The organism is Niallia sp. MER 6 (assembly GCF_023714395.1).
Lineage (GTDB): Bacteria > Bacillota > Bacilli > Bacillales > Cytobacillaceae > Niallia.
On record NZ_JAMAUK010000003.1, the window covers coordinates 230,687 to 288,357 of the forward strand.

At 39.3% G+C, this 57,671-nt stretch carries 61 protein-coding genes (1 of these 61 cut by a window edge); 54 read left to right on the plus strand and 7 right to left on the minus strand.

From position 1 onward, the window contains the following. The 21 genes from M3600_RS05770 to M3600_RS05870 form a co-directional block, all read left to right on the plus strand. Positions 1–105 carry the 3' end of a M20 peptidase aminoacylase family protein gene (locus M3600_RS05770; RefSeq protein WP_251644900.1) on the plus strand. Its footprint begins 1,050 nt before the window's first position, so 105 of the gene's 1,155 nt are visible here — the last part of the coding sequence; the start codon falls outside the window, past its left edge; its stop codon occupies positions 103–105. A gap of 265 nt (positions 106–370) precedes the next feature. Beyond that, a complete protein-coding gene (locus M3600_RS05775; protein WP_233313050.1) occupies positions 371–1,057 on the plus strand; it encodes a YczE/YyaS/YitT family protein in 687 nt (228 codons plus the stop codon). Further along, positions 1,054–1,473 (plus strand): cysteine metabolism transcriptional regulator CymR, encoded by a 420-nt coding sequence (gene cymR / locus M3600_RS05780; protein ID WP_233313051.1) that lies wholly within the window; start codon positions 1,054–1,056, stop codon positions 1,471–1,473. The genes M3600_RS05775 and cymR overlap by 4 nt, the downstream gene beginning before the upstream one ends. Positions 1,474–1,562: 89 nt before the next feature. After that, a complete protein-coding gene (locus M3600_RS05785; protein ID WP_233313052.1) occupies positions 1,563–2,717 on the plus strand; it encodes a cysteine desulfurase family protein in 1,155 nt (384 codons plus the stop codon). A 58-nt stretch (positions 2,718–2,775) separates the two neighbouring features. After that, on the plus strand, positions 2,776–3,891 hold the full coding sequence (mnmA, locus tag M3600_RS05790; RefSeq protein WP_233313053.1) for a tRNA 2-thiouridine(34) synthase MnmA: 1,116 nt from the start codon (positions 2,776–2,778) through the stop codon (positions 3,889–3,891). 144 nt (positions 3,892–4,035) lie between these two features. Continuing rightward, positions 4,036–4,683 carry a tetratricopeptide repeat protein gene (locus tag M3600_RS05795; RefSeq protein ID WP_237941736.1) on the plus strand — a complete coding sequence of 216 codons (648 nt, stop codon included), beginning with the start codon at positions 4,036–4,038 and terminating at the stop codon, positions 4,681–4,683. Between the two features lie 38 nt (positions 4,684–4,721). Beyond that, on the plus strand, positions 4,722–7,136 hold the full coding sequence (recD2, locus tag M3600_RS05800) for an SF1B family DNA helicase RecD2 (RefSeq protein WP_251644901.1): 2,415 nt from the start codon (positions 4,722–4,724) through the stop codon (positions 7,134–7,136). A 246-nt stretch (positions 7,137–7,382) separates the two neighbouring features. Beyond that, on the plus strand, positions 7,383–7,571 hold the full coding sequence (locus M3600_RS05805; protein WP_233313056.1) for a hypothetical protein: 189 nt from the start codon (positions 7,383–7,385) through the stop codon (positions 7,569–7,571). 84 nt (positions 7,572–7,655) lie between these two features. Then, complete coding sequence (locus tag M3600_RS05810) at positions 7,656–8,723, plus strand: AI-2E family transporter (RefSeq protein WP_233313057.1); 1,068 nt, start codon at positions 7,656–7,658, stop codon at positions 8,721–8,723. Positions 8,724–9,099: 376 nt separating this feature from the next. Continuing rightward, entirely contained in the window at positions 9,100–11,733 is a 2,634-nt protein-coding gene (gene alaS / locus M3600_RS05815) for an alanine--tRNA ligase (RefSeq protein WP_233313058.1), read from the plus strand. Positions 11,734–11,803: 70 nt separating this feature from the next. Further along, positions 11,804–12,070: an IreB family regulatory phosphoprotein gene (locus M3600_RS05820; protein ID WP_127737353.1), complete on the plus strand. Its 267-nt coding sequence runs from the start codon at positions 11,804–11,806 to the stop codon at positions 12,068–12,070. A gap of 4 nt (positions 12,071–12,074) precedes the next feature. After that, on the plus strand, positions 12,075–12,491 hold the full coding sequence (ruvX, locus tag M3600_RS05825; RefSeq protein WP_233313059.1) for a Holliday junction resolvase RuvX: 417 nt from the start codon (positions 12,075–12,077) through the stop codon (positions 12,489–12,491). Between the two features lie 13 nt (positions 12,492–12,504). Continuing rightward, positions 12,505–12,795 (plus strand): DUF1292 domain-containing protein, encoded by a 291-nt coding sequence (locus tag M3600_RS05830; protein ID WP_233313060.1) that lies wholly within the window; start codon positions 12,505–12,507, stop codon positions 12,793–12,795. A gap of 284 nt (positions 12,796–13,079) precedes the next feature. Next, positions 13,080–14,180 (plus strand): endolytic transglycosylase MltG, encoded by a 1,101-nt coding sequence (mltG, locus tag M3600_RS05835; protein WP_233314699.1) that lies wholly within the window; start codon positions 13,080–13,082, stop codon positions 14,178–14,180. 241 nt (positions 14,181–14,421) lie between these two features. Next, positions 14,422–15,066 (plus strand): O-methyltransferase, encoded by a 645-nt coding sequence (locus M3600_RS05840; protein ID WP_233313061.1) that lies wholly within the window; start codon positions 14,422–14,424, stop codon positions 15,064–15,066. A 3-nt stretch (positions 15,067–15,069) separates the two neighbouring features. After that, complete coding sequence (locus M3600_RS05845; RefSeq protein ID WP_233313062.1) at positions 15,070–15,999, plus strand: peptidase U32 family protein; 930 nt, start codon at positions 15,070–15,072, stop codon at positions 15,997–15,999. Positions 16,000–16,020: 21 nt separating this feature from the next. Beyond that, positions 16,021–17,289: a peptidase U32 family protein gene (locus tag M3600_RS05850; protein WP_233313063.1), complete on the plus strand. Its 1,269-nt coding sequence runs from the start codon at positions 16,021–16,023 to the stop codon at positions 17,287–17,289. Between the two features lie 3 nt (positions 17,290–17,292). Then, positions 17,293–17,928, plus strand: coding sequence for a uridine kinase (gene udk, locus M3600_RS05855; protein ID WP_233313064.1), 636 nt, complete (start codon positions 17,293–17,295; stop codon positions 17,926–17,928). Positions 17,929–18,222: 294 nt separating this feature from the next. Then, positions 18,223–18,699, plus strand: coding sequence for a transcription elongation factor GreA (greA, locus tag M3600_RS05860; protein ID WP_233313065.1), 477 nt, complete (start codon positions 18,223–18,225; stop codon positions 18,697–18,699). 64 nt (positions 18,700–18,763) lie between these two features. After that, positions 18,764–20,524: a peptidoglycan D,D-transpeptidase FtsI family protein gene (locus M3600_RS05865; protein ID WP_251644902.1), complete on the plus strand. Its 1,761-nt coding sequence runs from the start codon at positions 18,764–18,766 to the stop codon at positions 20,522–20,524. A 126-nt stretch (positions 20,525–20,650) separates the two neighbouring features. Next, positions 20,651–21,292, plus strand: coding sequence for a YrrS family protein (locus M3600_RS05870; protein WP_233313067.1), 642 nt, complete (start codon positions 20,651–20,653; stop codon positions 21,290–21,292). 43 nt (positions 21,293–21,335) lie between these two features. Here M3600_RS05870 and M3600_RS05875 read toward each other — a convergent pair whose 3' ends face one another. Further along, positions 21,336–21,542, minus strand: coding sequence for a DUF2536 family protein (locus M3600_RS05875; RefSeq protein ID WP_233313068.1), 207 nt, complete (start codon positions 21,540–21,542; stop codon positions 21,336–21,338). A gap of 188 nt (positions 21,543–21,730) precedes the next feature. Between M3600_RS05875 and M3600_RS05880 the strand changes: the two genes are divergently transcribed. The 7 genes from M3600_RS05880 to M3600_RS05910 all read left to right on the plus strand — a co-directional run bounded on the left by M3600_RS05880 (position 21,731) and on the right by M3600_RS05910 (position 26,463). Continuing rightward, a complete protein-coding gene (locus M3600_RS05880) occupies positions 21,731–22,366 on the plus strand; it encodes a class I SAM-dependent DNA methyltransferase (RefSeq protein WP_233313069.1) in 636 nt (211 codons plus the stop codon). A gap of 19 nt (positions 22,367–22,385) precedes the next feature. Beyond that, positions 22,386–23,081, plus strand: a complete 696-nt coding sequence (mtnN, locus tag M3600_RS05885) for a 5'-methylthioadenosine/S-adenosylhomocysteine nucleosidase (protein WP_233313070.1) — start codon at positions 22,386–22,388, stop codon at positions 23,079–23,081. Positions 23,082–23,238: 157 nt separating this feature from the next. After that, positions 23,239–24,162: a PLP-dependent cysteine synthase family protein gene (locus M3600_RS05890; RefSeq protein WP_233313071.1), complete on the plus strand. Its 924-nt coding sequence runs from the start codon at positions 23,239–23,241 to the stop codon at positions 24,160–24,162. Beyond that, positions 24,163–25,296, plus strand: coding sequence for a bifunctional cystathionine gamma-lyase/homocysteine desulfhydrase (locus M3600_RS05895; protein WP_237941732.1), 1,134 nt, complete (start codon positions 24,163–24,165; stop codon positions 25,294–25,296). Between the two features lie 134 nt (positions 25,297–25,430). Then, positions 25,431–25,676 (plus strand): YrhC family protein, encoded by a 246-nt coding sequence (locus M3600_RS05900; protein ID WP_233313073.1) that lies wholly within the window; start codon positions 25,431–25,433, stop codon positions 25,674–25,676. A 458-nt stretch (positions 25,677–26,134) separates the two neighbouring features. Then, positions 26,135–26,287: a YrzI family small protein gene (locus M3600_RS05905; RefSeq protein ID WP_233313074.1), complete on the plus strand. Its 153-nt coding sequence runs from the start codon at positions 26,135–26,137 to the stop codon at positions 26,285–26,287. Positions 26,288–26,322: 35 nt separating this feature from the next. Next, positions 26,323–26,463 (plus strand): YrzI family small protein, encoded by a 141-nt coding sequence (locus tag M3600_RS05910; protein ID WP_251644903.1) that lies wholly within the window; start codon positions 26,323–26,325, stop codon positions 26,461–26,463. A gap of 231 nt (positions 26,464–26,694) precedes the next feature. Here the strand turns inward: M3600_RS05910 and M3600_RS05915 are convergent, their stop codons facing one another. Further along, positions 26,695–28,632, minus strand: a complete 1,938-nt coding sequence (locus M3600_RS05915) for a fructose-1,6-bisphosphatase (RefSeq protein WP_237941731.1) — start codon at positions 28,630–28,632, stop codon at positions 26,695–26,697. A gap of 296 nt (positions 28,633–28,928) precedes the next feature. Here M3600_RS05915 and sigK point away from each other — a divergent pair, with 296 nt between their 5' ends. Next, a complete protein-coding gene (gene sigK, locus M3600_RS05920; protein WP_233313077.1) occupies positions 28,929–29,651 on the plus strand; it encodes an RNA polymerase sporulation sigma factor SigK in 723 nt (240 codons plus the stop codon). A gap of 57 nt (positions 29,652–29,708) precedes the next feature. Here sigK and M3600_RS05925 read toward each other — a convergent pair whose 3' ends face one another. Next, complete coding sequence (locus M3600_RS05925) at positions 29,709–30,020, minus strand: hypothetical protein (RefSeq protein WP_233313078.1); 312 nt, start codon at positions 30,018–30,020, stop codon at positions 29,709–29,711. 281 nt (positions 30,021–30,301) lie between these two features. Between M3600_RS05925 and M3600_RS05930 the strand changes: the two genes are divergently transcribed. From M3600_RS05930 to M3600_RS05945, 4 genes are all read left to right on the plus strand, one after another. Beyond that, a complete protein-coding gene (locus M3600_RS05930; protein WP_237941730.1) occupies positions 30,302–30,754 on the plus strand; it encodes a hypothetical protein in 453 nt (150 codons plus the stop codon). A gap of 60 nt (positions 30,755–30,814) precedes the next feature. Continuing rightward, positions 30,815–31,597 carry an N-acetylmuramoyl-L-alanine amidase gene (locus tag M3600_RS05935; protein WP_251644904.1) on the plus strand — a complete coding sequence of 261 codons (783 nt, stop codon included), beginning with the start codon at positions 30,815–30,817 and terminating at the stop codon, positions 31,595–31,597. A 132-nt stretch (positions 31,598–31,729) separates the two neighbouring features. Continuing rightward, positions 31,730–31,921, plus strand: a complete 192-nt coding sequence (locus M3600_RS05940; protein WP_233313081.1) for a sporulation protein YjcZ — start codon at positions 31,730–31,732, stop codon at positions 31,919–31,921. A 161-nt stretch (positions 31,922–32,082) separates the two neighbouring features. After that, on the plus strand, positions 32,083–33,876 hold the full coding sequence (locus tag M3600_RS05945; protein WP_233313082.1) for a M3 family oligoendopeptidase: 1,794 nt from the start codon (positions 32,083–32,085) through the stop codon (positions 33,874–33,876). Between the two features lie 29 nt (positions 33,877–33,905). Here the strand turns inward: M3600_RS05945 and pssA are convergent, their stop codons facing one another. Then, positions 33,906–34,445: a CDP-diacylglycerol--serine O-phosphatidyltransferase gene (pssA, locus tag M3600_RS05950; protein WP_233313083.1), complete on the minus strand. Its 540-nt coding sequence runs from the start codon at positions 34,443–34,445 to the stop codon at positions 33,906–33,908. A 125-nt stretch (positions 34,446–34,570) separates the two neighbouring features. On the opposite strand from pssA, the gene M3600_RS05955 reads away from it, so the two are divergent. Then, positions 34,571–35,356 carry a phosphatidylserine decarboxylase gene (locus M3600_RS05955; RefSeq protein WP_237941728.1) on the plus strand — a complete coding sequence of 262 codons (786 nt, stop codon included), beginning with the start codon at positions 34,571–34,573 and terminating at the stop codon, positions 35,354–35,356. A gap of 34 nt (positions 35,357–35,390) precedes the next feature. Here the strand turns inward: M3600_RS05955 and M3600_RS05960 are convergent, their stop codons facing one another. After that, positions 35,391–35,531 (minus strand): sporulation histidine kinase inhibitor Sda, encoded by a 141-nt coding sequence (locus M3600_RS05960; RefSeq protein WP_233313084.1) that lies wholly within the window; start codon positions 35,529–35,531, stop codon positions 35,391–35,393. Between the two features lie 423 nt (positions 35,532–35,954). Between M3600_RS05960 and M3600_RS05965 the strand changes: the two genes are divergently transcribed. The 8 genes from M3600_RS05965 to M3600_RS06000 are packed head-to-tail and all read left to right on the plus strand — an operon-like array spanning position 35,955 to position 40,987. After that, complete coding sequence (locus tag M3600_RS05965; RefSeq protein WP_233313085.1) at positions 35,955–36,470, plus strand: YqeG family HAD IIIA-type phosphatase; 516 nt, start codon at positions 35,955–35,957, stop codon at positions 36,468–36,470. 3 nt (positions 36,471–36,473) lie between these two features. Next, entirely contained in the window at positions 36,474–37,577 is a 1,104-nt protein-coding gene (gene yqeH / locus M3600_RS05970) for a ribosome biogenesis GTPase YqeH (protein WP_233313086.1), read from the plus strand. Positions 37,578–37,611: 34 nt separating this feature from the next. Next, positions 37,612–38,442, plus strand: a complete 831-nt coding sequence (aroE, locus tag M3600_RS05975) for a shikimate dehydrogenase (protein WP_233313087.1) — start codon at positions 37,612–37,614, stop codon at positions 38,440–38,442. Continuing rightward, a complete protein-coding gene (yhbY, locus tag M3600_RS05980; RefSeq protein ID WP_233313088.1) occupies positions 38,443–38,736 on the plus strand; it encodes a ribosome assembly RNA-binding protein YhbY in 294 nt (97 codons plus the stop codon). A gap of 22 nt (positions 38,737–38,758) precedes the next feature. Next, the gene (locus M3600_RS05985) at positions 38,759–39,331 is read left to right on the plus strand and encodes a nicotinate-nucleotide adenylyltransferase (protein ID WP_233313089.1); all 573 of its coding nucleotides are present in this window, start codon (positions 38,759–38,761) and stop codon (positions 39,329–39,331) included. Beyond that, complete coding sequence (gene yqeK, locus M3600_RS05990) at positions 39,321–39,890, plus strand: bis(5'-nucleosyl)-tetraphosphatase (symmetrical) YqeK (RefSeq protein ID WP_233313090.1); 570 nt, start codon at positions 39,321–39,323, stop codon at positions 39,888–39,890. The genes M3600_RS05985 and yqeK overlap by 11 nt, the downstream gene beginning before the upstream one ends. Then, positions 39,891–40,247: a ribosome silencing factor gene (gene rsfS, locus M3600_RS05995; RefSeq protein WP_233313091.1), complete on the plus strand. Its 357-nt coding sequence runs from the start codon at positions 39,891–39,893 to the stop codon at positions 40,245–40,247. It begins immediately after the preceding gene. Then, positions 40,244–40,987, plus strand: a complete 744-nt coding sequence (locus M3600_RS06000; protein WP_251644905.1) for a class I SAM-dependent DNA methyltransferase — start codon at positions 40,244–40,246, stop codon at positions 40,985–40,987. Before rsfS ends, M3600_RS06000 begins: the two co-directional genes overlap by 4 nt. A 145-nt stretch (positions 40,988–41,132) precedes the next feature. Here M3600_RS06000 and comER read toward each other — a convergent pair whose 3' ends face one another. Continuing rightward, positions 41,133–41,966, minus strand: a complete 834-nt coding sequence (gene comER / locus M3600_RS06005) for a late competence protein ComER (protein WP_233313093.1) — start codon at positions 41,964–41,966, stop codon at positions 41,133–41,135. Positions 41,967–42,054: 88 nt separating this feature from the next. Here comER and M3600_RS06010 point away from each other — a divergent pair, with 88 nt between their 5' ends. The 4 genes from M3600_RS06010 to holA all read left to right on the plus strand — a co-directional run bounded on the left by M3600_RS06010 (position 42,055) and on the right by holA (position 47,132). Then, complete coding sequence (locus M3600_RS06010; RefSeq protein WP_251644912.1) at positions 42,055–42,648, plus strand: helix-hairpin-helix domain-containing protein; 594 nt, start codon at positions 42,055–42,057, stop codon at positions 42,646–42,648. A gap of 87 nt (positions 42,649–42,735) precedes the next feature. Next, a complete protein-coding gene (locus M3600_RS06015; RefSeq protein ID WP_233313095.1) occupies positions 42,736–43,323 on the plus strand; it encodes a ComE operon protein 2 in 588 nt (195 codons plus the stop codon). 25 nt (positions 43,324–43,348) lie between these two features. Then, on the plus strand, positions 43,349–45,673 hold the full coding sequence (locus M3600_RS06020) for a DNA internalization-related competence protein ComEC/Rec2 (protein ID WP_251644919.1): 2,325 nt from the start codon (positions 43,349–43,351) through the stop codon (positions 45,671–45,673). A 439-nt stretch (positions 45,674–46,112) separates the two neighbouring features. Further along, on the plus strand, positions 46,113–47,132 hold the full coding sequence (holA, locus tag M3600_RS06025) for a DNA polymerase III subunit delta (RefSeq protein WP_282581438.1): 1,020 nt from the start codon (positions 46,113–46,115) through the stop codon (positions 47,130–47,132). A 96-nt stretch (positions 47,133–47,228) separates the two neighbouring features. On the opposite strand, the gene rpsT is transcribed toward holA, so the two are convergent. Beyond that, positions 47,229–47,495 (minus strand): 30S ribosomal protein S20, encoded by a 267-nt coding sequence (rpsT, locus tag M3600_RS06030; protein WP_233313098.1) that lies wholly within the window; start codon positions 47,493–47,495, stop codon positions 47,229–47,231. A gap of 262 nt (positions 47,496–47,757) precedes the next feature. On the opposite strand from rpsT, the gene gpr reads away from it, so the two are divergent. The 8 genes from gpr to dnaK all read left to right on the plus strand — a co-directional run bounded on the left by gpr (position 47,758) and on the right by dnaK (position 57,602). After that, entirely contained in the window at positions 47,758–48,879 is a 1,122-nt protein-coding gene (gene gpr / locus M3600_RS06035) for a GPR endopeptidase (RefSeq protein ID WP_233313099.1), read from the plus strand. A 112-nt stretch (positions 48,880–48,991) separates the two neighbouring features. Continuing rightward, positions 48,992–50,173 (plus strand): stage II sporulation protein P, encoded by a 1,182-nt coding sequence (gene spoIIP, locus M3600_RS06040; RefSeq protein WP_251644921.1) that lies wholly within the window; start codon positions 48,992–48,994, stop codon positions 50,171–50,173. A gap of 35 nt (positions 50,174–50,208) precedes the next feature. Further along, positions 50,209–50,565 (plus strand): DUF3679 domain-containing protein, encoded by a 357-nt coding sequence (locus M3600_RS06045; protein ID WP_233314700.1) that lies wholly within the window; start codon positions 50,209–50,211, stop codon positions 50,563–50,565. 141 nt (positions 50,566–50,706) lie between these two features. Next, on the plus strand, positions 50,707–52,548 hold the full coding sequence (gene lepA / locus M3600_RS06050; RefSeq protein ID WP_237941723.1) for a translation elongation factor 4: 1,842 nt from the start codon (positions 50,707–50,709) through the stop codon (positions 52,546–52,548). Between the two features lie 86 nt (positions 52,549–52,634). Further along, a complete protein-coding gene (gene hemW, locus M3600_RS06055; RefSeq protein WP_233313102.1) occupies positions 52,635–53,771 on the plus strand; it encodes a radical SAM family heme chaperone HemW in 1,137 nt (378 codons plus the stop codon). A 160-nt stretch (positions 53,772–53,931) separates the two neighbouring features. Then, a complete protein-coding gene (gene hrcA, locus M3600_RS06060) occupies positions 53,932–54,960 on the plus strand; it encodes a heat-inducible transcriptional repressor HrcA (RefSeq protein WP_233313103.1) in 1,029 nt (342 codons plus the stop codon). A 176-nt stretch (positions 54,961–55,136) separates the two neighbouring features. Next, positions 55,137–55,736, plus strand: coding sequence for a nucleotide exchange factor GrpE (gene grpE, locus M3600_RS06065; protein WP_396953785.1), 600 nt, complete (start codon positions 55,137–55,139; stop codon positions 55,734–55,736). 33 nt (positions 55,737–55,769) lie between these two features. After that, positions 55,770–57,602: a molecular chaperone DnaK gene (gene dnaK / locus M3600_RS06070; RefSeq protein ID WP_233313104.1), complete on the plus strand. Its 1,833-nt coding sequence runs from the start codon at positions 55,770–55,772 to the stop codon at positions 57,600–57,602. Positions 57,603–57,671: the final 69 nt, after the last annotated feature.

The following is a 57,671-nucleotide window of genomic DNA, read 5'->3' on the forward strand; positions in this document are numbered from 1 at the left end:
CACCATCCAAAAATGTCATTTGAACTGGATAGTTTGCTAAATGGCATTAAAATTATGGCATTGTCTGTCATGAGACTGAATGAGTTTACTGCAGATGAAAATTAATGCAATGGCAGCTTTTTAAAAAAGCTGCCTGTTTGTCATGGAAATAACAAAAATACAGCCTTTAATACGAAATTTTACGTAAGCAACCACTTAAAAACCAAAAAAAAGACCAGAAATATGATATCCTATTGAATAGATAGGATATATCATATTCATAATGAAAGTATTAGTGTTGAAGCAAGCGGCGTGAAGAGGGAATATGTTATAATGCATATTGTTCAATTTGCTGCGGATATTTGTAAACATGTAAAGGTGGATATAAAGAATGGAAGCCACATTGAAGATGAGACAGCTTACATGGCGAACGGTAATATTCATTGTCGGCCTGCTTATCATGTCATTTGGAATTGTTCTTTTGATAGAAGCAGACTTAGGTTCTGCTCCGTGGGATGTACTGAATATCGGCTTGTACTACCAACTTGGTTTGACAATTGGGAGCTGGACGATCATTGTCGGCTTTTTTGTCCTTTTTGTAAGTGCAATCCTTTCCAAGTCAATCCCGCAGATCGGTGCATTTCTCAATATGCTGTTAGTAGGTATTTTTATTGATTTATTTTTAATGATGCCATTTATTAAGACACCTCCCACATTACTTGGCAGGGAAGTAATGTTTTTATTTGGTCTTGTTATCATGGCTTATGGAATGGGCTTTTATATCTCTGCGAACCTGGGAGCGGGGCCAAGAGACAGTTTGATGCTTGTATTATCACAAAAGCTTGGCTTAAGTATTTCTAAAACCAGGTTTATCATGGAGGCGGCTGTTCTGTTTTCAGGCTGGCTTATGGGCGGACCTGTATTTTGGGGAACGGTCGCATATGCGGTTATCATCGGTAAAATCGCTGGTTTCAGTATTCCGCAATGCCAGAAATGGACGGAATTGCTGCTGGCAAATGTGAAAAAATCACATCATCGACATAAAAAAATAGCTAATAATAGGAGTGCTGGTTTATGAAAATCTCAACAAAAGGCCGCTACGGCTTAACAATTATGATGGAATTAGCAAAAAAACATGGAGACGGTCCGATTTCCCTTAAGTCAATTGCACAGACAAATGACTTGTCAGAGCATTATTTAGAGCAGCTTGTAGCACCGCTCCGCAACGCAGGATTTGTCCGAAGCATCAGAGGAGCATACGGCGGCTATGTTCTTGGTGACGACCCGAAAAACATCACTGCAGGTGATATCATCCGCACTTTAGAAGGACCAATCAGTCCTGTTGAGGGGATTGAAAACGAGGAGCCTGCTAAAAAAGCTCTATGGATGAAAATCCGTGATGCAGTTAAAGAAGTGCTTGATTCCACAACAATTGAGGACTTGGCGAACCATAAAGAGGAAAATGATACAGATTCATACATGTTCTATATTTAATCGTTGAAACAAATAATTGGAAAGAATGTGCCTATCCTATTACTATAAGATAGTTGCTATTTAGAATAAAACTTTAGTAGGTGAAGAAGTTGGAACATATATATGTGGATCATGCGGCAACGTCGCCGATGCATCCTAAGGTTATCGAAAGAATGCATGAAGTGATGCAATCGATTTATGGAAATCCTTCAAGCATTCACACATTTGGAAGACAGGCCCGAAAGATTATTGATAATGCCAGAGCCAGCCTTGCATCAAGCATAGGAGCGCAAGAGTCGGAAATCATTATCACAAGCGGCGGGACAGAAGCGGATAACCACGCAATATTTGGAGTGGCTGAAAGCTATCAACATCTTGGGAAACATATCATAACAACAGAAATTGAACATCACGCAGTTTTGCATGCATGTGAGGAGCTGGCGAAAAAAGGTTTTGATGTTACCTATCTTCCTGTTAATGAATTTGGTGTGATTGATCTTGATGTGTTGAAAAAGGAATTGCGAGACGATACTATACTTGTGACAATTATGTATGGAAACAATGAAGTTGGCGCAATCCAGCCTATTGCTGAAATAGGAGAAGTCCTAAAAGACCATCAGGCCCTTTTCCATACAGATGCTGTCCAAGCTTACGGTATGGAGGAAATTGATGTGAAGAAGCAGCATATCAATCTTCTGTCCGTTTCTTCTCATAAAATCAATGGCCCTAAAGGAATTGGTTTCCTTTATATTGAAAATGGCATTCAGCTTTCACCACGCTTATTTGGCGGTGAACAGGAAAGAAAGCGCAGAGCTGGTACGGAAAATGTTCCAGCAGTAGCAGGCTTTCAACTGGCCGCAGAAATCGCCATTTCTGAGAGACAGGAAAAAAAGCAAAAGTATGAAAGCTTTAAAAAAACGCTTGTTCAAACATTGGAAGAAAATAAAATTGAGTTTGTGCAAAACGGATTAGTTGAAAATATGCTGCCACATGTTTTAAACTTAAGCTTTCCTGGAACAAATGTAGAGGCACTGCTCGTAAATCTTGATTTGGCAGGCATTGCTGCTTCAAGCGGTTCTGCTTGTACAGCAGGCTCTATCGATCCTTCCCATGTACTCGTAAGCATGTTTGGCGAGAACTCAGAAAGGACGAAGAACTCTATTCGATTTAGCTTCGGGTTATACAATACAGAAGAACAGATCAAAAAGGTCGGATCTGAGCTGTCTAAAATCGTGCAAAGATTAACAGGCAATAAGCTTATCTGACTAGCTTGAACTGTATTCTTCCAAATAGATAGGACTATGGAATACAGGGGGGAATGAAATGGAAAAAGCACCAAAAGATACACGCGTAGTTGTCGGCATGTCAGGTGGAGTCGATTCCTCTGTTGCTGCACTGCTTTTAAAAGAGCAAGGCTATGACGTTATCGGCATATTTATGAAAAACTGGGATGATACAGACGAATTCGGCGTCTGCACAGCAACAGAGGACTATGAGGATGTTATCCGTGTCTGCAATCAACTGGGTATCCCTTATTATGCGGTCAATTTTGAAAAGCAATATTGGGATAAAGTATTCACTTACTTCCTTGATGAATATAAGGCAGGAAGAACGCCAAACCCTGACGTTATGTGCAACAAAGAAATCAAGTTCAAGGCGTTTTTAGAGCATGCAATGAGTCTTGGCGCAGATTATTTGGCTACAGGGCATTATGCGCAAGTTGTCAGAGAAGATGGCAAAGTCCGCATGCTGCGCGGCAAGGACGAAAATAAAGATCAAACGTATTTCCTTAACCAATTGACAGAAGAGCAGTTAAGCAAGGTTATGTTCCCAATTGGCGGGATGGAAAAATCAAAGGTGCGGGAGCTGGCTGCTAAAGCGAACTTAGCGACGGCAACGAAAAAGGACAGCACAGGTATCTGCTTTATCGGCGAACGGAACTTTAAGGAGTTCTTGAGCGGTTACTTGCCTGCACAAAAAGGAAATATGGAAACATTCGATGGCAAGGTTGTTGGTAAACACGATGGTTTAATGTACTATACAATCGGGCAAAGACACGGTCTTGGCATCGGCGGAAGCGGTGATCCTTGGTTCGTTATCGGCAAAGACTTGCAAAGAAATGTGCTGTATGTAGGTCAAGGGTTCCATCATGATATGCTTTACTCTGACAGCATTATTGCTGATAATGTGAGCTGGGTTTCTAATGATTCAACTCCAAAAACATTCGAATGTACAGCTAAATTCCGCTATCGTCAACCAGATAATAAAGTGACAGTGGAACTGCTCGATGATTCGAAAGTGAAAGTAACTTTCCATGAACCAATTCGTGCAGTTACGCCAGGACAAGCAGTTGTCTTCTATCAAGGAGAAGAATGCCTTGGCGGCGGAACAATAGATAAAGTGTACCGCAACAACGAGCAATTAACATATGTAGGCTGATAAAAAAGAGAAACTTGCTGCTTTTCCTTTGGAATTAAGCAGCTGTTTCTCTTTTTTTTAAGAAAGAAATGCAGAGTGAATTGGAAGATTTCCATTAGGCTAAAATATGCTATACTTTTAGTGAGAAACGGAGTGTGTTTATAAGTGGAGACAAATCAATTAGGAATTAAATATATGCAAGAAGGCAAATTTGAAGAAGCAGCAAAAGTGTTTATGGAAGAAATTGAAAAGAACCCTGCTAACGCAGTATCATATGTTAACTTTGGAAATGTGCTGTCAGCGTTGGGTGATTTAAGCAGAGCTGTTTCCTTCTATGAAAAAGCGATAGAAATTGATCCAGATATGGCCGCAGCTTACTATAGTGCAGGAACAGTCTATTTTGAACAGGAGGAGCTTGAGTCTGCTAAAGCGATGTTCGAGACAGCACTTGAGAAAGGACTCGAATCGAGTGACAACTATTTCATGCTGGGCATGACATATATAGGGTTGGAAAAATCGATTCTTGCTATTCCCTTTCTGCAGCGTGCCGTTGAGCTGAACAGTGAGGATGCAGAAGCATTGTTCCAGCTTGGTTTATGCCTTGCGCAAGGGGAATATATTGATGAAGCAATGGAGAAATTTACAAGCTGCATTGAGTTAGACCCAGAGCATGCAGATGCTTATTATAATCTTGGTGTTGCATATGGATTTAAGGAACAGGAAGAAAAAGCGCTTGAGATGTTTAACAAAGCATTGGAAATTCAGCCTGATCATCAGCTGGCTCAAATGGGAAAACAAATTCTCGGAGGCTGATTGTATTTTAAAAAATTTAAAAGAAGGGGGAGAAAAAATTGGAAGAGCAAAATTCACTGGATCTTTTCGAGGAGCAGGGTAAGTATGTGAAGGGGCGCCATCTTGTCACGATATTTCACAACGAAGATAATCTTTATACCGTGCTCAGGATAAGGGTAGATGAAACGAATGACAGCTATGAAGATAAGGAAGCCGTTGTCACAGGATATTTGCCGAAGATGCATGAAAATGATACATATACATTCTTTGGTGAATTTAAAGACCATCCCCGCTTTGGACTCCAATTCCAGGTCTCCTCTTTCCGAAAAGAGATGCCGCAGACAAAACAAGGGGTTATCACCTATCTGTCTAGTGAGCTATTTAAAGGAATCGGCCAGAAAACAGCAGAGAACATCGTGGACACTTTAGGGGAAAATGCCATCTCTAAAATTTTGAATGAACCATCTTTGCTTGATACTGTTCCCAAACTTCCTCCAGACAAGGCGAAGCTTCTTTATGATACGCTCATGCAGAATCAAGGGCTGGAGCAGGCGATGATATCGTTGAATCAGTATGGTTTCGGGCCGCAGCTATCCATGAAAATTTACCAGACTTATAAGGAAAACACATTGGAGGTTATCCAGTCCAACCCTTATAAGCTTGTAGAGGATGTAGAAGGAATCGGTTTTGGTAAAGCAGATGACTTAGGCTTTCAGATTGGCCTGATTGGTAGCCATCCTGACAGAATTAAAGCAGGCTGCCTCTATGTGCTCGAGCTTGGCAGCAGCCAGGAGGGACATGTCTACCTGGAAGCAGAATATGTGCTGTACAGAGTAAAGGATCTTCTCGAGGAAAATAAACAGGAGCAAGTAGACTTTTCAGCTATTGCAGACCAGATTGTCTTGCTTCAGGAAGAAAAGAAAATCATCGTCGAAGATAAGAAGATTTTCCTGCCTTCCCTTTATTACTCAGAAAAAGGCCTTGTTCGGCATATTAAAAGAGTGATGGAACAGAAGGAATACGAAGATCAGTTTCCAGAATCGGAATTTTTGCTTGCACTCGGAAATTTGGAAGACAGGCTTGGAGTTCAATATGCACCATCACAAAGGGAAGCCATCCAAACAGCACTGATGGCGCCGATGCTTATGCTGACAGGCGGACCGGGGACAGGAAAAACCACGGTTATAAAAGGGATTGTAGAGCTTTATGGTGAACTGCATGGCTGCAGCCTTGATCCGAAGGATTACAAAAAGGAAGAACCTTTTCCTTTTATTTTAGCGGCTCCCACAGGAAGAGCAGCTAAAAGGATGACAGAATCGACTGGTTTACCTGCTGTCACCATTCATCGTCTGTTAGGCTGGAACGGAAGCGGCGGTTTTGACAAGGACGAGGAGAATCCTCTTGAAGGAAAAATCATTATTGTTGATGAAACCTCCATGGTTGATATTTGGCTAGCTTTTCAGCTGTTTAAAGCATTGCCAGCCAATATTCAAGTCATTCTTGTCGGAGATGAAGACCAGCTTCCGTCTGTTGGACCAGGCCAGGTGCTGAAGGATTTGCTGGCATCAAGCTGCATTCCGACAGTCCGGCTTTCTGATATTTACAGGCAGAGTGAAGGTTCTTCTATCATTGAACTTGCTCATGAGATAAAGGACGGCAGATTGCCAAGTAATTTAACTCAGCAGCAAACAGACAGGTCCTTCATTAAATGTGCCTCTGGACAAATAGCACAGGCTATAGAGAAGGTTGTCCTCAACGCGAAGAAAAAGGGCTATGCGCCAATGGATATTCAAGTTCTGGCACCGATGTACAGAGGCCCTGCAGGAATAGACCGCCTCAATGTCATTCTCCAGGAAATATTGAACCCAAATCCAGATGGAACACGTAAGGAATTGAAGTTCGGCGATGTTAAATACCGAATTGGCGATAAGGTGCTGCAACTCGTTAATCAGCCAGAAAACAATGTCTATAATGGAGATATGGGAGAAATTGTATCCATCTTTTATGCAAAGGAAAATACAGAAAAACAAGACATGGTTATTGTCTCCTTCGATGGAATTGAAGCAACTTATACTAGGCAGGATTTAAATCAAATTACCCATGCTTATTGCTGTTCTGTTCATAAGTCCCAAGGTAGTGAATTTCCAATTGTTATTATGCCGATTGTAAAAAGCTACTATAGGATGCTGCGGAGAAACTTAATATATACCGGCATTACAAGAAGTAAACAATTTTTAATATTGCTTGGCGAAGTGGATGCGATGGAAATAGGGGTAGGCCGAAATGATGAGCTGAACCGCCAAACTTCCCTGCAGGAAAAGCTGAAAGAAGTCTTTTCTCATAGTGATGCAGATATCGAGGCAGCAGAAGAAGATGTTTCCTTGTTTTACAGTGATCGGATAATGGAAATTGATCCGCTTATCGGAATGGAGAATGTCACTCCATATGATTTTATGCCAGCTCAAGAAAGCTGACACAATAAACGATTAGTGGAAATGTTTGTATCACATTGTTTTTATATAAAGAAGCAAGCTATAGATGTCATTCTAAAGGAATGGCATCTGTTTTTTTTTGAGAAGAAAACAGCATTAAAAAGCCGGCTCCTATAAAAAAAGCAATGAGATGTTTATTTATGGTATGAATTGGACACACTGGAAACACCAGTGACAACCATTTTGAGAAATGGCTGTCTATAAACTTATTGTTAGAGGTGTTTTCAGATGTTAGTCTGTCCAAATTGCCAAAGCAAAGATATCGGGAAAATTGGAATCAGCCAGTATTATTGCTGGAACTGTTTTATTGAGCTGTCATTAGTAAAAGGGGTTATCCATACACATCAAGTGGAAGAGGATGGAAGCCTTAGTTCATTAGATGACTTGTTCGAGGAAGACAATCGCAGATACAGTTAAGAAATCAGGAGGCGTGTAATTCGCCTCCTTTATTTGTATAAATTACCTCCTTTTCACACAAATTATGGGTGGGAGGAGTGTAGAATGGAAATAAGAGTCAAGTGGTATTATCGCTTAGCATTTACACTATTGCTGTTTATTGTAGTTTTTATCTTTTTTAAATTATCTCCAATTTGGACTCCAATCTTGCAGCTGTTGATGAAGGTGATATTTCCTTTCGTCCTTGGTGCATTTATTACCTATTTGCTTCATCCGATTGTTGAAAAAATCCACGAAATGGGACTGCATCGCGGCCTTGCTGTGGCATTTATATATATCCTCTTTTTTGGAGGAGTCGGCTATGGACTTTATAAGTGCATTCCGATTTTCATTGAGCAGATGAGAGAGCTGACAGAAAATGCGCCAGAGCTTGCAAACCAGTACAGAAGCTGGATTGACTATATACAAGAGCGAACAAGGGCATGGCCTGATAATTTGCAGACGAAGGTTGATAAAGGGATTGAATCTTTTGAAGTTAAGCTGGATGGATTGCTGACAAAGCTTATTAAAGGTATCATGGGTTTTGTTAATTCATTCGTAATTATGATGTTAATACCGTTTATTTCTTTTTACATGTTAAAGGATATTGAAGCAGTAAAAAGAGCGGCCTTGCTTTTAACTCCTAACAAATGGCGTGAAAGCAGTGTTTTATTTTTGAAGGATGTAAATCAGTCTTTGGGCAGCTATATAAGAGGACAGCTGCTAGTTTGTTTTATCATTGGCAGTCTATCATCGATTTCCTTTTATTTTTTTGATTTAAAGTACCCGCTAGTATTAGGAATAATCATCGGAATTACCAATGTTATTCCTTACTTCGGACCCATTATAGGGGCAATTCCAGCCGTTATAATTGCAAGTACAATGTCTGTTAAAATGCTGATCATTGTTGTTATCATCATTGTAGTGCTGCAGTTTTTGGAAGGTAACATCCTTTCGCCCTTTATTGTTGGGAAAAGCTTGCATATGCATCCTCTATTTATTATGTTTGCCCTGCTCCTTGGTGGAGAGGTAGGCGGTATTGTCGGAATGGTAGTAGCAGTTCCTGTCCTTTCTATTTTGAAAGTAGCAATCATGCATTTGCACGTTCATTTTGGAAAAACCACTAATCCTTAGCATTCTTAAGTGATTCACATGTTGACAATTGCAGAGAAAAATCAGTATAATTCGAGAGAAGAACATAGTGACAAAATGATGATAGAATCAAGTAGATTATAGTCCACTTTAGGCGTATGCTAAATAGAGAGGTGTTCCCGTGGCTGAAAGGAACATAAGTGAAGGATAGTCGAAAGCTAATTCTTGAATGCAGTTAATACCTGCCGTCCATCCGCGTTAAGGAGATTTGAGAAATGGCAGTGTTTTGCCATAAATCAGGGTGGTACCACGAGCATACTTTCGTCCCTGTCCAGGGATGGGGGTTTTTTTTATGCTTTAAAATTATTACTCCTAATCAATATTTAAGGAGTCATACATAGAAGGAGGCAAACTTTTTATGAAAGTATTAACAGGGGCAGAAATTAGAAGAAAGTTCCTTGATTTTTTCCAAGAAAAAGGGCATAGTGTGGAACCTAGTGCATCATTAGTTCCTCATGAAGATCCTTCTTTGCTTTGGATCAACAGCGGTGTTGCAACATTGAAAAAATATTTCGATGGCCGTGTAATCCCGGAAAATCCGCGAATTACAAATGCACAAAAATCAATTCGCACAAATGATATTGAGAATGTCGGAAAAACCGCAAGGCACCAAACATTCTTTGAAATGCTTGGAAACTTCTCAATTGGAGATTATTTCAAAGAGGAAGCAATTGATTGGGCTTGGGAGTTTTTAACAGACGACAAGTGGATTGGTTTTGACAAAGAGAAACTATCTGTCACAGTGCATCCTGAGGATGAAGAAGCATATGCGTTATGGCGCGACAAAATAGGGATTCCTGAAAGCCGCATTATTCGTTTAGAAGGAAACTTTTGGGATATCGGGGAAGGTCCAAGTGGGCCGAATACAGAGATTTTCTATGATCGTGGTCCAGAATACGGAAATGATTTAAATGACCCAGAACTATATCCAGGCGGCGAAAATGACCGTTATTTAGAAGTATGGAATCTTGTTTTCTCTGAATTTAACCATAATCCAGATGGAACATACACACCACTTCCAAAGAAAAATATTGATACAGGGATGGGACTTGAGCGCATGGCTTCTGTTGTGCAAAATGTTCCAACCAATTTTGATACAGATCTTTTTACACCAATTATTGCGGCAACAGCACAAATTGCTGATGTGAAATATGGTGCAGATAAGGAAACAGATGAAGCATTTAAGGTAATTGCTGACCATATTCGTACAGTTGCATTCGCAGTAGGTGACGGAGCGTTGCCTTCTAATGAGGGCAGAGGATATGTTTTAAGAAGATTGCTGCGCAGAGCTGTCCGCTATGCGAAAAAGATCAATATCCACCGCCCGTTCATGTTTGAGCTAGTACCTGTTGTTGGTGAAATCATGTTTGATTACTATCCGACAGTGAAAGAGAAAGCCGACTTTATTCAAAAAGTAATGAAGAGCGAAGAAGAGCGCTTCCATGAGACATTGAATGAAGGTCTCTCCATTCTTGGGGAAGTAATGGAAAAGGCGAAGAAGTCTAACAGCTTGGTTATTTCAGGTGAAGATGTATTCCGTCTTTATGACACATATGGTTTCCCTGTAGAATTGACAGAGGAATATGCAGAAGAGCAAGGCATGAAAATTGACCATGAAGGCTTTGAGAAAGAAATGGAAAGCCAGCGTGACCGAGCTCGTAAGGCACGTCAAGAAGTGGGAAGCATGCAAGTTCAATCGAGTGTTCTTGGGGAAATCAAAGTGGAAAGTGAATTCGTTGGCTATCAATCTCTAACTGCTTCTGCTGTTGTATCTGCTTTGCTAGTAGATGGAGAGGTAGTAGAGAAAGCAGAAGAAGGCCAAGAAATCCAGTTCATTTTGGATAAGACACCATTCTATGCGGAAAGCGGCGGACAAATTGCAGACGCTGGAACCATTTCATCAGAAGCTGTTACTATTTTGGTCCAAGATGTTCAAAAAGCACCAAACGGACAAAACCTGCACCGAGGCATCGTGCAATCAGGTGTTATAACAGTTAATGACGAAGTGGAAGCTGCTGTTGACAGAAGCAACCGTTCAAAAATCGTTAAAAACCATACGGCAACACATTTGCTTCATCAAGCATTAAAGGATGTGCTTGGAACGCATGTTAACCAAGCAGGTTCTCTAGTACAAACAGACCGTTTGCGTTTTGACTTCTCTCATTTCGGACAAATTACAGCAGAAGAGCTTGAAAAAATTGAAAAAATCGTTAATGAAAAAATTTGGGAAAGTATTGCTGTTCAAATTGATTATAAAGATATCGAGGAAGCAAAAGCGATGGGAGCAATGGCTTTATTCGGCGAAAAATACGGAAAAGTTGTTCGTGTTGTTCAAGTTGGCGATTACAGCCTTGAGCTATGCGGTGGGTGTCATGTTGATAACACATCCACAATCGGTTTGTTCAAAATAATTTCAGAAGCTGGTATTGGTGCAGGTACAAGAAGGATCGAAGCTGTAACAGGACAAGCTGCTTACCAACAGTTGACAGATCAGCTTAACATCTTGAAGGATGCAGCAAGCAAGCTGAAAACAAACCCGAAAGATGTCGGCACTAGAATTGAGACAATTCAAGCAGAGCTGAAACAGCTTCAGCGTGAAAACGAGTCGCTTGCAGCAAAACTAAGCAACATTGAAGCAGGCAACCTAGTTGACCAAGTAAAAGACGTTAATGGAGTTAATGTTCTTACAGCAAGCATTAAAGGTGTGGACATGAACAACTTGCGCACAATGGCTGATGACTTGAAGCAAAAGCTTGATTCTGGAATCATTGTTCTTGGCAGCGTAAATGAAGATAAAGTAAACTTAATTGCTGCTGTTACGAAAGACTTGATGGACAAAGGTTACCATGCTGGTAAGATCATCAAAGAAGTGGCAACACGCTGCGGCGGTGGCGGCGGAGGACGTCCGGACATGGCTCAAGCTGGCGGAAAAGACCCTCAAAAATTGCAAGAAGCGCTAAACTATGTTGAGGAATATATCAAATCCATTTGATAATGTGGGCAAGTAGTGTAAAATGTAGGTATCAATTAACAGAATCTGTCTGAAAATAGGGGTGTTGTAAATGAGCTCATTCGACAAAACAATGAGATTCAATTTTCCTGAAGAACCATATGAACATGACGTAAAAGAAGTGTTGAATCAAGTATATGATGCTCTTCAAGAAAAAGGCTATAACCCAATTAATCAAATTGTCGGTTATCTACTTTCAGGAGACCCTGCATACATCCCGCGCCATATGGATGCACGAAATATTATGCGCAAACTAGAGCGTGACGAGATTATTGAAGAGCTTGTTAAGTTCTACTTAAAACAGCAGCGAGAGGATTAAAGAAATGCGAACAATGGGCTTGGATGTAGGCTCAAAAACGGTAGGGGTTTCAATTAGTGATGCTTTTGGGTGGACAGCCCAAGGCATTGAAACTGTAAAAATCGACGAAGAGAAACAAGAATTCGGATTAGACCGTTTAGGAGTATTGATTGTTGAGCATGATGTAAGTAAAATAGTGGTTGGCCTTCCAAAAAACATGAATGGCAGCATCGGCTTTCGCGGTGAAGCAAGCCAACATTTCGGCAAGCTTCTTGAAGAAAGATTCGGTCTACCAGTTGTATTTTGGGATGAGCGACTGACGACGATGGCTGCTGAAAGAGTCCTTCTTGAAGCAGATGTCAGCAGAAAAAAAAGGAAAAAAGTAATTGATAAGATGGCAGCATCTATGATATTACAAGGCTATTTAGATAGCCAGAAATGATGAGGTGAAAGTAATGGAACACGGAGAAACTAATACAATTACAGTAGTGGACGAGCAAGGAAACGAACAATTATGCGAAATTTTGTTCACATTTGAATCAGATGAATTTGGAAAATCATATGTTCTTTATTACCCAATCGGGGAAGATGACGGTGAAGACGACGAAATCGACATTCATGCATCTTCATTTATCCCGAACGAAGAAACTGGCGATGGTGAGCTATCTCCTATCGAAACAGATGAAGAGTGGGATTTAGTAGAGGAAATGCTTAACACATTCCTTGCTAACGAAGAAGAAGAATAAGAAACAGATGGGGGACAGCAATGGTGCTGTCCCTTTTTTTATGCTTGAAAACGGTCGTGGACAATGGCATAAATATGGAGGGTTTTGTTTGTGGATATTATTTCCAAACACTATTCTCCGATAGTAAAATAGACTTCATTCGCTATTTTTTTCACTTTCTTTGTTAGAATATAGTATAATTAGTCGAGATATGGTTTTATTATAGGTAATACATACCCGGTTTTAGGAGGGAAAGATAATTGTCAATAAAAGAGGGGAATAATGAAGGAAAAAATAAAAAAGAAATGTTTTTTGAGAAGATAGCGGAAAGACGAAATGAAGCAAAAACAATCAGGAGATTCGTTGGCTTAACCATTCTCGTACTTGCTGTCGTAATTGCAGCTGTGTCACTAACCAGTTATTTTTATATTAAATCAAGCTTAGAACCAGTGGACCCTGGCAGCAAAAAAGAAATCATTGTTGATATTCCAATCGGTTCAAGTGTCTCCTATATAGCTCAGACGTTAGAGGACAGCGGACTTGTTAAAAACGCGCGAGTATTTAAATACTATGTAAAGTTTAAAAACGAATCAGAGTTCATGGCAGGGGAGTATCATATGAATCCCTCGATGACTTTCCAGGAAATCATCGAAAGCTTAAAGACTGGTAGAATCATGCAGGAGCCGGTATTTACTATGACGATACCGGAGGGTAAACAGCTTGACGAGATTGCAGCTGTGATAGCTGATAAGACAAAGCAGCCTGAGAAGGAAGTTTTCAAAAGTTTAAATGATGAAAAGTTCATTCAGTCATTAATGGAAAAGTATCCGTCCATTTTGACAACAGAGGTTTGGGCTAAAGATATTAAGTATCCATTAGAAGGATATCTTTTCCCTGCTACGTATGCTTTCTACAAAAAGGACCCTAGCCTCGATGAGATTGTTTCTACCATGCTTGATAAGACGCAAAGCGTTGTGGAGAAGTACAGGCAGGATATTGAAAGAGAAGATATGACTGTTCATCAATTCTTGACTATGTCATCCTTGATTGAAGAGGAAGCAACAGAAAAGGCAGACAGAGATAAAATTGCGAGTGTGTTTTATAACCGCATAGATGAAGGAATGCCGCTGCAAACAGATCCGACGGTCCTGTATGCACAAGGCAAACATAAAGCAAGAGTCACATACAAGGATTTAGAAGTAGATTCTCCGTATAATACGTATAAAAATAAAGGGTTGACGCCAGGGCCTATCTCCAATTCAGGTACGATGTCCATGGAAGCAGCGCTTCATCCAGCTGATACCGACTTTTTATACTTCCTGGCATCCAGTGATGGAACTGTATATTTTTCGAGCACACTTGATGAGCATAACTCATTAAAGGCAAAATATATTACAAATAATTAAAACGATGTGGGGAGAGCATGATTAATTAGCTTTCCCCAGCGTTTTATGTTAAAATAGTACAAGTGTTTTTAAACAGGAACAAGTTATACGTAATTAACAAATTTGGCATACACCGCAAAGTTAGGTTCTTAATAAAAGAAGCTAACATTTTTCAGGTGGAGGGAAACAATTCCTGAAAATTTAGCCATTTAAAAAGAGACATTCAGTAACGTCTGGCAAATGTAAATAGAGGTGAATTCTGTTGCAGAATGAAGAACAAGTGCTGAAATATATCGAGAATTTAATTCCAGATAGAAGTGAAGCCTTTTTAGGTATTGAAAAGTATGCTGAGGAAAATGAAGTCCCAATTATGGAGCTTGTAGGCATTGAAACATTGCTTCAGCTGTTAAGAATGCAGCAGCCCAAAAAAATTCTCGAAATTGGGACAGCGATAGGATATTCTGCACTGCGGATGGCAGACGCTTTGCCAGAATGCAAGATTGTATCCATTGAGCGTGATGAGGACCGATATAATGTGGCCTTATCCAATGTGGAGACATTGAACAAAAGCTCACAAGTTCACTTCATTAAGGGTGATGCGTTAGAAGTGGAGAATCTTGTGCAGGAGCACGGTCCTTTTGATGCCTTATTCATAGATGCTGCAAAAAGCCAATATCGGAAGTTTTTTGATATATACTCCAAGATGCTTTCCCCTGAAGGCGTGATTTTTACGGATAATATCTTATTCCACGGGCTTGTTGTGGAGGAAAATATAGACAGCCGGAATGTAAGGCAGCTTGTCCGAAAAATTAAGGATTTTAATCAATGGCTAATGCAGCATCCAGATTACCATACAGCAATACTGCCTGTTGGTGATGGATTAGCAATTAGCAAAAAGAGGAGATAAAAAATGAAAAAACCTGAATTGCTCGTTACACCAATTACGGTTGAAGACATTATTCCACTGATCGAAAGCGGAGCAGATGCCTTTGTGATCGGTGAACAGAAATTTGGATTGCGTTTAGCAGGAGAATTTAAGCGCGATGATGTAAAAAAAGCGATTGAACTTGCCCATGGACGAAACAAGAAGGTATATGTAGCTGTCAACGGTCTTTTTCACAATGAAAAAATAGATGACCTTTATGATTATATTGCTTTCTTAAGAGATGTGAATGCGGACAGCATTATTTTTGGTGATCCGGCAGTTCTTATGGTGGCGCGTGAAGTTGCCCCAGACATGAAACTGCATTGGAACACAGAAACCACTGGAACTAACTGGTATACTTGCAATTACTGGGGGAAAAAAGGTGCTAAACGAGCGGTGCTCGCACGGGAACTGAGCATGGATGCAATCATTGAGATGAAAGAGAATGCAGAAGTCGAATTGGAAATCCAAGTTCACGGCATGACGACAATGTTCCAATCAAAGCGCACCCTTTTAGGGCATTACTTCCAACATCAGGGCAAAGAGCAAGATATGGCCGATAAACAGAAAGACAGGGATTACTTCCTCCATGATAAAGAGAGAGAGAACAAGTATCCGATCTTTGAAGACGAAAACGGCACACATATTATGAGTCCTAATGATATTTGCATTGTTGATGAATTGCAGGAATTGATAGAAGCAGGCATCGATTCTTTTAAGATAGACGGTATTTTAAAGGATTCTGCTTATATTCAAAAAGTGACGAGCATTTATCATCGAGCAATAACGATGTTTGTAAATAATCCTGATCAGTACGATGAGGAAAAGGATAATCTACTAGCAGAAATTGAACAGATACAGCCGGCAAATAGACCGTTGGACACAGGATTTTTCTTTAAAGAAACAGTGTATTAATAATTAGGAGGAGTACAGACGATGACAGCAGTGAAAACACCTATCTCTGAAATTCGAGACGGTAAAAGAATCATTGTCAAAAAGCCGGAGCTTTTGGCGCCTGCAGGCAATCTTGAAAAATTGAAGATAGCCGTTGCTTATGGAGCTGATGCGGTTTTTATCGGAGGCCAAGAATATGGACTCCGTTCTAACGCTGGAAATTTCACTTTCGAGGAAATGAAAGAGGGAGTGGAATTTGCAAAAAACTATGATGCGAAAATATATGTAACAACAAATATTTTTGCGCATAATGAAAATATCGACGGACTGGAAGAATATCTGCTTGGATTAAAAGAAGCAGGCATTCACGGCATTATTGTTGCTGATCCGCTCATTATTGAAACATGCCGCAGAGTAGCACCTGAAATAGAAGTACACTTAAGCACACAGCAGTCTCTTTCCAACTGGAAAGCTGTTCAGTACTGGAAGGAAGAGGGCTTAGAAAGAGTTGTGCTTGCCCGTGAAACCAGTGCAGAAGAAATCCAGGAAATGAAAGAAAAAGTCGATATTGAAATCGAGACATTCATTCATGGAGCAATGTGTATTGCGTATTCTGGAAGATGCACACTAAGCAATCATATGACAGCAAGGGATTCTAACAGAGGCGGATGCTGTCAATCATGCCGTTGGGATTATGATCTGTACAGACTGGAAAACACAGAAGAAAAGCCGCTTTTCTCTGAAGAGGATGCACCTTTTGCGATGAGTCCTAAAGACCTTAAGCTCATTGAATCGATTCCCCGCATGATTGAACTGGGCATTGACAGTCTGAAAATTGAAGGTCGTATGAAATCTATTCACTACGTGGCAACAGTTGTCAGCGTGTACCGTAAAGTAATTGATGCTTACTGTGCTGATCCTGATAATTTTGTTATTGACGAAGAATGGCTGAAAGAGCTGGATAAATGTGCAAACAGAGAAACAGCACCAGCATTCTTTGAAGGGCAGCCAGGGTATAAAGAGCAAATGTTTGGTAATCATAGCAAAAAGACAACTTTTGATTTTGTTGGACTTGTTCTTGATTATGACAAAGAGGAAAAGATTGTAACGCTGCAGCAGCGCAACTTCTTTAAACCAGGACAGGAAGTAGAATTCTTCGGTCCAGAAATATCTAATTTTACGACAGTTATTGATACGATATGGGATGAAAAAGGCAATGAGCTTGATGCAGCCCGCCATCCGCTGCAAATTGTTAAATTTAAAGTGGATCACCCTGTATTTCCAAATAACATGATGAGAAAGGAGCTCTAAAGCATGCAGCGCAAACCAGTTGTAATTGGTGTCGCAGGTGGCTCCGGATCAGGAAAAACAAGCGTGACCAAAGCTATTTTTGAGCATTTTCAAGGACATTCCATCCTGATGATTGAACAGGATTATTATTATAAAGATCAATCACATCTTCCATTTGAAGAAAGACTAAAAACAAATTATGATCATCCGTTGGCATTTGATACAGAATTATTAATTGAACATATCCAAACATTGCTTAAGTATGAAAAAATCGATAAACCTGTATATAATTACGCCATGCATACGAGATCAGATGAGACAATACTTGTCGAACCTCGTGATGTTATTATTGTGGAAGGCATTCTTATTTTAGAGGATGAAAGACTTCGCAATCTAATGGACATGAAGCTGTACGTGGATACAGATGCAGATTTGCGCATTATTAGAAGGCTTGTTAGGGATATTCAAGACAGAGGTAGAACAATGGACTCTGTTATTGATCAGTATGTGAGTGTTGTAAGACCGATGCATAATCAATTTATTGAGCCGACAAAACGCTATGCTGATATCATCATTCCAGAAGGCGGTCAAAATCACGTTGCTATCGACTTAATGGTAACGAAGATACAGACGATTCTTGAGCAAAAATCGTTATTATAAGCTCTGTAATTTATTTTTTCCCGAGAGAAATGATAAGGTTTTTTAAAATCTTTGATTTTACCTTTTAACCCCTTTTATATAAAGGATTAGAGGCATTATTATTTCCCTAAAATAATGCATTTTAGGGAATAATTATTCTTTTTTTGAAAGAAAATGCTTTCTTTTTTTCGGAATACGTATTAAACTCATCCTATTAGTAATTTAGCTTGAGTTTACATCATCAACTTTAATACATACCATAAACCAACAATCAAAATATATAGATTGTGCTGGATACTTTAAGGAGTGAACATTTTGGCTATCGAAAAAGAATTTCCAATGACATTGGCTGGTAAAGAGAAACTGGAACAAGAACTAGAACAATTAAAAACGGTTAAACGTAAAGAAGTCGTTGAACGTATTAAAATAGCGCGCAGCTTCGGAGACTTATCAGAGAATTCGGAATATGATTCTGCAAAAGAAGAGCAAGCGTTTGTAGAAGGACGCATCACTACAATTGAAAACATGATCCGCAATGCGAAGATCATCTCAGAAGATGAATTAGATCGTGACACTGTTTCACTAGGTAGTTCTGTTACTTTCATTGAGCTTCCTGATGGTGACGAAGAAACATACACAATTGTGGGCAGTGCAGAAGCTGATCCGTTCGAAGGTAAAATCTCCAATGATTCACCGATTGCAAAAAGCCTAATCGGCAAAAAAGTCGGCGATAAAGTAGTTGTTCAAACACCTGGTGGAGAAATGAATGTAGAAATCGTTACAATTAAATAACAATTTCACGGTAATTGTTTGAAAAAAGGACACCTCGTCAACACTCTTGATGAGGTGTTTTTTTATGTGGAGAAAGAGAGCAATATTTATCGGTGTATTTTTTATTTGTATGCTTGTTGTGCTGCTTGCAAGACTTGTGCAAATACAGCTTGTGGAAACAGAACATTTTACTAAACATAATATTAACTTAGTGGAAGCTAGTGTGAAGCAACGATCACAGGAGATGGTACTGGATAACGGCCGCGGGGGATTTTTGGACAGAAATGGGGAGTCGCTGACACAGCAAACGAAAACAGTTCTTATTCTATTTCCGTTTTTAAAAAATATGGAATGGGACAGTAGAAAAATTGCGGATATTATTGGGACAACTGAATATACTTTAACGAAAACGATAGCGGAGGCAAAAGAGCCTGTAGTCCTTGGTGGCAGCAAGCCGGTAGAGCTTTCCGCAAAACAAATGACCGATATTAATAATTTGAAAATTCCCGGTGTATTTGCCGTTAATAAAAAATTCAGGGTCCAAAATGAGTTAGCTGAACAACTGTTAGGGATTACCGGTCAAAATGAAGCAGAGCTTGAAATAAGATACCCTGACAAAAAACTGTCTTATGACACATTAATCGGGTTAACGGGACTAGAAAAAAGCTTTGATGAGTTTCTTCTCCCAGATGGAGAATCTAAGCTTGTCTATCATGTCGATGCCACAGGAGGTCCGTTGTTTGGAACGAACGTTAAATATGTGGAGCCTGGCAATCCATTTTATCCTGTAAATATTAAAACGACCATTGATAAAGAATTACAAGAAGTGGCAGAAGAGCTGGTGGACAAGCATAATATCAAAAAAGGCGGACTTGTGCTTTTAGATATAGAGACAAATTCAGTTGCCGCTATGGTATCTCGTCCTATTATTGATAAAAATCCTTATGAAACAGATGGTATTAATAATTTTATGCTTAAACAGCAGATAGTCGGTTCTGTTTTCAAAACCGTAGTGGCAGCAGCTGCGATAGATAATAAATTGAATAATGATGATGCCATTTATAACTGCAGCCAAAAAATAAATGGAGATCCAGACCCTGTTTATCAGCATGGTATGCTTAATTTCACAAACAGCTTTGCTGTCAGCTGCAATAATACTTTCGCAACAATTGCCAAAGAGTTAAAGGATATTGACAAAAATATCTTAGAAGATTACGCAAAGAAGCTGTCTTTAACAACAACGACAGGCTGGGAAGGGACTATTTTTCATTCAAGCGACTTTAAGCAAATACAAGATGAAGAAAAAGGCAGAGTGTTCCTTTCAGAGGATGCAAAAAAGGATAAGAATTATGTAGCATTGACAGGCATTGGTCAGAATGAAGTCAGGGTTACACCAATAGCTGTTGCCAACATGATGGCTACAATCGCCAGAGGCGGGGAAAAGCAGGCAGTCAGAGTGGCCTCTGAGATAGAATATAAAAATGGCAGTACATTGGTGAAATTCGATCAGAAAAAGCTAGATGGTGAAACGATTTCGCCATATACAGCACAAGAACTTCAGAAGCTCTTAAGAGAAGTTGTTGAGAACAAAGAAGGTACAGGAAGATGGTTTCAAGACTTGCCGTATGAAGTTGCCGGTAAATCCGGTACGGCAGAGACTGGCATCTATAAGGGAGAGGAACAGCTTCATAATAAGTGGTTTGCAGGCTATTTTCCATATGATAAACCCAAATATGCCTTAGTTGCAGTCAACCTTGAGGTATTCGCAGATGAAGGAGGAGTCAATTCGCTATTTGCTGATATGGTAAAGGCGGTTTATGACCATGAAGAGAGTCATGCTCAATAGAAAATACCCATTTTCCTTTTCACTATTCAAAAGTCATGATAGAATATGTACAGCCTTTGTTGGCTTAAATACAGATATTAATTAAAAGTAAATACAAATGTATGAACAATAGGGAGGAGAAACAAGTTGAGCACAGACACTAACGATAATGTTCGAAGCAGATCTGAACAGCGTTCAAAGAGGAAAAAAACGAATATTATTCTTAATGCCTTAATCATTCTTGTGATAGCATTAATTGTTTTTGTCTCTTATTCCATTTTCAGTGATGGTGATAATAAGACAGACAACCAGGAAAATAAGAAAACTGCCCAAACAGAGAGTACAAAAGACGAGCAAGCTTCCGCTCAAGCAGATAATGATGCTGCAAAAAGTACAGACGACTCTGAAAGTGATGAAGAGCAGGAAACACAAAAAGATGGAGAGGCTATTATCACCGAAGGCGGAAGTGATTCAAACGTCATTAAAACCATCGAGAATCCTTCATGGGAGCCTGTTGGAACAACGCAGTCAGGTGAACATACAGCTTCCTACTCAGCAGGTGTTGATTGGGATGAACAGTTAAAAGCTTTGGCATACGGAACAGGAATAGATGAAGGCAATATGGTTGTTTGGTTTTTAGGGAACAATAATAAAGATCAGAATAAATCAATCGGCACTGTTTCTACAAAGGATAAAAGCGAAAAATATCGCGTTTATATTGAGTGGGTGGACGGCAGCGGCTGGAAACCGACAAAAGTAGAGGAAATTAATGATTTAAATATACGTTAAATGAGTGAAACTGCTTATAATCTTATAAGCAGTTTCTTTTTTGTTATTTTTTTATTTTAAAATGAACCATAACCGTATGATAAGGTCTGCCGTTTTCTTGGAGTGTTGTTTGGTGATTGACAGAATGGACCTCAAGCAGGATTGCTTTGTTAATTTCAATTTGTTCTGTAATTTTTTTTTCGATAGTACTTAAAGAATCACCTTCAAAGAACTCTACTTTATCCTTTATAATATCTAGCTGGAAATTCATCCTTTACTTCCTTTCAATAAATAAAATAGTCTCTTTTCCTATTTTATCATATGTCATGAAACAAGGAGACATTGTCTTCAACACAATTATTGAAAAAGGCATAGGGGATGTGGTAAATTATGAACATGACTCTTGTCTAATTCATAGTATGTATATTGGAATTGTTTGCTATGAAAGGGGCATGAGAAATGGGTAAAGAATTTATGGAGATCTTTGAAAAATGGGCTGACACTTATGATGAAAGTTTAACAAAAGATATAGAATACAAAGAAGTGTTCCGAAACTACGAACAGATATTAGATGAAGTGGCAAACCGGGCTTACGGCACAGTAGTCGAATTTGGCCCAGGCACTGGGAACTTGACTTTAAAGCTTGCAGATAAAGGATTGTTTGTTACAGGTATAGAGCCTTCCAAAGCTATGCGGAAATTAGCAGAGGAGAAGCTGAATGAAAAAGCAGTGGTGAAGGATGGAGATTTTCTTAACTTCTCAACAGAGAGTGCGCCAGATGTTTTCGTGAGCACCTATGCTTTTCATCATTTAACAGATGAAGAAAAAGCAGAAGCAATTACTCTTTATAGTAATTTACTGCCTTCATCTGGTAAAATAGTTTTTGCGGATACGATGTTTCGTTCCGAAGAAGACTATGAAAAAGCAAAAGATGCCGCTGCAAAAAGTGGTTTCCATAACCTGGCTGAAGACTTAGCTCGTGAATACTATTCCACTATTCCCGTATTACAGAGGATGTTAGAGGAAGCAGGCTTTACTGCCGCATTCACCCGCTTAAATGAGTTTGTTTGGATCATGGAAGGAACAAAAGTGTAGCTTAGAAAGAGGGAAGTACATGAAAATAGCAATAATCGGTGCAATGGAAGAAGAAGTTGCCATACTCAGAGAACAAATGGACAATAAAAAAGAGCAGACAATTGCCGGATTTCAATTTATTGAAGGTAATCTTGCTGGGAAGGATGTTGTGCTGCTTCGCTCAGGCATAGGCAAAGTTAATGCTGCGATGAGCACGACTATTCTGCTGCAAACGTTCAAACCGGACTATTTAATCAATACAGGCTCTGCTGGAGGATTAAACCCTGACTTGAATGTCGGCGATGTTGTCATCTCAGACGAAGTGAGACATCATGATGTGGATGCGACTATATTTGGTTATGAATACGGTCAAGTACCGCAAATGCCTGCGAGTTTTGCAGCAGATAATGGTCTAATCCAGATAGCTGAATCAAGCGCGAAGGAAATAGGGGAGTATGCTGTTGTCAGAGGCCTTATTACAACAGGTGATTCCTTTATTAATGATCCGGAAAGGGCAGCCTTCATCAAGACGAAATTCACTGGATTACAGGCTGTAGAAATGGAAGCAGCTGCAATAGCTCAAGTTGCCTATCAGCATGAAATTCCATTTGTTATCATTCGTTCTCTATCGGATATAGCTGGAAAAGAATCACATCTTTCCTTTGATCAATACTTAGAAAAGGCAGCAGTCCATTCGGCGAACTTAGTAGTGGGAATCGTTCAAAAAATGAACTGATTATAGCGGGAAGTCCTAATAATAGGAACTTCCCCGATTCTAGCATTTAATTCTGACTATTCAAATGGGAATAGCTGTGATAAGCGATAATCGGTATAAATTGCAAACAGAGTTAGAAGCAAAACAGGCAATGATATATAGAAGGAGGGAAATGATCATGAGAGTTTACAACAATGTGCATCAGCTTATTGGCAATACACCAATGGTTGAGATTACCCATTTTCCTTTGCCTAATGAAGTTCGTATATTTGCAAAGCTTGAGTATTATAATCCAGGAGGAAGTATTAAAGACAGACTGGGAATCAAGTTGATCCAAGATGCTTTTGAGACAGGGAAGCTGAAGAAAGGCGGAACGGTTATTGAACCGACTGCAGGGAATACAGGAATCGGCTTGGCTCTTGCAGCATTAAATCAAGATGTGAAAGTAATCGTCTGTGTGCCAGAAAAATTCAGCGTGGAAAAACAGCAAGTTATGAAGGCATTAGGAGCAGAAATTGTCCATACCCCAACAGCAAAAGGAATGGCTGGTGCGATTGAAAAGGCGAAAGAGCTGCAAAAAAGCATTCCCGATTCCTTTATTCCAGGCCAATTCGAAAACGAAGCAAACCCAGACACCTATTACAAGACACTTGGACCGGAGATTTGGGAACAGCTCGAAGGCAATATTGACGTTTTTATTGCAGGTGCAGGTACGGGCGGGACATTTATGGGTACCGCCCGATATTTGAAAGAACAAAAACATTCAATAAAAACGGTTATTGTCGAGCCAGAAGGATCGATCCTAAATGGCGGAAAGTCTGGCCCTCATAAAACAGAAGGGATTGGGATGGAGTTTCTGCCACCTTATATGGACCCAGCTTACTTCGATAAAATTTATACAGTCAGTGATAGCGATGCCTTTTTAAAGGTGAATGAGGCAGCGCTTAAGGAAGGCCTGCTTGTGGGAAGCTCCTCAGGGGCAGCCCTATATGCCGCCTTGGCAGAAGCGAAACTAGCTGCACCAGGCACCAATATAGTTGTAATCCTACCGGACAGCAGCGACCGCTATATAAGTAAAAAGATTTTTGAAGGAGGAATTTAAATGAAACGCAAAACGATGCTCATTCACGGAGGAATACCAGGAGATCCGCATACAGGTGCTGTCAATGTTCCAATTTATCAAGTCAGCACTTATAAGCAAGAAGGAGTAGGCAATCATAAAGGGTTTGAATATTCACGAACAGGCAATCCTACCCGCCACGCCTTGGAGGAGCTTATAAAGGATTTAGAGCACGGAACTAGGGGATTTGCATTTAGCTCCGGAATGGCAGCTATTACGGCGGTTATAATGCTGTTTAAACAAGGCGATCATATTTTAATAACAGATGATGTTTATGGTGGCACATTTCGGGTAATAACAAAGGTGCTTAATAAATTTGGAATAGAAGCTACCTTTATTGATACGAGCGATATCGACAATATAAAAGAAGCAGTAAAAGAAAATACCGTGGCACTTTATATCGAAACACCGACAAATCCGTTGCTGAAAATCACTGATATTCAAGCAGCTTCCTTTGCAGCGAAGGAGCTTGGATTAGTAACGATTGTTGATAATACCTTCTCCACACCATATTGGCAAACACCATTAACACTCGGTGCAGATATCGTCTTACACAGTGCTACAAAGTACTTAGGCGGCCATAGCGATGTTGTCTCAGGTCTTGTTGCAGTTAAGAATGAGAAACTAGGAGAAGATTTGCATTTTATTCAGAATTCCACTGGAGGAGTGCTTGGACCGCATGATTCATGGCTGTTAATCCGCGGAATGAAAACGTTAGGTATTCGAATGGAGGAACATGAAAAAAGCGCCAGCGAAATCGTCGCATTCCTTGAAAAGCATCCTGCTGTATCTAAAGTGTACTATCCAGGACTGGAAACACACCCAAATCATGAAATCAGTAAAAAACAAGCGTCAGGTTTTGGCGGAATGATCAGCTTTGATGTTGGCAGTGCAGAAAATGCCGATAAGCTTCTTAGCAAAGTAAAGTATTTTACTTTAGCAGAAAGTCTTGGGGCAGTGGAAAGTCTAATATCTGTACCAGCAAAAATGACGCATGCATCTATTCCAGCAGAAAGAAGAGCAGAACTTGGCATTACCGATGGACTTGTCCGTATTTCAGTAGGTTTAGAAGACGTAGAGGACTTGTTAGAGGATTTAGAACAAGGCTTAAAATAAGAAGAAAACTGCCTTTTATAAAAGGCAGTTTTTTTCTTGTTATTATTTTCCTAACATGCTATCAATTGCTAAAGAAAAGACGACCATGCTTATGGTACAGTAGAGTTATAGAAAAGTAGAAAGCAGGGATAAAAATGGAGAAAACGTTGAAGGACTTGTCGGGGAAATTGGCAGACTACAAACGATTTGCCATTGTTTTGCTAGCTGTTGGAGTCTTTTTTTATTTAGGGGTTATCGTTCCGGCTGTTCATGAAGTGAAATGGCATGATGAAGCGATGGCAATTACTTCAGTTTTAACATTAGGTACATCTATTTTCTTTTTCGCTAAAGTAAAGAAATACAAAAAAATGATCAGTGATATGACAGATAACGATATGTAATAAAATATATATGCTACAAAGAGGATGAGAAAATCATGCTCTTTTTTTTATGCCCTTTAAATACAAGCATTAAACCTATTATTCAAAAACTTTAATATAAAAAACCCATATCTGGAAAAAGGGGTTTACAAAACTGGAAATCGAGGATATAATTGCCAATGTAAAAACTATTTCAAAAGGAGGTTGAATGATATGCAAAACGTATTTATCGGAGCAGCAGGCAAAATGACAACTCAATATGTTTATGCACGAATTCAACCAGTGATAATTTGGAATAGCTAATTCATTATAATAGCCTATCCAACCGCAGGTGAATTCTGTCCCTGCGGTTTTTTATATGCCTTTTTTTAAAACGTGCCGCAGGAGCCTAGATTAACTGCGGTTTTTTTGCGCCTTTTTAATTAAAAATTAACATTTTAGTTAAATAATGGTAATGGCAACGTAGAGGGGGTGAGCAAATGACACTGAATATTCTATTTATGTCGATAACGATTAAAAAAAATCAAAAATCGCATGAGCAACATATGCATGATTTGCTAATGGAGCAATTAATAGAAGAAAACAACCAAAAGCAATTGCTGCTAGGTGATTTTCCCAGAAATATGTTTTAAGTAAGAAAAGTACGACTAAGAAGGAGGTGGTATAAATGACACTGAATCTATTGTTTTTTACCATCATTATTCGCAAGCGGAAAGTAAGTACAGAGGAACATTTGCATCAAGCAAGAATTGAAAAGTTAATGGAAGAGCAGAAAGACAAACATATGTCACATCATCGATATTTATAATGTTTAATAATAGAAAAGAGAAAGGGTGAACAATATGATTATCATTTTGCAAAGGCGTCAATCAATCCTGTGGGTGGAGAAGGACTCCACCTAACGAAACTTAAAAGGAGAAGGCTATATGCATATATTTATTTTGTTGCTTTCGGCAGAATTTAAGTGGTGGTTAGAAAGAATCGGCAAGAAATCTCAATGAAAAAAGCTCATGCATCATAGTGATGCATGAGCTTCTAATTATCTCACTTTGTACCTGTATTCGAGAAGATGCTGGAGGTCGTCTCTTTGCTCGAGCAATTTCTCTCCTATGTTTGTTTCCATAACTCGTTTTCGCTTCAGCTCTCGGTCTACAACTCTTTTGACAGAAAGGACGTCTGTTCCTGTCTGGAGAACATCTTCTTTGCTAATAAAACGTTTATGTGCCACTAGCTGCATGCCATATGAGTTGTAAAGAAGGGTGTAGCCTGCTATCCCTGTTTTAGATTGATATGCTTTGGAAAAGCCGCCGTCAATTACAATCATCCTTCCATTAGCCTTAATCGGATTTTCTCCGTTTATTTCTTCAACAGGCGTATGCCCGTTGATAATATGGCCGTGATCAGGATTCATGTTGAATTCCTCAAGGATTCTTCTGCAAGTTGCTTCTTCTTCCCTTAACTGATAGTAAGGATTTTTCTGCTCTTTATGTATCGCTTTTTCCTTGATGAAATAGCGCTCAAAGGTAGTCATGTCTTTCTTTCCAAACAGCGAGGAATTTTCGCCTGTCCATAAATACCAAATCATATCTGTTGCCAGGTCATCCGTTATTTCAGGATGAGAGAAACTTTCGCGCAAGTATTTCTCAAACACATCAAGCAGCTTTTTGCCGCTGTACTCTTTGCCGTTTAGCTCCATTGTTTTCATACTGCCATCTTGATTTAACGGAATACAGCCATGGATCAGTAAGTTGCCGTTGTATTTTAAATAAAGGCTGCCTTTTTTCATTAAGAAAGTCATATGTCTTGCAAGCTTCTCAGAATGTTGAATCGAAAAAAGCAGCTTTTCTAAAACTTGTTCTTCTTCAGGCAAAAGCTTTGCCGGATCAGATGGATCAATGGTTGAAAAACAAGTGTTTTCAAGTTGATAGGTATTACCATGCAAAACAATCGTATTTGATTTGAAATCGATTTTATCTAAAAGGAGACGGTGCTCCATCTTAAAATCTGGTCGTCTTTTAATAATCGGCTGCTCTAATTTAAATTGTATCATGCTGATAGCCTGGTGGATTTTAGTGATTTGCAGGATATTCTCTTCGCCAATTTCTTCCCTTTTAGCATTCAGCTTCGGACGGAAGGCTTGGTTATCTTCATAATATTTCTCTGCAAGATTTAACAATGGTCTTAAATTAATGCCATAAGCATCTTCAATAATATCAAGGTTGTCATAGCGTGCACATATGCGGATAATATTGGCAAGGCATACTTTAGAGCCGGCAAATGCACCAATCCATAAAACATCATGATTTCCCCACTGAATGTCAACAGAATGATAGTCCATTAAGGTTTCCATAATTTTATCAGGATGAGGGCCTCTGTCGTATATATCGCCAACTACATGCAAATGGTCCACTACCAGTCTTTGAATCGTATATGCTAACCCTGTAATAAGCTTGCTTGCTTGACCAAGGGAGATGATTCTTTGGAGGATTTTTGAGTAGTATTCTTTTTTATTGTCGAGTTCGTCTTTTTTATACAGCAGCTCTTCAATAATATACACGAATTGCTTCGGCAGCTCCTTGCGAACCTTAGAACGAGTATATTTGGAAGAAGCATAGGAAACTAGGCGAACCATCTTTTCAATCGTTTCCACATACCATTCGTACAATAATTGGTCTGACTCGAATGAGTTGATAACAAGCTGGAGCTTTTCCTCAGGATAGTAAACAAGTGTAGCAAACTCGTCCATCTCTTTTTTGGAAAGCTCTTCATGAAACAATTCTTTAATCTTTTCCTTTACATTTCCAGAGCCGTTTCTCAAGACGTGCTGGAACGCATGGAATTCCCCATGCAGGTCACTGACAAAATGCTCAGTCCCTTTTGGCAGGTTTAAAATGGCATCCAAATTTATTATTTCTGTCACTACTTTTTCTTCACTATCGTATTTTTCTGTTAGCAGGTCTAAATATTTTGTATCCATCTGCACCTCTCCTATCGAAAAGTTGTCCAATTATTGTTAAAAAAACGCATAAGCCCATTTTATTCCTATTTTCCAGCCAAGGAAAGAAAAATCCTCTTTTAATTTACCTTATTTCTAAAAATATAATTCCGCTTTAATGACTGCTTATACTTTTTTAGGATGTCCTTTATACCCTGCGGCAGATTATCGTAAACATAATTAATGGATATTTTCCTATTAATATTCGAGCGAGGACATGCAAGACATCCTCGACCTTTACATAGTAATGGAGTATAGGCAAAAGTGGAGGTGGAAATATGTCTGGGATAATTTATTCACTCGGGCTTTTAGTAAAAGAACTGTTATTTCTTGTGTCCTATGTAAAAAATAACGCCTTTCCCCAGCCGTTGTCTGCATCAGATGAAAAGAAGTACTTAAGACTGATGGCAGAGGGAGATTCACATGCACGGAATATGTTGATAGAACATAATTTGCGGCTTGTTGCACATATTGTGAAGAAGTTTGAAAACACAGGCGAGGATTCGGAAGACTTAATCTCTATCGGAACAATTGGGTTGATAAAGGGAATAGAAAGCTTTTCGGAAGGGAAAGGAACGAAGCTTGCCACATATGCAGCAAGATGTATTGAGAACGAAATACTTATGCATTTAAGAGCACTGAAAAAAACAAAAAAAGATGTATCCTTGCATGATCCGATTGGTCAGGATAAGGAAGGAAATGAAATCAGCTTAATCGATGTATTAAAGTCGGAATCCGAAGATGTAGTAAATACGATTCAATTGAATATGGAGCTGGAAAAGGTGAAAGAGTATATCGATGTGTTGGATGAACGGGAAAAAGAAGTTATTGTCGGCAGATTCGGGCTAGACTTAAAAAAGGAAAAAACCCAAAGGGAAATTGCTAAAGAGCTTGGTATTTCAAGAAGCTATGTTTCCCGTATTGAAAAAAGAGCGCTAATGAAGATGTTCCATGAATTTTACAGGGCGGAAAAGGAAAAACGGAGAAAGGGGCAGGATTAGCCTCTAAACAAAGGGCTGTCTTTCGTGCAGCCCTCTTTTTTTGTCACAACGAAACTTCTATTGCTTGTATCTTAAATATTCCCGATTAGAAGTAGGAACATTTTTAACAACTTCACCCTCACGATTCTTATAAATCTCGTATTCTCTGTATGTTTCTACAACAAATCCATCCTCTACCTGCGTATCTTCTAATTTATATTCTAATTCTGGCGCTCCATACACCTCCGAAGACGTGCTTGCCGGTTCACTTTCCGTTGTCTCACCATAAAAATAAACATAATCCTCATTAATCTTCGCAGTAGGTGTCTCCACATATGCAATAAAGGCAAGCAGAACAATTACAACGATTGCTGCAAGGCGTTTCTTCATTTTCTCTCCTCCTTCCTTACATATTTATGCATGTCCTTCCTACATATTCTTACTATGTGGCAGGAATGGTAGGATAGTTTGATGAAAAGGAAAATATTATCATTTATTGGTTCGTAAACACATATTCTTTAAAAAGTACATGCCCTACACTTCAGCTGATTTTCCCTCCTGAAAAAAATTCGCAATTTGTAAATAAAATATAATAATAGTAATGTTTTTGAAATATAAATAAGCGTATAAGCGGATATGTAAGAACTACCCAGTAGGAGGATGAAGACTAAATGCTATTGAAACAGCTGCTTTTTTTATCCGTGTTAATTACTGCCATCATCTCGCCTTTACAGGAGGCGAAAGACGTGAAGGCAGGCATTGAGGATACATGTGAACACAGTGATAATGAGTGGAAAGCAACACTGAAAAACCTTCATAATAAAGCTGATATAGAGGCGTTGCAGTTAGGGGATTACAAGTCAATGACAGACGCTATGAATGGAAATGAAGTGTGGCGTTTTGATTTGTGTACAGTCAACCATTACAGCTATCCAGCCGAAATGGATGCTGTCGATATAAATGGTCTTACGGAAGATTCAGTTGAAAGAATTATTTTTATAAGCTTCTCAGAGAGTAACATCATTAGAAAATCAATGTACTACAAAGCGGATGACGGAAGTATTAGGGAAACCGTTCTGTTTAGTGACAGGATGGAAAAGGATCTTGTTTTAATTACAAATTAGTCATACGTACAAGCAATGATGCACCGCCTTTCTATAATAATAGTAAGGTGGTGAATTATAATGGCGAAAATATTTATTGATCCAGGCCATGGCGGCTCTGATCCAGGAGCTGTGGGAAATGGAATTCAGGAGAAGGATATCACATTGCGAATTGCGACAATGATTAGAGATATGCTTGTCAGTGAATACGAAGATGTAACAGTAAGGATGAGCAGAACCTCTGATGAAACGGTCAGCCTTTCAGAAAGATCTAATGCTGCCAACGCATGGGGAGCTGACTATTTTGTTTCTGTTCATGTAAATGCAGGCGGAGGGATAGGATTTGAAAGCTATGTTTACACTGGAGTTGGTGCTCCAACAACGACATACCAGACGGCAATTCATAATCGTATAATCAACCTATCTAACTGGAGCGACCGCGGTAAGAAAAAGGCGAATTTCCATGTGCTAAGAGAAACTAATATGCCGGCTATCTTGATAGAAAACGGATTTATTGACAATGCAACGGATGCAAATAAACTGAAAAGCGCTTCTTTCCTTTCCACATTGGCAAGAGGACATGCAGAAGGCATAGCCGATGCCTTTAACCTAAACAAAAAAGATACAGGCGGCGGCGGTTCTGGAGATCTATATAAGGTGCAAATCGGAGCCTTCAGGAATAAAGAAAATGCAGACAGCTTAGCAGAACAAGCAAGACGAGATGGGCTTGAGGCAGCAGTATTGTTTAGGGACAATCTGTATAAAGTCCAAATCGGAGCTTTTGCAAATCGTGCAAATGCGGAAGCGATGGAAGACAGAGCCAAGGATGCAGGCTATGCAACCATCATTTTGACAGAATCATAAAACTACAGTGCTTGGGTCTTTTATAAAGACTCAAGTTTTTTTATGAGCATAGAAAATCAATAAAAAATAGGACTGGCGCCTAACCCACCAGGCTATCTGACGAATAGGTTAATAGGGAGGGGAGGTTTCATTATGACAGCATTCGGCTACCCATATCAATCCGTGCCTGGGGCACCGTTTTTAGCTGGTGGCTACCCGCCTCAAGCTGGATACGGCTATGGTGCACAGCAAGGATACGGAGCATGGTATGCATTATTGATTGTTCTGTTTATTATCATTATTTTGTTTTGGGGAATTTGGGCATTTGGCAACTGTTTCTATTAAGCGTGATTATTCATCATTTGCCATCCTTTAGGCAAATGATTTTTTTTGCTGAAAACATATTTTGGTTAGTATCGTTTTTGCTTTCTTCTATTATAATAGATAGAAATTTTTTAATAATAAAACTATAATAATATAAGAAGTAATAAAGGGGGCGCATAACTTTGACAAACAAAACGTTTTCTGATGTATGGGATTTGGATGTTTTTTTTCCTGGAGGAAGCAGTTCGCAAGCATTTGTACAACATCTTGATGAAACTGGAAGTAATATAGAAGAATTTGCAAGGGCTGTAGGTAAATATGTTCCAATGGATGGAGCAGCCGAAAGGGAGACGGTGCGGCATATTATTTTCCTGTTTGAAGGAACTGTCAAAAAAATCCGTCAAGCAGGCGCATTCGTCAGCTGTCTGCAGGCGCAAAACATGAATGATAAAGAGGCAGATGCCCTAAGGGGGAAGGTAACGGAGCTTAGTGCCAAGTTTCAGAATGTTTTAACCATATTTGACGGAAAATTATCGCAATATGAGGAAAAGCAATGGGCGATTCTGCTTAAAGATGAAGAGCTGAAAGAACTGTCTTTCGTTCTTACAGAAAGAAGAACAAATGCCAGGCAGAAGCTCTCCGAAAAAGAAGAAATGCTAATCAATAAGCTTAGTATTGACGGCTATCACGGCTGGGGACAAATGTATGATACAGTTGTGGGCAGTATACAAATCCCATTTGAAGAAAATGGTGAAGTAACGTTTCTGTCTGTAGGGCAGGCAGCGAATAAATTCTCCAATCCAGATCGAAAAGTGCGCAAGAAGGTTTTTGCTGAATGGGAAAAGGCCTGGGATGAGAAAGGTGCTGTATTGGCGAAGACATTAAACCATCTTGCTGGATTCCGGTTAAATACATATGAAATGAGAAATTGGGATAATGTGCTCAAAGAGCCTCTTGAATATAACAGAATGGAAGAAAAAACGCTTGAAGCAATGTGGAGGGTAATCAGCAATAATAAGAAGCCTTTCGTTGAATTCCTAAATAGGAAAGCCCAGATGCTCGGCATAGATAAGCTGACTTGGTATGATGTTGATGCTCCGATTGGCAAGACTGAATCAAAGATGAGTTATCAGGAGGGTGCAGAATTCATTCTCAATCACTTTGAGAAGTTTGGGGAGGAAATGACTGGTTTTGCTAAGAAGGCTTTTGAGAACGCATGGATTGAAGCAGAAGACAGACACGGAAAAAGACCAGGAGGCTTCCATACTTACTTTCCTGAAAGCGGGCAATCAAGAATTTTTATGACATACTCTGGGACGCCGTCTAACGTATCCACATTAGCACATGAGCTGGGGCACGGCTTCCATACATATGCAATGAGGGATATGCATACACTGAACCGCAATTATGCGATGAATGTGGCAGAAACAGCTTCTACGCTTGCTGAGATGATTGTCGCAGATGCTGCTGTGAAAAACGCTAAGACTAAAGAAGAGAAAATCAGTCTGTTAGAGGATAAAATTCAGCGGTCTGTTGCCTTGTTAATGAATATACATGCACGCTTTCTCTTTGAGACCAGATTTTATGAGGAAAGACGCAAAGGGCTTGTAAGCAAGGAAAGACTAAATGAGCTTATGACAGATGCGCAAAAAGAAGCTTTCGGAGATGCATTGGCAGAATATCATCCGTCCTTCTGGGGCTCTAAGCTGCATTTTTATATCACAGGAGTTCCTTTTTATAACTTCCCATATACATTCGGCTATTTATTTTCTCTTGGCATTTACGCCAAAGCCATTCAAGAAGGAAAAGGATATGAAAGGAAATATATTGCCCTATTGAAAGACACGGCAAGCATGTCTGTTGAGGAGCTTGCGAAAAAGCATTTAAATGTGGATTTAACAGATGATGCTTTTTGGGAAAGCGCCATAAAAGTATGCATAGAAGATGTGGAAGAATTTATGGAGTTAACTAGGTAAATGGAAAAAGGATGCCTGCAGGCATCCTTTTATATTTTTCTCCATTTGAAATTAGCGATCATTAAAACAGATAAAATCAGAAGAAGAAACAAATACATTTGAGGCGGAACATAGTTTATACCCAGGCTGAAGAAGGTGATGATGCACCCAGCTGCTGTAATCGGCAAACCAGTGAAAAAGCCGTTGTTTTCTGTAATGTTGAATCGCGCCAAACGAAATGCGCCACAGCAAATATACAAGACGGCAAAGAAAGAACCGACTGCATTAAATTCAAACAAAACTGCCTGGTAAATCAACAATGCTGGAGCAACTCCAAAAGAAATGATATCGCTCATAGAATCCAGCTGCTTTCCTAATTCTGATTCGATTTGGAACTTGCGTGCAGCCATTCCGTCCAACCTGTCTGCTAATGCAGCGATAAATATTAATAAAAGACTAAGCTGAATTTGGCCCTTTAAGCTGAAAATAATGGAAAACCCGCCAAGACCTAGATTTGTCAGGGTAAGGAAATTGGCAATCTGTGCCTTTAGCTTTTTTGCGGTTTGTTCTATCACTTCATGTAGAAACATCCCATTCACTCCTCGTATGAAATTTATTTCATACAAACTTTATTTTTTATATAATAATATTTAATTTTAATGTAATATATGATTGTTCGTAAAGAAAAATTTACAATTTACTGGAGGATTCTTCGTTGAAACAGTTTTTTTACCGATTATTAATAGAACTGACTAACAGCAGGTGGAGTTCTATGCTGATAAAAAAATTTGCTCATTCAAAAATCAGCACCAAGGTGATCCCTTCCTTTTCCAAAGTATACCAAATAAACCTTGGGGAAGCGGAAGAAAGTGTTGAATCGTTTTCGAATCTTCATGAATTTTTTGTTAGAAAGTTAAAATCTGGCGTCAGGGCAATACATAACAAGCATAATGGTGTAATAAGTCCTGTTGATGCTGTTATTGAAGACATCGGCAAAATTAAAAAAGACAAAACAATTACAGTGAAAGGCAAGATATACTCCATTGAAGAGATGCTGGACAAAGACGACACAATAGGAGATTATGAGGACGGTACTTATTTGATCTTCTATTTGAGCCCAAGTGATTATCATCGCATTCACAGTCCTGTTGCCGGAGAAATAGTTAAGCAATGGACTGCAGGAGAAAAATCATACCCTGTTAATAAATATGGCTTAAAATACGGAAAAAATCCTCTTTCTAAAAACTACCGAACAATTTCGGAAGTGAAAACAAATAGTAGCCATAATGTTGCGGTCGTTAAGGTAGGAGCAATGTTCATCAACTCTATTATTTTAAGTCATCAGCAAAATATGGTTGATATGGGTGAGGAAATTGCTTATTTTTCTTTTGGATCAACCGTTATTCTGTTGTTTGAAAAAGATGCATTTCAACTTCGGGAAGATATAAAAGCACCTTTCCAAGTTAAAATGGGAGAGCTTATCGGCGAATTAAAAAGCTAAATGCACAGAATAAAAAAAACCCGCGATAGGCGGGTTAGGAGGAAACTTTTATCTTATTGCTTAATGAACGTCGGTGGATTTCTGTTTCAATGAGACGTATAAATTCAGGGCTTAAATCCAATTCCCTAGCCTTATGATATGACTCAATCAACAATTCATCTGACAGTTTGCGCATGTCAGGAAATCACCTCCAATCCATATTTTGTAAATTCTGTAAACGGTTAGTGAATATATTATCTAGTAACCTAACTTTAACAAAAATAAACATTTAGAACAACTGTTCTCTTATCCACAATCTATGGTGGATAACCTGTGGTTAAGTTGTTTGTAAGTATAAAGATGTTTATTATAACAAAGGGTATAATGTGAATAAGGTTATCCACAAATGCGGAATTTTGCGATTTTTGTCGAAAAATATTTTTAGAATATAAAAAAAAACAGACATAAACTTCTTTTCACGGGTAGAAAAAGGTATAATATTACTTTCATTAAAATTGTTTTTCGGATGGAAAATAATCAGTGTGACATACATACAACGTGAAAAACCTTAAATGCAAATAATTTCTGATCAACTAGTAGATAAAAGAGGTGTCAATCATTGTTAAATAATTTTTTGCCTGATCAGTTTGTCAAAAATATATTCGAAATAACACCAGAACTTCTGAAAGAAAAGGGAGTAAAGGGAATTATTACAGATCTTGACAACACGCTTGTTGAATGGGACCGCCCTTTGGCGACACCAAAGATAATAGAGTGGTTCGAAGATATGAAGAAAAACAATATAAAAGTTACAATCGTATCAAATAATAAGGAAGGAAGAGTAAAGTCTTTTTCTGATCCTTTAAACATTCCTTTTATCTTTGCGGCCAGAAAACCGATGGGGAAAGCCTTTCGCAGAGCGCTTTTAGAAATGAAGTTAAGTAAAGAAGAAGCAGTCGTAATAGGAGATCAGCTTCTTACAGATGTTCTTGGCGGGAACCGCAGCGGCTTTCATACTATTCTAGTTGTGCCTGTTGCCCAAACAGATGGTTTTGCGACAAGGATAAACAGAAAAATTGAAAGAAGAATATTGAATTGGTTCCGGAGAAAAGGAAAATTGACATGGGAGGATTAATAAGTGACTGAAAGAATACATTGCTTTGGATGCGGAGTTGCCATTCAAACAGAAAATAAAGAAGAACTTGGGTATGCACCTGCCTCTTCTTTGCAGAAAGAGACGGTTATTTGCCAGCGCTGTTTCCGCTTAAAGCATTATAATGAAGTTCAGGATGTATCATTAACAGATGATGATTTCTTGAAAATTTTAAACGAAATTGGCAGAAGCGACAGCCTGATTGTAAAGATTGTTGATATCTTTGATTTTAATGGAAGCTGGCTTCCAGGACTTCATCGATTTACAGGAAAGAATAAAGTATTATTAATAGGGAACAAGGTTGATTTACTTCCAAAGTCTGTTAACAAGCAAAAAGTGATCAACTGGATGAAAAAAGAAGCAAAAGATCTGGGGTTAAGACCTGCGGATGTCTTTTTAGTAAGCGCACAAAAAGGGCAAAGTATTAAAGAGGTACTGGAAGCTATTGAATCTCATCGCGAAGGAAAAGACGTTTACGTGGTGGGCTGTACGAATGTCGGCAAATCTACGTTTATAAACTCTGTTCTGAAAGAGGTGTCAGGAGAAGAAAATGTTATCACAACATCCCATTTTCCAGGGACAACTCTCGATATTATCGAGATTCCTTTAGCAGACGGCAAGGCGCTGGTTGATACTCCTGGGATTATCAACCATCACCAAATGGCCCATTTTGTCGATAAGCGGGACTTAAAAGTCATTACACCGAAAAAAGAAATAAAATCAAAAGTATTTCAGCTTAATGAAGGACAAACTTTGTTTTTTGGCGGTTTGGCGCGCTTTGATTTCACAAGCGGAGATCGGAATTCATTTGTTTGTTATTTCTCTAATGAGCTTGACATACACCGCACAAAGACGGAAAATGCAGATGCTCTCTATGAAAAACATGCCGGTGAAATGCTGACACCGCCGAAGCGAGACGAAATGGACCATTTTCCTAAGCTTGTGAAGCATGATTTCACTATTAGGGAAGCAAAAACAGATATCGTATTTTCTGGCTTAGGCTGGATCACTGTCAACGAACCAAACATTAAAGTTTCCGTGCATGTTCCCCAAGGTGTACATGCAATGATTAGAAAGTCGCTTATTTAAATAAAGAGAAGAGAAAATACGGGAGAGAGTGGATATGAAGAGGTTTGCGGTTATTGGTGATCCAATTAAACATTCCATGTCACCATTTATGCATAACGACTTGTTCCAGCACTATCAAATCGATGCCCAATATGATAGGGTTCATATAGAAAAGGGAAAGCTTGAAAAAGGGCTTGAACTGCTTAAGAAAGACGGTGTCTCAGGTTTTAACGTGACCGTTCCCCATAAGACGGATATCCTCCCTTTTTTGGATGAACTCGACCCACTTTGTAAAGCAATTGGTGCTGTTAACACGGTTGTGAACGAGCAGGGGAGATGGATTGGTTATAATACAGACGGATCTGGATATCTTACTGGTATTCTTAAGGTCATGCCTGACATTAAGGATAAAAAAACATTGATGATAGGAGCTGGCGGTGCAGCAAGAGCCATTTATTTTACGCTGGCCCATTATGGAGTAGAAACGATTGATATCACAAATCGGACTGTTGGAAATGCGCAAAGCTTGAAAAGCTCTTGTCCGTTTCCGGTTAAGACAGCAATACTTGAACGGGAAGAAGCAGAAAGGCAGCTTGGTGAATACGACTTAATTATCCAGACAACTTCTATCGGCATGTCTCCAAATGTTGATGAAACCCCGTTAAATGTTGAAAATATAAAAGAAAATGCTCTTATAAGTGATATAATATATAACCCTCTAGAGCCTAAGATTCTGACAGAAGGCAGTAGGCGCGGGGCGATTGTTCAAAATGGAATTGAGATGTTTGTATATCAAGGAGCATTAGCCTTTGAGAAGTGGATCGGTCTTATGCCGGACACAGACAGAATGAGAAAAAATGTATGGAAACAACTAGGAGGCAATTAAATGCTAAAAGGAAAACAAAAAAGATATCTACGTGCAATGGCACATCACTTGAATCCAATTTTTCAAGTTGGAAAAGGCGGAGTCAATGAAAACATGATTAAACAAATCGCAGAGGCGCTTGAGGTAAGAGAGCTTCTTAAGGTGAGTGTCCTTCAAAACTGTGAAGAAGATAAGAATGTTGTGGCTAGTGAGCTTGCAGAAGGAACTGGGGCTGAGCTTGTTCAGCTGATCGGTTCAACAATTGTTCTTTACAAGGAATCAAAAGAGAACAAAACCATTAACTTACCATCATAATGGGTTAGAAGAGGCGATAATCTTGAAAAAAAAGATTGGAATATTGGGAGGCACTTTTGATCCTCCCCATATTGGTCATCTTATCATTGCAAATGAAGTCATGCATCATGAAAGTTTAGATGAGATATGGTTTATGCCAAATCATGAGCCTCCGCATAAACTGAAATCAGGGAGCGTATCAAATGAAGACCGTCTTAAGATGCTTGAGCTGGCTATTCAAGACAAGGAAGGTTTCCATGTCCAGACGATCGAGATGGACAGGGAAGGCAAGTCCTATACATTTGATACGATGACGATATTAAAAGAGATGTATCCGGATTTTGACTTTCATTTTATTATCGGAGCAGATATGGTTGAATATTTGCCAAAATGGTATATGATAGAAGAATTGCTTAAACTGGTTAGATTTATAAGTGTGAACAGACCGAATTACAGTAATGATACAAATTATCCTGTCACTTATGTAGCTGTACCGGATGTCAACATTTCCTCTAAACTAATCAGAGGCCGCCTTTTACAGGGAGAAACAATATCGTTTCTAGTTAAGGATGAAGTGGAACGATACATTAAGGAGAATAGATTATATGAATCGTGAACAAGCGCTTCTTATAGTGAAGGAACAATTGACGGAACAGCGTTATGTACACACAATGGGTGTTATGGGAACAGCGATTGAGCTGGCTAACCGGTATGATGAAGATACGGCCAAGGCAGAATTAGCCGCTATTTTTCATGACTATGCGAAATTTCGCCCTAAAGAAGAAATGAAACAAATCATTTTAGAGCAGAATATGGATAATCGATTGCTTTCCTTCCATTCAGAGCTGTGGCATGCACCTGTTGGAGCTTATTTAGTGGAAAAGGAAGCGGGCATAAAAGATGAAGCAGTGCTTAATGCGATTAAGTACCATACTTCTGGAAGACCTGGAATGAACAAGCTTGAAAAAATCATTTACTTAGCTGATTATATCGAACCGGGAAGAGTTTTTCCAGGAGTGGATGAAGTAAGGGAATTAGCGATGATTAGCTTGGATGAGGCTTTTTTGAAATCAGTAACCAACACAATAGCATTTTTAATGAGCCGCAGACAGCCGGTTTTTCCTGCGACATTCGAGATGTATAATAGTATTGTAATGAAAACGGAGGTTGAATAAATGGATGAACGCAATTTGCTTCTGACTGCAGTTAAAGCAGCAGATGATAAAAGAGCAGAAAATATAGTGGCATTAAATATGAAAGGTATCTCTCTTGTTTCGGATTATTTCGTGATTTGCCATGGTAATTCCGATAAGCAGGTACAAGCAATTGCCAGCGAAATTAAAGATAAATGTGAAGAAATCGGTGTTCCTGTAAAACGACTAGAAGGATACCAAGAAGCAAAATGGATTCTTGTAGATCTTGGGGATATTGTTGTCCATGTGTTCCACCGTGATGAAAGAACATATTATAACTTGGAAAGATTATGGGGCGATGCGCCGGCTGAAAATATTCAAAGCGAGATCGGACAATGAGTTATCAGAAATTCGCTTATCTATATGACAGGTTGATGGATGACGTTCCATACGATAAGTGGGTTGAGATTCTGATAGCTGCAAAAGAGGAATACCAAATTGAAGGCAGCAAGCTTCTGGACCTAGCGTGCGGAACAGGGGAGCTGTCTGTCAGGCTGGCGGAAAAGGGCTTTACGGTATCAGGAGCAGATCTCTCTTCTGATATGCTCAGTGTTGCCCAAAACAAAGCTGCAGAACAAGGACTTTCCGTGTTTTTTATGGAGCAGGATATGTCTGAGCTTGAAGACCTGCCTTTATTTGATATTATCGGTATATTTTGCGACTCATTGAACTATTTGCAAACAGAAGAACAAGTGGTAAACACCTTTAAAGGGGTGTATGAGCATTTAGATGAAGGCGGGTTATTTTTGTTCGATGTTCATTCTTTATATAAAATGAACCATTTGTTCAAAAACCAAACATACGCACTAAATGATGAAGATGTCAGTCTCATCTGGTTGTGTTATGAAGGGGAGTATCCTGACAGTGTGGAACATGATTTATCTTTTTTCCAGCTTGACGAGGCTTCCCAAAAATATGATCGTTATGATGAACTGCATTTTCAGCGGACTTATTCTGTTGAGCAATATAGCAGTTGGCTAATAAATGCCGGCTTTTCTATTTTGAAGGTAACAGCAGATTTCCATGATGGAGAATTAGGGGAAGATGCGGAAAGAATCTTCTTTTATTGCCGGAAGTAAGCGGAAAACACACCTAAAAGTTAATAGGTGTGTTTTCTTATGTACATCTAAGTGTGAAGAAGCCATGAAGTATAAATCCATGGCTGGAAAAAAACAAAAAAAAGCAGGAAAATCCTTTTATATCTCGAAAATACAAACTAAGAAACTATCGGTGTTTATTGATCAATAACGAATTTTTCACCATCTTTAAATCCTCTTCGAACTTATGTTGTGTCGCCTGAAACAACTGGTTAAACGTATCTCCGAGTTCTCTCTCTAACACATTGATGCCTTCTCCCGTAACTCCGCCTTTTACACTTACTTTCGCCTGCAGTGTCGGCAAGGTGTAATAGCCTTTATTTAACAGCTGACCGAGTCCAATTAACATTTCACTTGCTAGCTTTGTGGCAGTTTCCGCATCGATATCTGTTTCCTCGACAGCTCCGTCTATAAAACGCTGTGTCAAGTAGCTGAAGAAAGCAGGTCCGCAGCTTACGATATCGGATGCAACTCTTGTAATATTCTCCTCAATCTCAATTGGAGTGGAAAAGTGACTAAACAGTGTATTTAATCCTTGCTTCCATTCTTGTGTGCACTTGCTTCCGTATGAAAATAACGCCACACCACATTGCGCCCTGTTGGTGATGCTCGGAATAATCCGGGCAACAGAGCATGGCAGCATATATTCAAGCTGCTCTGTGTTGATAGGACTAGTAATCGAAACAACACATTTATCGGATGAAATATGTGGAGTAATTTCTGCTGCTACACTAAAGATGTCATGCGGTTTGACGCATAAAAAAATAAGATCAGCACTTTCCGCAATTTTTTTGGCAGTTTTTAAAACTGTGACAGCCGGATATGCCTCTTTGATCTGAAATGCTTTTGCGAGTGTCCGGTTTTGAATCAGCATATCTTCAGGAGAAATAGCCTTACTGTCAAGCAATGCTTCAATAAGAATCTTCCCCATATTACCTGTTCCAATCATTCCTATTTTCACGGTTTATTTCCCCCCTATAATGAGCGGTTTCTCATATAACGATATGACAGTTGCAAATAGAATATACCTGTAAAGGAGGATTAATGAAATGAAATGGATTACAGAACATAAACTTGTTCTGCTGCTTAGTGCAGCAATTATCGCACTGCTAGTATTTCACTTTATCACTTCAGCCAATAAGACAGAAAACTTAGGAATAGCAGCAAAGGAGTTGCCTGTATCAGATGTGGAGGATAAGGAGAAATCGGGGGATGAGACAGAAATTTTTGTCGATGTAAAGGGTGCTGTAAATAACCCAGGTCTGTATGAAGCGCGACTTGGGGAACGGGTGATGGATATTATTGCAAGGGCAAACGGGTTCGCGGAGAATGCAGAAAGTGATGCTGTAAATCTTGCAGAGCGATTGAAAGATGAAATGGTCGTTTACGTTCCGACAGAAGGGGAAGAGCAGCTTCACACTCCAGCTGGTGGGGGAAACGAGCAAGGCGGCTTGATAAACATCAATGAGGCGTCAGCCATGGAGTTAATGACATTGCCTGGGATCGGAGAAGCAAAGGCTGCAGCCATTATTGAATACAGAGAGCAAAATGGCGGCTTTAAGGAGAAGGAGGAATTAAAGGAAATAAGCGGCATTGGAGAAAAGACGTTGGAGAAGTTATTGGATTTAATAAGAGTGAACTAGTATGATAGGTGAAATTGACGCCATGGTTTCTTGCATATAAACTAATAAGGATACTTTTTAAACTTTTACTAGGAGTGAATGTATTAAATGGATAGATTATCATGGAATGAATATTTTATGGCACAGAGCGAATTGCTTGCCTTAAGAAGCACATGCACAAGGCTTGCTGTTGGTGCAACGATTGTAAGAGATAAGCGGATTATCGCCGGGGGCTATAATGGCAGCATTGCCGGAGGCGTGCACTGTATTGATGAAGGCTGTTATGTCATTGATCATCATTGTGTTCGCACCATTCACGCAGAAATGAATGCGATATTACAATGCGCTAAATTCGGTGTGGCGACATCCATGGCAGATATTTATGTTACGCATTTTCCGTGCCTGCAATGCTGTAAGGCAATTGTACAGGCTGGCATAAAGACTGTTTATTATGCTCATGACTATAAAAACCATCCATATGCGCTGGAGTTGTTTCAACAGGCAAATGTGCATGTTGAAAAGGTAGAAGCACAGCAGGTTATTTTTGATGAGAAGCATAAGGAAAAGAAACTGCTTGTAAAGCAATTGCTGAATCAATTGAAAGAGAGCGGGGAAGACAGCGAGGGAATCGAGGAATTAGAAAAGCAAGCAGAAGAACTGTTCTCCATCATACCTACAGAAACTTCTTCTGTTTAAAGAAGAAGTTTCTCCCTAAATAATCATGAATTTTCTTTATAATAATATCCTCTATTTTGCCGTAGCCGCACTTCTGGCTGTTCTTTTAGCGAATTTCTCCTCTCTTATCTTCCTTCTTGCTTTAATTGTGTTCATATTCTTCCTGATTATTGTAAAGAAATGGACAATCCCCTTATTATTATTACTAGTTTTTATAGGTGCTATCTTTTTTTACAGGGCCCATTTAGATGTCAAAAATAATTTCTCCTCCTTAAAAAGTACCCAAACAAACTTTTCACTGACAATAATGGAAACAACTAAAATCGATGGTGACAAGTGGACAGCCGTTGCAAAAGACAATCAGTCTGATGAGAAGCTGCTGCTTCATTACCAATTAAACACTTTTCAAGAGAAGCTAGATGTTACGGAACAGTCTTTCCTTGGAAATACATGTGTGGTATCAGGGCAATTAGCGCAGCCGGCAGCAGCTGCCAATGAAGGAATGTTTGATTATCAGCTTTATTTAAAAAGGCAGTCCATTCATTGGGTATTACAAGTGAAGGATATCACCTCCTGCAAAGAGCTTAGCTTCGATTTGCTGTCTGCCATTAAAGTATTACGAGAGCAGGGAATCGCTTGGATTGAAGCCGTTTTTTCCGAAAATACGGCACCAGTTGCCATTGCTTTATTGTTTGGTGACAGGGATTTTATAGCAAGTGCTATTCAAAACCCCTATCAAAAATTAGGGATTGTACATTTGCTGGCCATCTCAGGTTCTCATGTCCTGCTTTTGATTGGATTAGGTTATTATTTCCTGTTGAGAGTTGGTATCACGAAAGAGAGAAGCATCACGATAATATTGCTTATATTGCCTGCCTATACGGTTTTGACTGGTTTAAGTCCTTCTGTTATCCGAGCGGTCTCTACTGCCAGCCTAATGCTTCTCCAGAGGAGGTGGCGGCTATCGAGTTACTCCTCGATCGATTTGCTGAGTATCGCGTTCCTCGGTTATCTTTTTCTGTTTCCGAAAATTGTGACTGATATCGGCTTCCAATTGTCCTTTATCGTCAGCTTGTTTTTATTGCTGAGTACGTCTATTCTTAAAGGCGAAAAGCAGCCGGTGAAAATATATCTGCTTACTGCTTATTTTTGCGAGCTTTCTGTGCTGCCCTTTCTATTGAGTTATTTTTATGAGCTTCCTGCTTTGTCACTCTTTGCAAACCTTGTATATATCCCCCTTTTTTCGATTCTGCTCCCATACTTCATCCTTGTATTTTTTCTATCGTTCCTTTTACCTAAAGTCACCATAGCTTTTCTTTACCCCATAGACAAAATATGTCAGCTGTCAGACTGGCTTGTAACAAAAACAGCAGACATTCCCTATATTACGATTATTTTCGGTAAACCGAACAATCTTGAATTGATACTGTATTTTTGTTTCATACCAGTGTTTTTCTGCCTTTATGAAGCATTGCCCCATTTGAGAAAACGTGCATTTTTAATCCCCTTTTGCTTGCTCTTATTTCAATACACAGGAGAATTTTGGAGTAAATATGGGGAAGTTACTTTTATTAATGTTGGACAAGGAGATAGTATTCTTATTAATGAGCCGTTCAATAGGGGGACATATATAATTGATACAGGCGGTACAATGGAATATCAAAAAGAAGAATGGCAGGAAAGAGAGAATAGTTATGAGGTCGGTGAAGATACTCTAGTTCCGTACTTAAAAAGCAAAGGAATTACCAAAATTGACAAGCTAGTTCTTACCCATGGTGATATGGATCATATTGGCGGAAGTGTTGCGCTAATAAAGAGCATTCCAGTTAAACAGATTCTTATGCCTAAATCTAGTAACCAACCAAATGATAAGGAAAAGGAAATATGGGAGCTGGCAAGGCAGAAAAATATTCCTGTCTTTTTTGTAGGAGAGGGAGATGGCTGGACAAATGGAAATTCCGTTTTTCAAATTATTGCACCAGGTAGGAATACTGTGAACAGCAGTGGTGAGAACGATGGATCAATTGTCATTTCTGCACAAATTGGAGGGCTGTCATGGCTGTTTACAGGGGATATAGAAGAAAATGGGGAGGAAATGCTCCTTGCCGCACAATCCAATCTAGAAACAGATGTACTTAAAGTAGCCCATCATGGCAGCAAAACCTCCACTACCGAAGCATTTCTGGAAGAAGTGAATCCTGATATTGCCATTATCTCAGCAGGAAAAAACAACCGTTACGGCCATCCGGATAAGGGGGTGCTTAAACGTTTACAAGCAAAAAAGATAACTGTGTGGAGAACAGATGTGAATGGAACCATTTCTTTTAAATTTTCTCAAAAAAAAGGCACCTTTTTTTTGCAACAGCCATAACATATAACAAAACAGAGGAAATTAGCTGCAATAAATAGTGAATATCCCTAGGGCAATACTTACATTTCGATTACCATGCAAAAGCGGAAATTTTCCTGTTTTGGATTTGAGTTTCATATATAAAGCTATAGGTGAGTGTAAAAACTAACCTTAGTGTACCGGAGCATGTTAAGTATCCTAGGCCTTAATATGCTGCGTTCATTATAGATTGAAAGCGGGCAGCTGTTATAAAAGCGAATGCCTTCTTTGAAAAGCATCTTCCCAGTTTTTCAAAGAAGGCTGGAGCTTTTCGTAAAAACAGTTGTCCGCTTTTTAGTTTAACGCTTGTCAAAATAGAAATGCTTCTTTACGATATAATATAGATGCTAAAAACATGCTTGATATGTAATATCAGGCTGTCCTTGCAAGTAAAAGGACATGATCGGAGAGAAGAATTTTGATGCAAGAAATTTGGAAAAAAATTAAAAGGCAAGAATTTGCGCCTGTTTATTTAATGTATGGGCCGGAATCATTTCTAATAAATGAAACAAGAACATTATTGGTTCAAACAGCTTTAAATCCTGATGAAGAAGATTTTAACCTGTCTGTATACGACTTAGAGGAAGTCAGTATTGAACTGGCAATAGAAGATGCGGAAACAATTCCGTTTTTTGGAGACAGAAAGGTTGTTATTCTGCAGAACCCGTTTTTTCTAACAAGTGAAAAGACAAAATCGAAAGTGGAACATGATGTAAAGAGACTTGAAGCTTATTTAAAGGAGCCCTCTCCTTATACGATTGTTGTCTTTACAGGCAGTTATGAAAAGCTTGATGAGCGGAAGAAAATTACGAAAGAACTAAAAAAAACCGCAGAAATTTTAGAAGCTAAGAAATTAAATGAACAGGAATTAAAAAACTGGATGAAACAAAGAGCATCCTACAATAAAGTCGAACTGGACAATGATGCCCTTGAAGCTTTGCTCAGCATTGCTGGAACAAATTTGTTCCTTTTAACAAGTGAAGTAGATAAGATGGCGCTGTATGTACAGGATTCTAAATTGATTACCAAGGAAATAGTGGAAGAACTCGCTTCTAAATCATTGGAACAAAATATTTTTGCGCTTGTGGAAAAAATCATTAACAAACGAATTGATGAGGCATTAAGAATTTATTATGATTTATTGAAACAAAATGAAGAGCCGTTAAAAATGCTAGCAATTATCACAAACCAATTCCGACTTATTTATCAAGTTAAAGCACTATCGAAAACGGGTTACGGACAACAGCAAATTGCGTCTGTTTTAAAAGTTCACCCATTTCGTGTCAAGCTCGCTGCAGGCCAAGCTAACCGCTTTACTGATGAAGAGCTAACAAGGTGTATCAGCATGTTTGCTGAAGCCGACTACCAGATGAAGACGGGCGCTGCGAATAAAACAATGATTATTGAGATGATTCTATTTAAATTGGGACAGGCTAAATAAACCTAAAAAAACGCTGCCTTGATGGCAGCGTTTTTAATTTGCGGCAATAAAAAAGGCTACCGAATGGATAGCCAATTTTGTTTGTGCTTGTGCTTATTATGCGTTGATCGCGTTGTTTCTCTTAGCTAGACGAGATTTTTTACGAGCAGCAGCATTTTTATGGATAAGACCTTTAGCAGCAGCCTTGTCTAGGTTGCTAGCAGCTACTGCAAAGCTTTCGTTCGCAGCATTTTTATCTTCAGAAGCAATAGCAGCCTCAGCTTTTTTAACAGCAGTACGCATTGCTGATTTCACTGTAGTGTTTTGAGCGTTACGAGCATTGCTAGTTTTTACGCGTTTGATAGCAGATTTAATATTTGGCATTTACGTTCACCTCCTAAAAAGAAGCATCGAGAATCATATATAAACTCGATTTTTACATTCCTAAAAAACTTAAAGAACAAATGATATTTTATCAAACCGTTTCTAATAATGCAATACTCTCCACTTAATTTGAACCGTTAACAGCTATTTTTTTGTTGTAACTGTTAAAAAACCTCCCTTTTCTGTCTGTTTCTCCATGAATTTTTTGGCTGCTGCACGGGCATGATAAGAATATATTACTTTCTATGAAGGGAGAAACTGTATGAGTGAACAGCTGGATTTAAGCAAGTATGCCGTCCGAACAGATTTGGCCATTGAAGCAACAGACATGGCGCTAGCACAGAAATCCCTTATTGAAACAGAACCAAATCAATCACAACTAGATGGTGTCATTATTAAAGAAAAAGAAGAAAAAGGGATAAAAGTTTCTTATGTGGAAGTGACGGAAAAAGGCGAGGAGCTGATTGGAAAGAAAAAAGGCAGATACTTAACATTAGAAGTTCAAGGTATTCGCCAGCAGGATAGCAAGCTTCAAGCAGAAGTAGAAAAAGTGTTTGCTAAAGAGTTTTCTCAATTTCTTGTTACTAGCAATATTCCCGCTGATGCCTCCTGTCTTGTCGTTGGTTTAGGGAACTGGAATGTGACCCCTGATGCACTCGGTCCGCAAGTTTGCGAAAACATTCTTGTTACAAGGCATTTATTCGAATTGCAACCGCAAAATGTAGAAGAAGGCTACAGACCTGTCAGTGCACTTTCTCCTGGAGTCATGGGACTGACTGGAATTGAAACAAGTGACATTATTAGAGGAGTAGTGGAAAAGACAAATCCTGACTTTGTCCTCGTAATAGATGCACTTGCATCCAGAAGTATTGATAGAGTGAATTCTACTATCCAAATTTCTGATACAGGCATCCATCCTGGATCTGGTGTAGGAAATAAACGGAAAGAGCTAAGTGAAGATACATTAGGCAGGCCTGTAATAGCAATCGGCGTTCCGACAGTAGTTGATGCAGTTTCCATTACTAGTGACACGATAGATTATATCCTGAAGCATTTTGGGAAGGAGCTTAGAGAAGGAGACAGGCCGTCCAGAGCACTTGCGCCTGCTGGTTTGAGCTTTGGGGAGAAAAGAGTGCTGACAGACGAAGATTTACCAGAGGAGCACCATCGGAAAACATTTTTAGGGATTATCGGCACACTGCCGGAAGAGGAGAAGCGCCGCCTTATTCATGAAGTTCTTTCGCCAATTGGCCATAATTTGATGGTCACGCCGAAAGAAGTCGATGTTTTTATTGAAGACATGTCCAATCTCATCGCAAGCGGACTGAATGCAGCACTGCACAGTGCAATCAATCAAGATAATGCCGGATTTAATACACATTAATAAGGAAAGCTTGTTCGTTTAATAGAGAAATCTAGCATTCCAATTTAAATTACTAGTTCTATCTCTCCTAGCATTTACATAGTTATTAATAGACTTGCTAGGAGAGGTGAATATGAAACCACTACGAAAAAAACCAGAAGTTTATATATGGAATGCTAATGCGCTGAACATCCTGCCAGTATTATTTATCCTTTTTATTTTAATTTTTATTTCAGTAATTGCTATTTCTTCTGTAAAGCAGGAAATGAATATGAGTTCAACCTTACTTGAGAAATCGCCTAGCGAAATAGATGGGAGCTTCTTTTATTCACTGCTTGGTGCAGAAAATCATCACTTTTTGTCCGTACTGTCAGAAGAACAGAAAAATACAAGCTTCAGCCAAGTGTTTATAAAACTAGCAACAAATATAAATTTGGATGATCCCCGCAGTTTATTAGGAAGAGAGCTTCCCGCCTTTTCCTTATATGACAGTGAAATACTAGTAGCTGGGGATGGAACCAATTATACGAACCTGCCTCTAGAATCAGCACCTCCTCAGCCATTTATTGAGGCTGGAAAAGAAGCGGCATTGCAGCGGACAGATGAAATTAAAAGACTGGAAGAGCAAGAGAAACAAAAACCTGCGGCCGCTCCTACAACTGGCGACAAGAAAATTGTCTATCTATACTTTTCCCATAACCGAGAATCATTTTTGCCGTACCTCAAAGGAGTCACAGATCCTAACTTAGCTCAGCATTCTAAAATTAACATTACAAAATTAGGGGATGTCATCAAGGAAGAACTGGAAATGAAGGGGATTGGCACAACAGTCGAAAAACAGGATATTCAAAAACTGCTAGATAAAAAAGGCTGGACTTATACTCAATCCTATCAAGGTTCAAGAGAAGTAGTAACAGCGGCGATGACTGACAATAAGGATTTAAGCTACCTAATAGATGTGCACCGTGATTCCCAGAGACGAAAAAACACAACGACGACAATAGACGGAAAAGATTATGCGAAAATCGCCTTCGTCATCGGCGGAAACAATAATAATTTTGAAAAAAATCAGCAGCTCGCTGAAGAGCTCCACTCTATTTTAAAGAAAAAATATAAATCTCTGTCTCGAGGAGTCATTCTAAAAAAAGGTGCTTATACAAACGGAAAATTTAATCAGGATTTATCAGAGAACAGCATGTTGGTCGAAATCGGCGGTGTTGATAATACATTTGAAGAATTAAATCGAACATCGAAGGCGTTAGCTGATGCTTTCGGTGAGTACTATTGGAAAGCAGAAAGTGTGAACGGCGGCTAAACTTGCGTTTTAGAAAGAGGTGTTAATACGTGAAGATGTTTACTTTGCGGGCAGTTGGGATTGCGCTATTAATGTTTGCGTGTGTGTTATTCGGCATGCAGCAGGCAAATGGGGGTATCCTAAGCTTGAAAGGATATGAAGATAAAAACTTTAACAGTGCACTATCAATCAGCAATGAGCAGGGCGGGTTAGAGGCGTCGATACTAGGGACGGATGTAACAAGCCATGATCTGCAAAAGAAGAAAGAGCAGATGGAGGAGATGAAAACCTTTAATCTTCTTTCAGGGATTGGGAAGGGCGTCGCTGACGGTGTTTCTTCCCTTGCGCAAAAAGGGGTTGATTTGGTGGGCGGTTTTATGAATAAGGGCCAAGACAGCGGTGAACAGCCATAATAGCAGGTGCGAAAAATCCATTGAATGCTGACAAAGTGTCTATGAATGCTTTTTCTTGCAGATAATTTCATTGAATCTTACCCATCACACTGCTATAATCAGAAATAGTGTATATGCGCGATTATTGTAGGAGTGAACTAGATGAACAGAGAAGAAATGCTTAAAAGACAATCAAAAATCCGTAATTTTTCCATCATCGCTCATATTGATCATGGAAAATCTACCTTAGCAGATAGAATATTAGAAAAGACAAATGCGCTGACAGCCCGTGAAATGAAGGACCAGCTCCTTGATTCGATGGATTTAGAAAGAGAGCGCGGAATTACAATCAAGCTGAATTCTGTCCAGCTTAAATATAAAGCAAAAGACGGTGAAATTTATACACTGCACTTGATTGACACACCGGGACATGTCGATTTCACCTATGAAGTATCCCGCAGTTTAGCAGCTTGTGAAGGAGCTGTGCTAGTTGTCGATGCAGCTCAAGGAATTGAAGCGCAAACACTTGCGAATGTATATTTAGCAATTGACAATGACTTGGAGATCGTTCCTGTTATTAACAAAATTGATTTGCCAAGTGCAGATCCAGAACGTGTCCGCAATGAAATTGAAGATGTTATTGGATTAGACGCTTCTGAAGCAGTCCTAGCTTCTGCGAAAGCTGGTATTGGAATCGAAGATATCCTTGAACAAGTGGTTGAAAAAGTTCCTGCTCCTCAAGGAGATCCGGAAGCGCCGCTTAAAGCGCTTATTTTTGACAGCCTTTATGATGCTTATAGAGGTGTTGTTACTTATATTCGTGTAGTCGAAGGTACAGTTAAACCTGGGGATAAGATTAAAATGATGGCAACAGGCAAAGAGTTTGAAGTAATTGAGGTCGGTGTTTTCACGCCAAAGGCTGTCAATACAGATCAGCTGTCTGTTGGTGATGTTGGATACCTTACAGCAGCAATTAAAAACGTTGGCGATACACGTGTCGGGGACACAATTACAAGTGCGAAGAACGGAGCGGTAGAAGCGCTGCCTGGATACCGCAAGCTGAATCCGATGGTATATTGCGGATTGTATCCAATCGACAGTGCGAAATTTAATGACCTTCGCGAAGCATTAGAAAAATTAGAGCTGAACGATTCTGCCCTTCAATTTGAACCAGAGACGTCGCAGGCGTTAGGGTTTGGTTTCCGCTGTGGTTTCTTAGGACTTCTGCACATGGAAATTATCCAAGAGAGAATTGAAAGAGAGTTCAAAATCGATTTAATCACGACAGCTCCAAGTGTTATTTATGATGTAATTATGACAGACGGAACGGAATTGAAGGTGGATAACCCATCGGCAATGCCGGATCCGCAAAAAATTGATCATATTGAAGAACCGTATGTAAAAGCAACAATGATGGCGCCAAACGAATATGTCGGTGCAATCATGGAGCTTTGCCAGCTAAAACGCGGTGTGTTCATTGATATGCAATATATGGACGAGACGCGCGTTAAAATAATTTATGAAATTCCGCTGTCTGAAATTGTATATGATTTCTTTGACCAGCTGAAATCAAATACAAGAGGCTATGCATCCTTTGATTATGAGCTAATCGGCTACAAAACGTCGACGCTTGTAAAAATGGATATTCTCCTTAACGCAGAAAAAGTCGATGCATTAAGCTTTATTGTCCATAAGGACTTTGCTTATGAACGAGGAAAAATCATTGTTGAAAAGCTGAAGGAACTTATTCCGCGCCAACAGTTTGAAGTGCCTATCCAAGCTGCTGTCGGCCAAAAGATTGTTGCCCGTTCAACGATTAAAGCTATGCGTAAAAACGTATTGGCAAAATGTTATGGCGGTGACATTTCCCGTAAACGTAAATTGCTTGAAAAGCAAAAAGAAGGTAAGAAGCGGATGAAGCAAGTCGGTTCCGTAGAAGTACCGCAAGAGGCGTTCATGGCTGTACTGCGCATGGATGACAATAACACGACGAAAAATAATTAATGAGCTAAAATCGGGGTTAGGCTGCAGCTTTAGAGCAGTGCTAACCTCTTTTCTTATTTTTTGCAAAGAGAAAGGACTGTGACATATTGATTAAAGCAGCATATATCCATATCCCATTTTGTGAACATATATGTCATTATTGTGATTTTAATAAAGTGTTTTTAAAAGGCCAGCCTGTGGACGAATATTTGGATGCACTGGAACAGGAAATAAAGCTGACGGCAAGTAAAAATAATGCCCCGCTTAAAACCGTTTTTGTCGGAGGCGGAACACCAACAAGCCTTAATGCTAAGCAGCTGGAGAGGTTATGTGCGATTATCAGTGAAAATCTGCACTTAGCAGAAAATGCTGAATATACATTTGAGGCAAACCCTGGAGACTTGTCACCAGATAAACTGAAAGCCTTGTATGAAGGTGGAGTCAACCGCTTGAGCTTCGGTGTGCAATCATTTAATGATGACCTATTGCAGAGGATAGGCAGAACGCACAGAGCTAAAGATGTCTTCACATCGGTAGAGGCTGCCAAAAAGATCGGGTTTGACAATATTAGCATCGATTTAATGTACAGTCTGCCAGGTCAGACATTAGACGATTTTGCCGCTACCTTAAAGCAGGCCTTTACTTTAGATATCCAGCATTTTTCTGGTTATTCGCTGATCATTGAGCCAAAGACAGTATTTTATAATCTTCTCCGCAAGGGCAAACTGCTTACACCTGGTGAAGATGCAGAAGCAAGCATGTACCGCCTGCTTATGGAGGAGATGGCACAGCATGGTTACAAGCAGTATGAAATTAGTAATTTCGCAAAAGAGGGCTATGAAAGCATCCATAACATAACGTATTGGAATAATGAAGAATATTACGGATTTGGTGCAGGAGCACATGGTTACGTTAATGGCTACCGCCGCTCTAACTTCGGCCCATTAAAAAAATACATGGAGCCTTTGGCTGCAGGAAGTCTGCCTCTTCTCGACAATCATCAGGTTACTTTAGCAGAAATGATGGAAGAGGAGCTGTTTTTAGGGCTGAGAAAAAACAGTGGCGTCAGTCTCGCTGTGTTTAAGGAAAAGTATAAGCAAGACATTGAGACGCTGTTTGCTGCTGAACTGGAGAAATTATTGGAAAGAGGATTAATTTCCATTGAGGATGGGAATTTAAAACTCACATATAATGGCCGTTTTTTAGGAAATGAAGTATTTCAATCTTTCATCGGAATTCTTTAACAATACCTCCTCCTAAAATAGGGGGAGGTTGTCTGTTTAATTAGGAAAGAATTTCTTTTGCGAAATAAAAACCAAATTATTGACACACTCCCCTTTTATTTGATAATTTATAAGTAGAATTAGCACTCGGTGCTAATGAGTGCTAACAGAGGTGATGAATGTGTTAACAGATCGTCAATTATTGATATTGCAAGTGATTATTGATGATTTTATAGCATCTGCTCAGCCGGTTGGTTCTAGAAGCTTGTCGAAAAAACCGGAAATATCCTTTAGCTCTGCCACGATTAGAAATGAAATGGCGGATTTGGAGGAATCGGGATATCTGGAAAAGACCCATTCTTCATCTGGACGAATTCCAAGCGAAAAGGGCTATCGATTTTATGTCGATCACTTATTATTGCCGCAAAAGCTTCGTAAAGAAGAGGTGTTAACACTGAATTCTGTTTTTGCTGAGAAGATTTATGAGTTGGAGAACATCGTCCAAAAATCAGCAAAAATACTCTCAGAGTTAACGAACTATACGACAATAGTGCTGGGGCCAGCTGTAAAGGAAAACAAACTGAAAAGAATTCAGATTGTGCCATTAAATGCCCAGACAGCCATTGCCATTATCATCACAGATACTGGGCATGTCGAAAATAAAATGTTTCATTTGCCGGAATCGACAGATGCAAACGAAATTGAAAAGCTTGTGAATATTCTTAATGAAAGGCTCGCAGGAGTCTCTCTTGAGAAGCTGCACAACAAAATATATAAGGAAGTTGCCACACTCTTAAAACGTCATATTAACCATTATGATTTGTTTTTGAATTCAATCTATGATGCTGTTAAAATCGACACACATGAGAAGCTTTTCTTCGGCGGCAAGACGAATATGCTGAGTCAGCCGGAATTTCATGATGTCAGCAAAATTCGCGATTTGCTCAATATGATTGAAAAAGAGGAAGGCATCCATGACTTAATCCGTAATAACACAACAGACATCAACATTAAGATTGGGACAGAAAACAATATTACCGCAATGGATAATTGCAGTGTTATTTCCGCTTCTTATGCATTAGGGGAAAAGCAGCTAGGGTCCATTGCCATATTGGGACCAACGAGAATGGAATATTCACGGGTAGTCAGCCTGCTAAATCTGATGGCGCATGATCTCACAAAAGTGTTGACAAAGCTGTATCAAAACTAGCGGCGAAGGATATAGTTAATATGTAGTAACTCCCTATTATCAGTGATAAACGGTAGTAGGGAAACCATTTAAAAAAAATGATAGTTATTGGAAGCTTTATATAAGTTGATTATGTATAATAGTTCACTGTGAAGACTATTTACAAAGATTTAATTCATTTGAGGGAGGTGAACAAGTTGGCAGAAGATAAAACAACAATGAATGAAGAGATTCAAGAGGACAATGCTGAAGAGAATACGGAAGCGGTCTTTGAAGAAGTTCAGCAAGATGAAACAACTGCTGATGCTCAAAACACAAACTCATTTGCTGAGGATCTCGAAGCAGCAAATGCTAAAATTGCTGAGCTAGAGGCGAAAATAGAGAGTGAAACAAACCGATATTTGCGTCTGCAAGCAGACTTTGATAATTCCCGCCGCAGAGCGAAGCTTGATATGGAAGCGGCGCAAACATATAGAGCACAAAGCCTAGTTTTGGATTTGCTACCAGCTATCGATAACTTTGAGAGAGCTTTGAAGGTAGAAGCAACAGAAGAACAAGCGAAAAGCCTATATACAGGCATGGAAATGGTTTACAGAGGATTGTTGGATGCACTTGAAAAAGAGGGTGTTGAAACAATCAAGTCTGTCGGAACTGAATTTGATCCTCATCTTCATCAAGCAGTAATGCAAGTAGAAGTGGAAGATACAGAACCTAATATTGTAGTAGAAGAGTTCCAAAAAGGCTACAAATTAAAAGACAGAGTAATCAGACCAGCCATGGTTAAGGTTAGCCAGTAAGGTCTACATAAATGAATTGGAGGGAATTTTTCCATGAGTAAAATTATTGGAATCGATTTAGGTACAACAAACTCATGTGTTGCTGTATTGGAAGGCGGAGAACCAAAAGTTATCCCGAATCCAGAAGGTAACCGCACTGCTCCATCCGTAGTTGCATTTAAAAATGGAGAGCGTCAAGTTGGGGAAGTGGCAAAGCGCCAATCTATTACAAACCCTAACACAATCATGTCCATCAAACGTCATATGGGGACAGACTATAAAGTGGAAGTTGAAGGCAAAAACTATTCACCTCAAGAAGTTTCTGCGATTATCCTTCAATACTTGAAAGGCTATGCAGAAGAGTATCTTGGTGAAAAGGTAACAAAAGCTGTTATCACAGTTCCTGCTTATTTCAACGATGCTGAGCGTCAAGCAACCAAAGATGCAGGTAAAATCGCTGGACTTGAAGTAGAGCGTATCATTAACGAGCCTACTGCAGCAGCACTTGCATATGGTCTAGACAAAACAGATGAAGATCAAACAATCCTAGTATACGATCTTGGTGGCGGTACTTTCGACGTTTCCATCCTTGAATTGGGTGACGGCGTATTCGAAGTTAAATCTACAGCTGGTGACAACCGTCTTGGCGGAGATGACTTTGACCAAGTAATTATTGACTATCTAGTAGATCAATTCAAAAAAGAAAACGGAATTGACTTAAGCAAGGATAAAATGGCGCTTCAACGTTTGAAAGACGCAGCAGAAAAAGCGAAAAAAGATCTGTCTGGTGTAGCATCTACACAAATTTCGCTTCCATTCATCACTGCTGGTGAAGCTGGACCGCTTCACTTGGAAGTAACATTGTCCCGCGCTAAATTCGAAGAAATTTCTTCTGATCTAGTTGAACGCACGATGGGTCCTACTCGTCAAGCGTTGAAAGATGCTGGTTTAAGCGCTTCTGAAATCGATAAAGTAATTCTTGTCGGTGGTTCTACTCGTATTCCTGCTGTACAAGAAGCAATCAAAAAAGAAATCGGTAAAGAGCCGCATAAAGGCGTTAACCCTGATGAAGTAGTTGCAATGGGTGCAGCTATTCAAGGTGGAGTTATCACTGGTGATGTTAAAGACGTAGTTCTTCTTGACGTAACACCACTTTCATTGGGAATTGAGACAATGGGCGGCGTATTCACAAAGCTTATTGAACGCAATACAACAATTCCGACATCTAAATCACAAGTGTTCTCTACTGCTGCTGACAGCCAAACAGCTGTTGACATTCATGTTCTTCAAGGGGAGCGCCCAATGTCTGCAGATAACAAGACATTAGGTAGATTCCAATTGACTGACATCCCGCCAGCACCACGTGGAATTCCACAAATCGAAGTTAGCTTCGATATCGATAAAAACGGTATTGTGAATGTTCGTGCGAAAGATCTTGGAACTAACAAAGAGCAAACTATCACAATCAAGTCTTCAACAGGATTATCTGATGAAGAAATCGATAAAATGGTTAGAGAAGCAGAAGAAAACGCAGAAGCTGATAAAAAGCGCAAAGAAGAAGTAGAATTGCGCAATGAAGCTGACCAATTAGTGTTCACAACAGAAAAAACACTAAAAGACTTGGAAGGCAAAGTGGACGAAAGCGAAGTTGCAAAAGCGAACGAAGCGAAAGATGCGCTTAAAGAAGCAATCGAGAAAAACGAATTAGAAGAAATTCGTGCGAAAAAAGATGCGCTTCAAGAAATCGTTCAAAACCTTTCTGCAAAGCTTTATGAAGAAGCAGCTAAACAAGCACAAGCAGCACAAGGTGCTGAAGGTCAATCTGCTGGCAAAAACGATGATGCAGTTGATGCAGAATTCGAAGAGGTTAATGACGACAACAAATAAGCACTAATTTTCGAAAAGTCAAAGTCAGGTTATCCTTGGCTTTGGCTTTTTCTTTATGAGAGCTAATTT

Excerpts from the sequence above, each read along its gene's own strand:
- M3600_RS05775 (WP_233313050.1), top strand. The coding sequence starts at position 371 with ATGGAAGCCACATTGAAGATGAGACAGCTTACATGGCGAACGGTAATA.
- cymR (WP_233313051.1), top strand. The coding sequence starts at position 1,054 with ATGAAAATCTCAACAAAAGGCCGCTACGGCTTAACAATTATGATGGAA.
- mnmA (WP_233313053.1), top strand. The coding sequence starts at position 2,776 with ATGGAAAAAGCACCAAAAGATACACGCGTAGTTGTCGGCATGTCAGGT.
- M3600_RS05805 (WP_233313056.1), top strand. The coding sequence starts at position 7,383 with ATGTTAGTCTGTCCAAATTGCCAAAGCAAAGATATCGGGAAAATTGGA.
- M3600_RS05810 (WP_233313057.1), top strand. The coding sequence starts at position 7,656 with ATGGAAATAAGAGTCAAGTGGTATTATCGCTTAGCATTTACACTATTG.
- alaS (WP_233313058.1), top strand. The coding sequence starts at position 9,100 with ATGAAAGTATTAACAGGGGCAGAAATTAGAAGAAAGTTCCTTGATTTT.
- M3600_RS05820 (WP_127737353.1), top strand. The coding sequence starts at position 11,804 with ATGAGCTCATTCGACAAAACAATGAGATTCAATTTTCCTGAAGAACCA.
- ruvX (WP_233313059.1), top strand. The coding sequence starts at position 12,075 with ATGCGAACAATGGGCTTGGATGTAGGCTCAAAAACGGTAGGGGTTTCA.
- M3600_RS05830 (WP_233313060.1), top strand. The coding sequence starts at position 12,505 with ATGGAACACGGAGAAACTAATACAATTACAGTAGTGGACGAGCAAGGA.
- mltG (WP_233314699.1), top strand. The coding sequence starts at position 13,080 with ATGTTTTTTGAGAAGATAGCGGAAAGACGAAATGAAGCAAAAACAATC.
- M3600_RS05845 (WP_233313062.1), top strand. The coding sequence starts at position 15,070 with ATGAAAAAACCTGAATTGCTCGTTACACCAATTACGGTTGAAGACATT.
- M3600_RS05850 (WP_233313063.1), top strand. The coding sequence starts at position 16,021 with ATGACAGCAGTGAAAACACCTATCTCTGAAATTCGAGACGGTAAAAGA.
- udk (WP_233313064.1), top strand. The coding sequence starts at position 17,293 with ATGCAGCGCAAACCAGTTGTAATTGGTGTCGCAGGTGGCTCCGGATCA.
- M3600_RS05865 (WP_251644902.1), top strand. The coding sequence starts at position 18,764 with ATGTGGAGAAAGAGAGCAATATTTATCGGTGTATTTTTTATTTGTATG.
- M3600_RS05875 (WP_233313068.1), bottom strand. The coding sequence starts at position 21,542 with ATGAATTTCCAGCTAGATATTATAAAGGATAAAGTAGAGTTCTTTGAA.
- M3600_RS05880 (WP_233313069.1), top strand. The coding sequence starts at position 21,731 with ATGGGTAAAGAATTTATGGAGATCTTTGAAAAATGGGCTGACACTTAT.
- mtnN (WP_233313070.1), top strand. The coding sequence starts at position 22,386 with ATGAAAATAGCAATAATCGGTGCAATGGAAGAAGAAGTTGCCATACTC.
- M3600_RS05890 (WP_233313071.1), top strand. The coding sequence starts at position 23,239 with ATGAGAGTTTACAACAATGTGCATCAGCTTATTGGCAATACACCAATG.
- M3600_RS05895 (WP_237941732.1), top strand. The coding sequence starts at position 24,163 with ATGAAACGCAAAACGATGCTCATTCACGGAGGAATACCAGGAGATCCG.
- M3600_RS05900 (WP_233313073.1), top strand. The coding sequence starts at position 25,431 with ATGGAGAAAACGTTGAAGGACTTGTCGGGGAAATTGGCAGACTACAAA.
- M3600_RS05905 (WP_233313074.1), top strand. The coding sequence starts at position 26,135 with ATGACACTGAATATTCTATTTATGTCGATAACGATTAAAAAAAATCAA.
- M3600_RS05910 (WP_251644903.1), top strand. The coding sequence starts at position 26,323 with ATGACACTGAATCTATTGTTTTTTACCATCATTATTCGCAAGCGGAAA.
- M3600_RS05915 (WP_237941731.1), bottom strand. The coding sequence starts at position 28,632 with ATGGATACAAAATATTTAGACCTGCTAACAGAAAAATACGATAGTGAA.
- sigK (WP_233313077.1), top strand. The coding sequence starts at position 28,929 with ATGTCTGGGATAATTTATTCACTCGGGCTTTTAGTAAAAGAACTGTTA.
- M3600_RS05925 (WP_233313078.1), bottom strand. The coding sequence starts at position 30,020 with ATGAAGAAACGCCTTGCAGCAATCGTTGTAATTGTTCTGCTTGCCTTT.
- M3600_RS05930 (WP_237941730.1), top strand. The coding sequence starts at position 30,302 with ATGCTATTGAAACAGCTGCTTTTTTTATCCGTGTTAATTACTGCCATC.
- M3600_RS05935 (WP_251644904.1), top strand. The coding sequence starts at position 30,815 with ATGGCGAAAATATTTATTGATCCAGGCCATGGCGGCTCTGATCCAGGA.
- M3600_RS05940 (WP_233313081.1), top strand. The coding sequence starts at position 31,730 with ATGACAGCATTCGGCTACCCATATCAATCCGTGCCTGGGGCACCGTTT.
- pssA (WP_233313083.1), bottom strand. The coding sequence starts at position 34,445 with ATGTTTCTACATGAAGTGATAGAACAAACCGCAAAAAAGCTAAAGGCA.
- M3600_RS05960 (WP_233313084.1), bottom strand. The coding sequence starts at position 35,531 with ATGCGCAAACTGTCAGATGAATTGTTGATTGAGTCATATCATAAGGCT.
- aroE (WP_233313087.1), top strand. The coding sequence starts at position 37,612 with ATGAAGAGGTTTGCGGTTATTGGTGATCCAATTAAACATTCCATGTCA.
- yhbY (WP_233313088.1), top strand. The coding sequence starts at position 38,443 with ATGCTAAAAGGAAAACAAAAAAGATATCTACGTGCAATGGCACATCAC.
- yqeK (WP_233313090.1), top strand. The coding sequence starts at position 39,321 with ATGAATCGTGAACAAGCGCTTCTTATAGTGAAGGAACAATTGACGGAA.
- rsfS (WP_233313091.1), top strand. The coding sequence starts at position 39,891 with ATGGATGAACGCAATTTGCTTCTGACTGCAGTTAAAGCAGCAGATGAT.
- M3600_RS06000 (WP_251644905.1), top strand. The coding sequence starts at position 40,244 with ATGAGTTATCAGAAATTCGCTTATCTATATGACAGGTTGATGGATGAC.
- M3600_RS06010 (WP_251644912.1), top strand. The coding sequence starts at position 42,055 with ATGAAATGGATTACAGAACATAAACTTGTTCTGCTGCTTAGTGCAGCA.
- M3600_RS06015 (WP_233313095.1), top strand. The coding sequence starts at position 42,736 with ATGGATAGATTATCATGGAATGAATATTTTATGGCACAGAGCGAATTG.
- M3600_RS06020 (WP_251644919.1), top strand. The coding sequence starts at position 43,349 with ATGAATTTTCTTTATAATAATATCCTCTATTTTGCCGTAGCCGCACTT.
- holA (WP_282581438.1), top strand. The coding sequence starts at position 46,113 with ATGCAAGAAATTTGGAAAAAAATTAAAAGGCAAGAATTTGCGCCTGTT.
- rpsT (WP_233313098.1), bottom strand. The coding sequence starts at position 47,495 with ATGCCAAATATTAAATCTGCTATCAAACGCGTAAAAACTAGCAATGCT.
- gpr (WP_233313099.1), top strand. The coding sequence starts at position 47,758 with ATGAGTGAACAGCTGGATTTAAGCAAGTATGCCGTCCGAACAGATTTG.
- spoIIP (WP_251644921.1), top strand. The coding sequence starts at position 48,992 with ATGAAACCACTACGAAAAAAACCAGAAGTTTATATATGGAATGCTAAT.
- M3600_RS06045 (WP_233314700.1), top strand. The coding sequence starts at position 50,209 with ATGTTTACTTTGCGGGCAGTTGGGATTGCGCTATTAATGTTTGCGTGT.
- lepA (WP_237941723.1), top strand. The coding sequence starts at position 50,707 with ATGAACAGAGAAGAAATGCTTAAAAGACAATCAAAAATCCGTAATTTT.
- dnaK (WP_233313104.1), top strand. The coding sequence starts at position 55,770 with ATGAGTAAAATTATTGGAATCGATTTAGGTACAACAAACTCATGTGTT.